General features: G+C 48.4%; 43 protein-coding genes, 1 pseudogene and 2 riboswitches (1 of these 46 only partly in view). Of the genes and pseudogenes, 11 read left to right on the top strand and 33 right to left on the bottom strand.

What is annotated here, in order from left to right; translation table 11 throughout:
* The 5 genes from BM415_RS15035 to BM415_RS15010 all read right to left on the bottom strand — a co-directional run.
* Positions 1-927, bottom strand: the 5' portion of a protein-coding gene (locus tag BM415_RS15035) for a histidine kinase (RefSeq protein ID WP_091159475.1). It extends 1,380 nt beyond the left edge of the window; 927 of the gene's 2,307 nt are visible here — the first part of the coding sequence; it begins with the start codon at positions 925-927; its stop codon lies off the left edge, out of view.
* 21 nt (positions 928-948) lie between these two features.
* A complete protein-coding gene (gene kdpC / locus BM415_RS15030) occupies positions 949-1,524 on the bottom strand; it encodes a potassium-transporting ATPase subunit KdpC (RefSeq protein ID WP_091159473.1) in 576 nt (191 codons plus the stop codon).
* A gap of 15 nt (positions 1,525-1,539) precedes the next feature.
* Positions 1,540-3,564, bottom strand: coding sequence for a potassium-transporting ATPase subunit KdpB (gene kdpB, locus BM415_RS15025; RefSeq protein WP_091159472.1), 2,025 nt, complete (start codon positions 3,562-3,564; stop codon positions 1,540-1,542).
* A gap of 116 nt (positions 3,565-3,680) precedes the next feature.
* Entirely contained in the window at positions 3,681-5,351 is a 1,671-nt protein-coding gene (gene kdpA, locus BM415_RS15020) for a potassium-transporting ATPase subunit KdpA (RefSeq protein WP_091159470.1), read from the bottom strand.
* Between the two features lie 277 nt (positions 5,352-5,628).
* On the bottom strand, positions 5,629-6,024 hold the full coding sequence (locus BM415_RS15010; protein WP_091159467.1) for a hypothetical protein: 396 nt from the start codon (positions 6,022-6,024) through the stop codon (positions 5,629-5,631).
* Between the two features lie 134 nt (positions 6,025-6,158).
* Positions 6,159-6,336: riboswitch (cyclic di-AMP (ydaO/yuaA leader) on the bottom strand.
* Between the two features lie 365 nt (positions 6,337-6,701).
* Here BM415_RS15010 and BM415_RS15005 point away from each other — a divergent pair.
* Positions 6,702-7,148, top strand: coding sequence for a hypothetical protein (locus BM415_RS15005; protein ID WP_091159465.1), 447 nt, complete (start codon positions 6,702-6,704; stop codon positions 7,146-7,148).
* 149 nt (positions 7,149-7,297) lie between these two features.
* Here BM415_RS15005 and BM415_RS15000 read toward each other — a convergent pair whose 3' ends face one another.
* The 4 genes from BM415_RS15000 to BM415_RS14985 form a co-directional block, all read right to left on the bottom strand.
* On the bottom strand, positions 7,298-8,971 hold the full coding sequence (locus tag BM415_RS15000) for an NAD(P)H-hydrate dehydratase (RefSeq protein ID WP_091159464.1): 1,674 nt from the start codon (positions 8,969-8,971) through the stop codon (positions 7,298-7,300).
* A 73-nt stretch (positions 8,972-9,044) separates the two neighbouring features.
* Complete coding sequence (locus tag BM415_RS14995; protein WP_091159462.1) at positions 9,045-9,677, bottom strand: NAD(P)-dependent oxidoreductase; 633 nt, start codon at positions 9,675-9,677, stop codon at positions 9,045-9,047.
* A 248-nt stretch (positions 9,678-9,925) separates the two neighbouring features.
* Positions 9,926-11,158, bottom strand: coding sequence for a threonine synthase (locus BM415_RS14990; RefSeq protein WP_091159460.1), 1,233 nt, complete (start codon positions 11,156-11,158; stop codon positions 9,926-9,928).
* Positions 11,159-11,474: 316 nt separating this feature from the next.
* Complete coding sequence (locus BM415_RS14985) at positions 11,475-11,876, bottom strand: GNAT family N-acetyltransferase (RefSeq protein ID WP_091159459.1); 402 nt, start codon at positions 11,874-11,876, stop codon at positions 11,475-11,477.
* Between the two features lie 322 nt (positions 11,877-12,198).
* Here BM415_RS14985 and BM415_RS14980 point away from each other — a divergent pair, with 322 nt between their 5' ends.
* On the top strand, positions 12,199-13,011 hold the full coding sequence (locus tag BM415_RS14980) for a hypothetical protein (RefSeq protein WP_139236998.1): 813 nt from the start codon (positions 12,199-12,201) through the stop codon (positions 13,009-13,011).
* An 85-nt stretch (positions 13,012-13,096) separates the two neighbouring features.
* Here BM415_RS14980 and BM415_RS14975 read toward each other — a convergent pair whose 3' ends face one another.
* The 6 genes from BM415_RS14975 to BM415_RS14955 all read right to left on the bottom strand — a co-directional run bounded on the left by BM415_RS14975 (position 13,097) and on the right by BM415_RS14955 (position 18,477).
* On the bottom strand, positions 13,097-13,351 hold the full coding sequence (locus BM415_RS14975) for a YezD family protein (RefSeq protein ID WP_091159455.1): 255 nt from the start codon (positions 13,349-13,351) through the stop codon (positions 13,097-13,099).
* A 101-nt stretch (positions 13,352-13,452) separates the two neighbouring features.
* Positions 13,453-14,316 (bottom strand): sulfate ABC transporter permease subunit CysW, encoded by an 864-nt coding sequence (gene cysW / locus BM415_RS14970; protein WP_091159453.1) that lies wholly within the window; start codon positions 14,314-14,316, stop codon positions 13,453-13,455.
* A gap of 12 nt (positions 14,317-14,328) precedes the next feature.
* The gene (gene cysT / locus BM415_RS14965; protein WP_091159452.1) at positions 14,329-15,165 is read right to left on the bottom strand and encodes a sulfate ABC transporter permease subunit CysT; all 837 of its coding nucleotides are present in this window, start codon (positions 15,163-15,165) and stop codon (positions 14,329-14,331) included.
* Positions 15,166-15,266: 101 nt separating this feature from the next.
* The gene (locus tag BM415_RS14960) at positions 15,267-16,310 is read right to left on the bottom strand and encodes a sulfate ABC transporter substrate-binding protein (RefSeq protein WP_091159450.1); all 1,044 of its coding nucleotides are present in this window, start codon (positions 16,308-16,310) and stop codon (positions 15,267-15,269) included.
* Positions 16,311-16,325: 15 nt separating this feature from the next.
* Positions 16,326-16,469, bottom strand: a complete 144-nt coding sequence (locus BM415_RS25130; RefSeq protein ID WP_170862503.1) for a hypothetical protein — start codon at positions 16,467-16,469, stop codon at positions 16,326-16,328.
* A 199-nt stretch (positions 16,470-16,668) separates the two neighbouring features.
* On the bottom strand, positions 16,669-18,477 hold the full coding sequence (locus tag BM415_RS14955) for a rhamnogalacturonan lyase (protein ID WP_211753670.1): 1,809 nt from the start codon (positions 18,475-18,477) through the stop codon (positions 16,669-16,671).
* Between the two features lie 360 nt (positions 18,478-18,837).
* Between BM415_RS14955 and BM415_RS14950 the strand changes: the two genes are divergently transcribed.
* Entirely contained in the window at positions 18,838-19,767 is a 930-nt protein-coding gene (locus tag BM415_RS14950; protein WP_170862501.1) for a class I SAM-dependent methyltransferase, read from the top strand.
* Between the two features lie 46 nt (positions 19,768-19,813).
* Here the strand turns inward: BM415_RS14950 and BM415_RS14945 are convergent, their stop codons facing one another.
* On the bottom strand, positions 19,814-27,664 hold the full coding sequence (locus tag BM415_RS14945) for an Ig-like domain-containing protein (protein ID WP_170862500.1): 7,851 nt from the start codon (positions 27,662-27,664) through the stop codon (positions 19,814-19,816).
* A gap of 225 nt (positions 27,665-27,889) precedes the next feature.
* Entirely contained in the window at positions 27,890-28,960 is a 1,071-nt protein-coding gene (locus tag BM415_RS14940) for a lactonase family protein (protein ID WP_244533406.1), read from the bottom strand.
* Between the two features lie 217 nt (positions 28,961-29,177).
* On the opposite strand from BM415_RS14940, the gene BM415_RS14935 reads away from it, so the two are divergent.
* Together BM415_RS14935 and BM415_RS14930 are read left to right on the top strand one after the other, a co-directional pair.
* Entirely contained in the window at positions 29,178-30,617 is a 1,440-nt protein-coding gene (locus BM415_RS14935; RefSeq protein WP_091159443.1) for a glycoside hydrolase family 1 protein, read from the top strand.
* A 172-nt stretch (positions 30,618-30,789) separates the two neighbouring features.
* Positions 30,790-31,773, top strand: coding sequence for a LacI family DNA-binding transcriptional regulator (locus BM415_RS14930; RefSeq protein ID WP_091159441.1), 984 nt, complete (start codon positions 30,790-30,792; stop codon positions 31,771-31,773).
* Here the strand turns inward: BM415_RS14930 and BM415_RS14925 are convergent.
* From BM415_RS14925 to BM415_RS14900, 6 genes are all read right to left on the bottom strand, one after another.
* Positions 31,770-33,746: an RNA polymerase sigma factor gene (locus BM415_RS14925; RefSeq protein ID WP_091159439.1), complete on the bottom strand. Its 1,977-nt coding sequence runs from the start codon at positions 33,744-33,746 to the stop codon at positions 31,770-31,772. The genes BM415_RS14930 and BM415_RS14925 overlap by 4 nt on opposite strands.
* A gap of 44 nt (positions 33,747-33,790) precedes the next feature.
* Positions 33,791-34,261: a hypothetical protein gene (locus BM415_RS14920; RefSeq protein ID WP_139236997.1), complete on the bottom strand. Its 471-nt coding sequence runs from the start codon at positions 34,259-34,261 to the stop codon at positions 33,791-33,793.
* A gap of 101 nt (positions 34,262-34,362) precedes the next feature.
* Positions 34,363-34,572: a hypothetical protein gene (locus BM415_RS14915; protein WP_091159435.1), complete on the bottom strand. Its 210-nt coding sequence runs from the start codon at positions 34,570-34,572 to the stop codon at positions 34,363-34,365.
* Between the two features lie 148 nt (positions 34,573-34,720).
* Positions 34,721-36,637, bottom strand: coding sequence for an RNA polymerase sigma factor (locus BM415_RS14910; RefSeq protein WP_091159434.1), 1,917 nt, complete (start codon positions 36,635-36,637; stop codon positions 34,721-34,723).
* Between the two features lie 169 nt (positions 36,638-36,806).
* Positions 36,807-37,244: an RrF2 family transcriptional regulator gene (locus tag BM415_RS14905; RefSeq protein ID WP_091159432.1), complete on the bottom strand. Its 438-nt coding sequence runs from the start codon at positions 37,242-37,244 to the stop codon at positions 36,807-36,809.
* 305 nt (positions 37,245-37,549) lie between these two features.
* Positions 37,550-38,716: a hypothetical protein gene (locus tag BM415_RS14900; RefSeq protein ID WP_091159431.1), complete on the bottom strand. Its 1,167-nt coding sequence runs from the start codon at positions 38,714-38,716 to the stop codon at positions 37,550-37,552.
* A gap of 281 nt (positions 38,717-38,997) precedes the next feature.
* Between BM415_RS14900 and BM415_RS14895 the strand changes: the two genes are divergently transcribed.
* A complete protein-coding gene (locus BM415_RS14895; protein ID WP_091159786.1) occupies positions 38,998-39,492 on the top strand; it encodes a CcdC family protein in 495 nt (164 codons plus the stop codon).
* A gap of 261 nt (positions 39,493-39,753) precedes the next feature.
* Here the strand turns inward: BM415_RS14895 and map are convergent, their stop codons facing one another.
* The gene (gene map / locus BM415_RS14890) at positions 39,754-40,500 is read right to left on the bottom strand and encodes a type I methionyl aminopeptidase (RefSeq protein WP_076314834.1); all 747 of its coding nucleotides are present in this window, start codon (positions 40,498-40,500) and stop codon (positions 39,754-39,756) included.
* A gap of 151 nt (positions 40,501-40,651) precedes the next feature.
* Positions 40,652-41,296: a hypothetical protein gene (locus BM415_RS14885; protein WP_091159429.1), complete on the bottom strand. Its 645-nt coding sequence runs from the start codon at positions 41,294-41,296 to the stop codon at positions 40,652-40,654.
* Positions 41,297-41,777: 481 nt separating this feature from the next.
* On the opposite strand from BM415_RS14885, the gene BM415_RS14880 reads away from it, so the two are divergent.
* On the top strand, positions 41,778-42,746 hold the full coding sequence (locus BM415_RS14880) for an L-lactate dehydrogenase (RefSeq protein ID WP_091159427.1): 969 nt from the start codon (positions 41,778-41,780) through the stop codon (positions 42,744-42,746).
* Positions 42,747-43,087: 341 nt separating this feature from the next.
* Here the strand turns inward: BM415_RS14880 and BM415_RS14875 are convergent, their stop codons facing one another.
* The 5 genes and pseudogenes from BM415_RS14875 to BM415_RS14855 form a co-directional block, all read right to left on the bottom strand.
* Positions 43,088-43,810, bottom strand: coding sequence for an ABC transporter permease (locus BM415_RS14875; protein WP_091159784.1), 723 nt, complete (start codon positions 43,808-43,810; stop codon positions 43,088-43,090).
* 168 nt (positions 43,811-43,978) lie between these two features.
* Positions 43,979-44,518 (bottom strand): annotated as a pseudogene (locus BM415_RS14870) (ABC transporter permease); the annotation flags it as partial.
* A 2-nt stretch (positions 44,519-44,520) separates the two neighbouring features.
* Positions 44,521-45,432: an ABC transporter ATP-binding protein gene (locus tag BM415_RS14865; RefSeq protein ID WP_091159426.1), complete on the bottom strand. Its 912-nt coding sequence runs from the start codon at positions 45,430-45,432 to the stop codon at positions 44,521-44,523.
* Positions 45,433-45,494: 62 nt separating this feature from the next.
* A complete protein-coding gene (locus BM415_RS14860; RefSeq protein ID WP_091159424.1) occupies positions 45,495-46,940 on the bottom strand; it encodes a sensor histidine kinase in 1,446 nt (481 codons plus the stop codon).
* Positions 46,937-47,614 carry a response regulator transcription factor gene (locus tag BM415_RS14855; protein ID WP_091159422.1) on the bottom strand — a complete coding sequence of 226 codons (678 nt, stop codon included), beginning with the start codon at positions 47,612-47,614 and terminating at the stop codon, positions 46,937-46,939. The genes BM415_RS14860 and BM415_RS14855 overlap by 4 nt, the downstream gene beginning before the upstream one ends.
* A gap of 321 nt (positions 47,615-47,935) precedes the next feature.
* Here BM415_RS14855 and BM415_RS14850 point away from each other — a divergent pair, with 321 nt between their 5' ends.
* The 4 genes from BM415_RS14850 (at position 47,936) to BM415_RS14835 (ending at position 54,130) form a co-directional block, all read left to right on the top strand.
* Positions 47,936-49,678 carry an alpha-glycosidase gene (locus BM415_RS14850; RefSeq protein WP_091159420.1) on the top strand — a complete coding sequence of 581 codons (1,743 nt, stop codon included), beginning with the start codon at positions 47,936-47,938 and terminating at the stop codon, positions 49,676-49,678.
* A gap of 221 nt (positions 49,679-49,899) precedes the next feature.
* Positions 49,900-50,190: an ArsR/SmtB family transcription factor gene (locus BM415_RS14845; protein WP_076314842.1), complete on the top strand. Its 291-nt coding sequence runs from the start codon at positions 49,900-49,902 to the stop codon at positions 50,188-50,190.
* A complete protein-coding gene (locus BM415_RS14840; protein WP_091159419.1) occupies positions 50,187-52,769 on the top strand; it encodes an FAD-dependent oxidoreductase in 2,583 nt (860 codons plus the stop codon). The genes BM415_RS14845 and BM415_RS14840 overlap by 4 nt, the downstream gene beginning before the upstream one ends.
* Before the next feature lie 338 nt (positions 52,770-53,107).
* Positions 53,108-54,130, top strand: a complete 1,023-nt coding sequence (locus BM415_RS14835) for an LLM class flavin-dependent oxidoreductase (RefSeq protein ID WP_091159417.1) — start codon at positions 53,108-53,110, stop codon at positions 54,128-54,130.
* Between the two features lie 172 nt (positions 54,131-54,302).
* On the opposite strand, the gene sdaAA is transcribed toward BM415_RS14835, so the two are convergent.
* From sdaAA to pstB, 3 genes are all read right to left on the bottom strand, one after another.
* On the bottom strand, positions 54,303-55,214 hold the full coding sequence (gene sdaAA / locus BM415_RS14830; protein ID WP_091159415.1) for an L-serine ammonia-lyase, iron-sulfur-dependent, subunit alpha: 912 nt from the start codon (positions 55,212-55,214) through the stop codon (positions 54,303-54,305).
* Complete coding sequence (gene sdaAB / locus BM415_RS14825; RefSeq protein ID WP_091159414.1) at positions 55,204-55,896, bottom strand: L-serine ammonia-lyase, iron-sulfur-dependent subunit beta; 693 nt, start codon at positions 55,894-55,896, stop codon at positions 55,204-55,206. Before sdaAB ends, sdaAA begins: the two co-directional genes overlap by 11 nt.
* Positions 55,897-56,097: 201 nt before the next feature.
* Positions 56,098-56,209, bottom strand: a riboswitch (glycine riboswitch).
* 671 nt (positions 56,210-56,880) lie between these two features.
* Positions 56,881-57,639: a phosphate ABC transporter ATP-binding protein PstB gene (gene pstB, locus BM415_RS14820; protein ID WP_091159412.1), complete on the bottom strand. Its 759-nt coding sequence runs from the start codon at positions 57,637-57,639 to the stop codon at positions 56,881-56,883.
* Between the last annotated feature and the right edge of the window lie 32 nt (positions 57,640-57,671).

Below are 57,671 nucleotides of genomic sequence, written 5' to 3'. Positions count from 1 at the left end.
AATTTTGGCCCCGACTTTATCAGCAAGCTGTATCATCGCTTTGCGAAATGCTGCCTCCTCCTTGGTCCGTTTCCGGTTAGAGTTAACAAACGTAATAATACGCAAATCACCATTCAGCCTTCTTGCAATTTGCTGCCCTCTGCGGATATAGATGGAGCCGTTAAAATGATACTGTACCGAGACGAGAATCCGTTCCCCCGTACCGGAAGGTCCTGTATATCCCTGTTCTTCCCGCAGCTTGATTAGGGATTCGCCCACACCTTCGGCTACCAGCCGCAAGGCAAGCTCGCGCAGAACCGAGAGGTTCCCCTCTTTTACGACGGATGAGTGCTGATCGACCTGGAGCTTGTGCTGCTCCACCCGGCTGAGCAGCTTCTCGGGCGTCACATCTACAAGCCTTACCTCATCCGCCATCTGCAGCACATGACCAGGCAGAACCTCCGCCGCTTTAATTCCTGTCAGCTGACTGGCTGTGTGCTGAACTCCCTCCAGTTCATAGACATTGACAGTCGTGACCACACTGATGCCGTGCGCAAGGAGCTGCTCAACTTCCTCCAGCCGTGTTCTTGCGGCAGCACCTGGACGGTTGCGATGGGCCAGTTCATCGACCAGTACCCATTCCGGACGGCGGCACAGAATCGCCTCGACATCCAGATCTTCCGTCTCTGTCCCCCCTATGCTCCAGATGATTCCAGGAACTCGATCCAGCCCGTTCATGAGCTGGGACGTCTCTGCCCGGTCGGAAGCTGTAATGGAGCCGATCACTACACGCACTCCCTGTTCACTTAACGATCTGCCCTCCAGCAGCATATGATACGTCTTCCCTGTGCCGCTGGCCGCACCGATCAGTATGTGCAATCTGCCACGGCCCTGCTTCTGAATGGCTGCCAATATTTCTTCCGGTTTTTTTCTGCGATAGGTATCTATTCAGCTCCCCTCCCGCTTCCTTTACTGGTATGAAGGCTTCGACTGAAGCTCAAGATTAAGCTCAAGGACATTAACGACCGGCTCTCCCAGGAAACCGAATTGTCTGCCCTTCGTATGCTGTTCGACCATTTGAGCAAGCTCTTCTTCAGAGATGCCGGTTTCAGCACTGATTCGTGGAATCTGTACCCTTGCTGCCTCAGGGCTGATATGCGGATCAAGTCCTGAGCCTGAATTGGTGACAAGATCTGCAGGCAGCTGGCTTATAGGTACTTCCGGGTTCTCCGTCTGCCACTTTTGAATGAAGGCTTCCGTACGAGCAAGCATATCGGGATTCGAAGGGGCATAGTTGCCCGATCCCGAGCCTGCAGCATTATACTCGATGCTGGATACTCTTCCATGGAAAAACGCTGGTTCTGTAAAATTCTGCCCAATCAGCTCTGAGCCAATTGGCTCTTGCTGCTCATCGTAGATCAGACTGCCATCTGCCTGATGGGGCATGATCAGCTGTGCAATACCGGTGACCAGCAGATTATAGCCCAGTCCCAGGAGCAGCATCAGTGCAAGGCTTACCCTAAGTGATATCGTCCATACTTGCATATCTGTATCTTCCTCCTATACCCAAATGTGTACAATCAAGTCAATGATTTTGATGCCAATAAACGGGGCAATGACGCCGCCGACGCCATAGATAAGCAGGTTCTGGCGAAGCAGGCCTGCCGTGCTCATCGGTTTATACCGGATACCCCGCATCGCCAGCGGAATCAGCAGCGGAATAATAATTGCATTAAATATAAGCGCAGACAGGATTGCAGATGCCGGAGATCCCAGCTTCATGACATTCAGTATTTCAAGCTGAGGAATAGCCAGCATGAACATCGCCGGGATAATGGCAAAATACTTGGCGATATCATTCGCGATACTGAACGTTGTCAGCGCTCCGCGTGTCATCAGCAGCTGCTTCCCGATCGCGACCACCTCAATAATCTTGGAGGGATCGGAATCGAGATCGACCATATTGGCTGCTTCCTTGGCAGCAACAGTACCGCTGTTCATCGCAATCCCTACATCCGCTTGGGCCAGAGCCGGTGCGTCATTCGTACCGTCCCCCGTCATCGCTACAAGTTTGCCTTCCGACTGCTCTCGTCGAATCACAGCAATCTTATCCTCTGGCGTACTTTCCGCGATGTAATCATCAACGCCCGCCTCTCTTGCAATGGTCGCTGCAGTCAGCGGATTGTCACCTGTACACATGATCGTCTTGATTCCCATCTCGCGCAGCTGATCAAAACGCTGCTTCATTCCGGGCTTGACGGTATCCTTCAAGTAGATCAGTCCGTAGATTTTGCTGTCTACCGCAACCGCGAGCGGCGTTCCCCCGGCAGTTGCAATGGCATCACTGTTCGCATCAAGGTTATGCGGAATGCTTCCACCTTGCTGCTTCACCCATTTTTTGATGGAGTCCACTGCGCCCTTGCGTACCTGTCTTCCATCGGGAAGATCCATTCCGCTCATTCTTGTCTCCGCCTTAAAAGGCACAAACTCCCCTTCCGCCCCACTTTCATCCATATCGATCGACATCTTCCTCATTAGCTCCAGCACAGATCGTCCTTCCGGGGTCTCGTCTTTCACCGAGCTGACGGCCGACCAGTAAACGAGCGCTTGCTGCGTCTCATCCCCAACCGGCACAAATTCACTTGCCATTCGGTTACCGTAAGTTATTGTACCTGTCTTATCCAATATAATGGTGCTCACATCCCCCGAAGCTTCAACAGCCTTACCAGACATCGCCAGCACATTAAACTGAGTAACCCGGTCCATTCCTGCAATCCCGATAGCAGACAGCAAGCCGCCGATGGTCGTCGGGATTAGACACACCAGTAAGGCGATAAGAATTGGAATTTCAAGCTGAATTTCCAGATAGTCCGCATAGAATGGAAGCGTGACAACAACGAGCAGGAAGATGATCGTGAGACTCATGAGTACCGTGTTTAATGCAATCTCATTCGGTGTCTTCTGCCGTTTGGCTCCTTCCACCAGAGAAATCATCCGGTCGAGGAACGACTCTCCCGGATCACTCGTAATCCGGACCTTAATCCGGTCGCTGACAACTCTTGTTCCGCCCGTCACCGAGCTGAAATCTCCGCCAGCCTCCTTAATGACTGGTGCCGACTCTCCCGTAATCGCCGATTCATCGACAGAAGCAAGCCCTTCAATCACTTCACCATCACCCGGTATCAGCTCACCTTCTCTCACAAATACGACATCGCCTTTGCGGAGTTCTGAAGAGGATACGACCTTAATATGATCACCAGCTACCTTGTTAGCTGTAATATCCTGCTTGGTCTGCTTCAGACTGTCGGCCTGCGCCTTCCCCCGCCCCTCTGCAAGCGCCTCTGCAAAATTGGCGAACCAGACGGTTATAAGCAGGATAACCGTGACCGTCAGATTAAATCCCCGTGAGCCCTCTGTACCGAGCAGATTCGGAAACAGGGTCAGCAGTAACGTGATAACCATGCCCACTTCGACGACGAACATAATTGGATTTTGCAGCATCACTTTTGGATTCAATTTATAGACGGCTTCAAGCATCGCTTGCTGCACGAGCTTCTTGTTCAGCATTGATTTTTTTTGTCCCATTGACGAATGTTCCTCCATTCAAATAAGAACTTCAACTGATTTAGTTTGTCTATATAGATTCGAATTCACCTTTTTAATGAGTTATGAAATTGAAACTTACTATAATAGTTCGAAGACTACCAGTTCAGCGTCAAATGCTCTGCAATCGGTCCAAGCACCATTGCCGGGAAATAAGTCAGTGCCCCTACAATCAGTACCGTACCGACAAAGACCGCCGCAAATAGATAGGTGTCCGTCCGAAACGTTCCCGAGGTCACAGGTGTGCTCTTCTTCCCAGCCAGTGATCCTGCAACAGCAAGCAGCAGCACTATTGAGAGATATCTGCCCAAGTACATGACAATTCCGGTAGAAATGTTCCAGAACGGTGTTGCATCTCCCAATCCTTCGAATCCGGAACCATTATTGGCAGCCGATGAAGTGTACTCATACAGCACCTGCGACAGACCATGATACCCGGGATTCGATATCGTGTCCGCATTGGTGAGCAGTGCCAGTGCTGTAGGAGCCAGAATGAGCAGGGGCTGAATCAGCAGGCTGATCGCAATCAGCTTGATTTCTTTGCCTTCCAGCTTCTTGCCGAGAAATTCCGGGGTGCGTCCCACCATAAGACCGGACAAAAAGACGGCAATAAGTGCGTACATCAGCACATTCAGGAATCCGGCACCCATACCGCCGAATACCGTATTCAGCATCATATTGGCCAGTGTGACAAATCCACCAAGCGGTGTCAGTGTATCATGCATGGTATTGACTGCCCCTGTCTCGGAAGCTGTCGTCACGACCGAATACAGAGAAGACAAGGCCACACCGAAGCGGGCTTCCTTCCCCTCCATGCTGCCTCCTTCCTGCTGAATACCCATGGCCTCGATATTTGGATTGCCGTTTGCTTCCGCTCCGAGGGATACCCCCATCAGCACGAGAAACATGATTGCCATCGAGACAAACAGGACACGTCCCTGCTTCTTGTTCCCCACCATCTTGCCATAAGCGAATGGCAGGGACACCGGGAACAGAAGCATCAGCACGAGCTGCAGAAAGTTCGTAAATCCGTTAGGATTCTCGAACGGATGAGCCGAGTTTACTCCGAAGAAACCACCGCCGTTGTTTCCTACCTGCTTAATGGACAAGAAGGAACCTACCGGGCCTCTTGCGATTTCCTGCACGCCGCCCTCGAGCGTCGTTACCGCTGCTGTTGCTTTTAACGTCTGCGGAACGCCTGACGCTACAAATAGTATGGCAGCTACGAAGGCAACCGGAAGCAATACTCTTGTTATGCTTCGAACGACATCCACAAAGAAGTTGCCGAGCGGCTTGCCGATAAGTCCTCTAATAAAAGCGATCGCCACCGCGAAGGCAGAAGCCGGTGCGGTAAACATCATAAAAACAACAGCGATCATCTGTGATAAATAGCTGAGACCGGATTCCCCGCTGTAATGCTGCAAATTCGTATTGGTCATGAAGCTGATTGCGGTATTAAAAGCGAGTGTCGGCTCCATACTTGCAGCACCGCTTGGATTCAGCGGCAGATGAGCCTGTATCCGGAAGATCAGATAGACGAGAACGATCATGACTGTATTGCTGAGTACAAAGGAAGCCGCGTACTGCTTCCAGGTCTGATTCGTCTCCTTGATGCCGCTGACAGCATAGATGGGTCTCTCTATCCATTTAAACCAAGGATCAATTCGGGTGGGTTCATAACGAAATGCACTTGCAATATACAGACCTGCCGGACGAGCAAGCAGGAGCACGACCGCAAGGGTCACACCGATGGAAATAACGGTTAACATATCTACTTATCAGCCTCCTATGAATATCATGAATCTGTTGTTACAAGAATTAGTTCCTAATTACGACTTTAAAATTTCTCTGGGTTAAGCAGCGCGTAGACCAAATATATGAATACAGCAGCGGCAATAACAAGCAGCACCCACATCACTTTTCTTCACTCCCTTCCGAAGTGATTTTGTCCGAGCCCTTGATAACTCCAATTGATATGAGCGTCAACAGGCTGATTAATACGATCATGATGAAATCCAGCATTTGCTAAGCACCTCCCTATCCGGTTTAGAGTAAGAAAGAAAAGTCGCTGCCGCGGCTGTAGATAACATGTGTCGCACCAAGCCCTCTATAGATGAGCCGCGGCTGGCTTCGCTCTGTAATGACATAGATCGGATTACAGGTCCATGACCGGCAGGTCTGGATATACTTGCAGCAGAGCGGCAGACTTTCCTCGAACAGATAGACATTGCCCACATGAAATTCAGGCAGCTCGGGTGATTGCTCGGCAAAGTCCACTTGAATGATCGGCTCCATGTATAGCCCTTGCATTTCTTTACGTTCATGCTCAGAGCTGACTATGATGGCAAACGACAAACCCTTCGATTTCAATGTCTTTATAAAGGACCTGCCCTGCTTGCTCCCGGCTGCAACGATTATGACGTCATCGTCATCAACGGACATCTGTGCATTCCCCTTCCGTTTCTCCCTTCCATCCAGCATAAAAAAAGAAGCTAGGCAAGAGAAATTTCTTCCGCCCAGCTTCTTATTTGGGCAGACGGAAATAGACCGCTGCCACATAAGAACTCGGATATAAGAAAGTCTCTCTAGATACGCTGACGAGGTTAGCTGTCGGATTCGGGCGTGAGAGTCGCCCTACCTGTCTAAGCACATATCCTGTGCTCTTTAGGATTCACCCCTCGTAGCCTGCTTATGCAGGCCTCACTGGTTCCCCCGCTCCCTTGAGTTCATCAAAGGATTAAGCGATATGAAATTGTATGGCGTAAAGCTTTTATGCAATGAATCATAATCCTGACGGGTTCAGCTGTAAAGAAAGTCCGTTCCTCATATAAGGCGGATTTCAAATCATTGACTTCACGGAGATGTTTATTATCTTCAAATTCCTCTTTGTTTCTCTCTATTACTTCAATTCTCTTTAATTATGAGTAAGAAGCTGACAATGATAGATAAAGGTCCAATAAGCGAAGATCATCTCTTAATTAACCGCTTACTTTCATCAATTCAGCCTTATTTGCTGAAAATCCGGTTTTTTTAGAAAATGAGTCATTTTACTCGTCTGTGACATTTGCTATATGATGATCAACATAATAATGAGGTTGAATAATGGAGGATGAAAGCTCGTGGCACTCGCCTATATGGGTAACAATTCAGAACCTGCTTACCAGACAGAAGCGATCAGCTCTATGGAAATCATACGTTATGATTCTCGCCGTCTTCCTTATCTGACAGAGGAGAATCGTCATTACTGCGGATTGTTTAAAATCACTTGTGGGACGGCACACGGTTTTGCCGAATTTGACCTTCCACAGGAGAGCGCTCCGGAAGATCTGATCACCTGGATCTCTGTGTTTACTGTCCTTAAGGAGCTGACAGTAGAGCAGGCAAAGACCTGCATTGCAGATCATGAACAGGATTGGGGAATGGAACGCACCCGAATAGCCGAGGAAGCACTCGCAGATCTGCAGTTGATGCAGGAGGCGGACGAAGAGCTGCATAGCATCATCAGCTCCAGGTCGCTCGTTCGTTCCTTTTTGATGGAGTATGGACTAACGTATTATTCCTTCTAGATTCCGTCTATCTAAATTCTGCGAATGGATGAGATTCAGCTTCAGAGTTGTAAACTGTAAAAGGACACGCTTCTGCGTGTCCTGTGTCCTTAAACTTGACTGGATATCTGGCCGCCTTCTTACCAGAGGCTTCCTGTTGATACTCTATATTACAATGCGTCAACAATGTCTCCGGCGGTAATTCCTCCAGGATTATGCCGCTTGTAAGCAGCACGTTCTCCAGCGAGTCCGTGCAGATACACACCATATGCTGCTGCCTGCTCTGCACTCCATCCTTGTGCCAATAGACCCGCAATCATACCGGTCAGCACGTCCCCTGCCCCGCCGGTTCCCATACCAGGATGTCCGGTCAGATTAATAAAGATGCTGCCTGAAGGTGCAGCGATGACCGTACGCGAGCCCTTGAGCACAAGGGTAACGCCTGTTTTCTCTGCATATTCTGCCGCATGAGCGATTCGATCTCGCTGGACCTCTTTAGTGGATATACCGATCAAACGGGCCATTTCTCCTGGATGAGGCGTCATAATGAGCGGTGCAGTTCGGGACATCCCCAGGAAGAAATCTTCGCCTCCTGCTGCAGCCATATTAAGCGCATCGGCATCAATTACAATGGGCAAATCGCATGCTTCAACAATCCGGCGAAGCCACTGTGTATCTCCTTCAAAGCGGCCAAGCCCCGGTCCAATGGCCAGCACATCCTTGCCCTCCGCGAGCTGTATAACTCGCTTCGCTGATTCCTTCGTCCACGATCCGTCATTCCCTCTCACCGCCTCTGCGAGCATCAGCTCAGGCACCTTGCCGATGACATGCGGCATCAGCTCATAAGGCAGCGCCCATGTGGTCAGACCGCAGCCTGATCTGAGCGAAGCACGCGCACTCAGAAGCCCTGCCCCGCTCATTGCAAGCGTCCCGGCGGTAAGCAGCACATGTCCATAGGTCCCCTTATGCCCTTCGCCTGATCTTCGGAGCGCCAGATCCATGCCAAGCGTCCCCTCCAATACCTCTTCTGTAAGGACTCGAACAGAGATGCCCCGATCCGCTGCGAGCTTAGGCGGAATCCCAATGGATCTCACAACGATGCGGCCTGCTGCCTCTGCCCCGGGATATTGGGTCAGCCCTCGTTTCAACAAGGCGAAGCACACGGTCACCTTCGCCCGGATATGAGGCTCGAAGAGTTCTCCTGTATCCGTATTTAACCCGCTTGGAATATCAGCAGAGACAATAGGGAGTCCGCTCTCATTGGCCTCACGGATCAAGGCTGCATAAGCTTTGCGCGGCGCCCCATTGCTTCCCGTACCCAGCAGCGCATCCACGATGCCGGTAACGCCTTGAAATGACAGCTGCTCATTCTCTTTATATACAATCGCTGGGATCCCATAAGCTGCTGCCGCGTCCCTTTGAAGTGCAGCATCCTGTTCAAGCACTGAAGGCGGAACAGCATAAACAATCGTTACTTGCATGCCAGCCTCCTGCAAATGCCGGGCGCACACGAGTCCATCGCCGCCGTTATTTCCTTTTCCAATGAGTATGTACCAGTGCTCCTGGCTTCGGTCATTGATACGTAACGTCTCCTCGGCACGAAGCGTACCTCTCACACCAAGCCAGTCTTCAAATGCCCGGCGATTGTTATCCTCATCTTCCTGTAATGGGTTTCGCGGCGTTCTCAGTTCTATCCGGCAATTCTGCTCTTCATGACACAGCTTCACCACTTCTTCAGCGAGCACCTTGCCTGCATTCTCCATCAGACTCGCCGAAGGAACCCCGATCTTCTCGATTACGATGTTATCGAGCTCACGCATCTGCTTCGCGGTTACAACATACATCTTCCAGCCCCTCCTATCAAAAAGAGCGAGGGATATATACCTCGCTCGCAAAAAATAAACCATAAACCCTCTTCTAATAAGCCACAGTAAATCGGGATCCGCTGAAATACGGATCATCCGCTTCATCCACCATAGCCGCTGCATAATCTTCGACAGATATACGGCTTTGCCCGGCTTCATCCAGAATAAGACGATCTGTGCCAATTCGAAAATTGCCTGTACGGCGACCGGGTTCAATGGTTGCTGCCGGACTCAAATAAGTCCAGTCCAGATCGGACTCCTCGTAAATATGAAATGCATCCCGATGTGCGAGCGCCAGGGGTCTAACTTCTTCCGGAAATTCCGGAGTCTCCATCAGCGGCACTCCGCTATCTGTCAGAAGACTGCCTGCTCCGCCAACGACAAGGAAGCGCTGGACTCCACTGTTTCGAATGCCCTCAACGAGCGACCGGGCTGCCTCGACCAGTTCCTCTTCCTTACCGAATTCAGGACCGTACGCACTAATTACCACATCATGTCCCTTCACTGCTCCAGCAACAGATTCAGGTCTCAGAATGTCACCCTCTACAATGGTGAGCCCCTCGCGCTTCTCATTAAATTTAAATCGATTCCGCACAATCGCAGTTACCGTCATTTTTCTTCCCAATGCTTCTTCCAAGATCGCTTGTCCAATGGTTCCTGTTGCACCAAATAAAGCTATATTCATATCATTCAGTCCCCGTTTCTGTACTATACTAGCGTGTGCCTACTCTATATTAATCAGGTACGCTCCCTCTTAAAACGTCAATTGTTTACATCTCATGCTTCATCGCTTAGTTATGCATCTCTCATTCAAAAAAGATACTCCAGGCATGTTAGAGACGCCCCCCTACTCACCATACACTATTCCATATTCACAAGAAAAGCCATCCTGCCCAGCTGGAGCGAGATGGCTATCTACGATTTATATTATCCTTAAGTGCTATTACGCAGCGCATTGGGAATCGTATCTCCCGGATTCAGCAGTGGAACTTCGCCGGATATCGTTTCCGGATACTTAATACCCGAGCCCGTATTGAGTACAATCACCTTCTCATTATCTTGAATCCATCCGTTCGCCCGAAGTATGCGTGCTGCAGCAAAAGCAGCTGCGCCTTCCGGACAAATGAATGATCCTTCCAGCCGGGCTGCCAGTCGCTGTTCGGCCAGGATTTCCGCTTCCGTTACAGCAATGGCAGCTCCGTCAGTCTCATATATGGCGTCCAGTACAAGGAAATCTCCGATCGCTTTGGGCACATTAATGCCGAAGGCAATCGTCTCCGAGTCAGACCAGAATTCCGATTCGGTCGCATTCTGCTCCCATGCTTTAACGATTGGAGCGCAGCCTGCCGCCTGTACAGCGACCAGCTTCGGCAGACGACCGGTTATAAAGCCCAGCTCCTGAAGCTCCAGCAGACCTTTATAGATCCCGATCAAGCCCACACCGCCGCCTGTCGGATACAGAATAACGTCGGGTAACTGCCAACCCAGCTGTTCGGCAATCTCCAGTCCCATCGTCTTCTTGCCCTCAATTCGATAAGGCTCCTTGAGAGTGGATGCATCGTAAATTCCCTCTGATCTCACCTTATCCGTAACAATCTTGCCCGCATCACTGATTAAGCCATTTACAAGGTACAAATCAGCACCTGCCGCAATACATTCATTGCGTGTAATCAGCGGAGCGTCCACAGGCATTACTATGGTTGCCTGAATACCCGCGCGAGCAGCATATAAGGACCAGGCCGCGCCTGCATTTCCGTTAGTCGGCATCGCAAATTTGGAAACGCCAAGTTCTTTGGCCTTGGAAACACCAACGGCCGCACCGCGTGACTTAAAAGATCCGCTCGGCGTCAAGCCTTCATCCTTCATATACAGCTGAGGGATCGCCATATCGATCCCCAGACCTGGCATACGAAGCAGCGGTGTCATCCCTTCACCCAATGTGATTACATGCTCCGGTTCCCTTACAGGGAGCAGCTCATGGTATCTCCACAGGTTCATTTCCCTGCCTTTTAAAGATTCAGGGTTCCATTCTTTCTTAAGACTATCCAGATCGTATCGGGCATTTAACGGAGATCCGCAAGTGCACAACTGTTGAACGCCTGTTGTATGATAAATCAGTCCGCACTTTGGACATTCCAAATGACTCAAATAGCTGTACTGTCCCATATAAGCATACATCTCCTCACTTTATTAACGACCTAAGTGATGTGAATGGTACTATAACAGTAAATAAGTGTTCACCCTTCTGTTTCAGAGGAGGACCCAGCGATATCTTAATGCAGCCTGTTTATTGCTCTACTCCAATTGAGGCTTTCCATCTGAAATTGTTCCGATGACCGAAAAAATGGCCACCTATTGCTTCTGAACCATCTCAGAATACCAGGGGCCACTTGCAATCCTTCGCGGTTAAAATATATATCTCTCATCTTTTCATAGTGGAACTTATTTGTCAATTCGACCAACAATTTATCTCCAATAATTTCTATTTTTGTTTCCAATGCATGCCTTGGGATTCCGGTGCCGAATGCCTAAAGCCAAACTGCTCATATAATCGGTCAGCCGGGATATCGGCCAGCAGTGACACCAGGCCCTTCTCAGGGACATGCTCATCCAGATACTTGCGGATCTCTTGCATAATGGTCTTGCCATATCCATTGCCCTGATACTCGGGATTGACAGCAATATCCGTTATAAAAAACTGTAATCCTCCGTCGCCAACAACTCTGCCCATGCCGATAAGCTCGCCCTCTTCTATTAAACTCACTGCGAACAGCGTATTCGGCAGCCCCTTCTGAGCTCCGTCAAGACTCATCAAGGACAGACCCGCAGCTTTTCGAAGGTCTAAATAGTCTTGTGGCGAAGGAATTTGATATGTAATTTCCATGTTTATAGTCCACCCCGTATGATGAAATTAATTGGAAGTATACTTCCTTTCTAGATTTGCCCAATTGGGACTTAATTATTTCAGATGGCTGCTTAACTCGATCTCTATCCATGGAACTAGTTTACGATATTTATAGCAATAAAGAAAACACATGTTCCATTCCTTCATACTTCTCCGCTTTAATTTTCTCTTCGCCCCCTTTTCGACTTGAAAACCCCCGGTTCGTATGCAATAGTGAGAGAAGGTATCGCCGCTTTAGTGTAAAGGAGGGAGAAGCCTGAATTATATTGTACAAATTGACGGCATCTCGCTGTCCCCACAGGTGATTGCTATTGCCGCCTTCATGATCGTGCTGCTGCTGTGGCTCTACATATATCATGCATCCAGCTTGCGACAGGGCAAGTACCGACGAATGGATGATCTTCAGGATACGCTCTATACCTACTCCAAGCTTGCGGGACATTTAACCCTTGGTCTGAAGAATGACGGTCTTCCCGGGGAGCCTCTGCACGGGGCACTTATCCTCGCGCTTCAAGAGAGCAAGTCCGCGCCCTGCCTCACGCCGCATCTGAGAGAACAGATACAGGCCTGCCTTGCAGAAGGAGACGAAGCTGGACTCCGATTACTCTCACGTTCTCTTGAAAGGGAAATGACCCGGCTGGCTGCCGAACGAGACCGATTGTTCTCTTCCGTGCACTCCCCAAGATGGGGACAAGCATTGTGGCAGATTATCCAGCCTCTGTTCGCTCCCCTTGCAGCGGTAGGTATCGCTGTATTGTTGTATCAATTCATGACAGGAGCAAGAGATATCACCGAGGGCAGCTCGGTGTGGGAATGGGTATTGCTGAGCGCAAGACTTGTATCCGGAATGATATCGATCGCATACGTATACATCCTCATCTTGATGAAGCCGCATACAGCCGCAAGTGTGATCACCAACCTTCTGTCCTCGGCCATTATTTTGGCAGCATTGTTCCATCTGATCGGGCTTGCTGCTGCACCTTACGTTCTTGCAGGACAGCTGATCTTGTTCCTGCTCGGATTCAAATGGAGCAAACCACCTTCCCGCAAAGAACGGCCTTATGCTGGGCAATTCGCAGCCGTGGATAATCAAGATTCACAGCTCTATCGTTAGTACAACATAAATAAGCAGTTCCTCACGCTTCTATAGAAGACAAAGGGGCTGCTTATTTTCATTTCAACGTACAAGCTATGAATGTTTATGAAGACCCCGATTTGCGCAATGCGCGCGGACCACTTGATAGGGAATCAGCGACTCCTGCCGCTGCACTGCGAGATTTGCCCGATTTAGAGGTATTTGAAGATGTGTTCTCATAACGTTTGCGCTCGGTCCGTTCCATCTGTACAATCTGTCCTTCATGGACAATGATGGACAGTGAACCAAATTCCATTTCATTCAACAAACTGGCGATACGATCCATCCACACTTCATCGACTTTAAGCGGTTTAGTCATTATTAACGCCTCCTATTAAATCGGGCCTATTAGCGTACCCTGCTTATTTATTCAAACCTATAGCTCGAATTTGCAGGAACACACCCTGACTTCAGAAAGCTCTAATGCGTACCCTTTCTTGTGAACCAGCTCTTTAATAGAAGCGTAATCAGGGCAAGCACGAGCAGTAAGGATGCAACAGCAAATGAAGCAGCAAACTGATACTCGTTATACAAAATCTCTACATGGAGCGGCAGTGTATTCGTCAGTCCGCGAATATGACCTGATACGACGGACACCGCTCCGAATTCCCCCATCGCTCTGGCATTACACAAGATGACACCGTACAGCAGCCCCCATTTAATGTTAGGAAGCGTCACTTGGAAGAATACTCTCCAGCCCTTGGCCCCAAGCATCACAGCCGCTTCTTCCTCCTGTGTTCCTTGATCCTCCATCAGCGGGATAAGCTCACGTGCTACAAAAGGGAACGTGATAAACAAGGTCGCGAGTACAATACCTGGAACGGCAAAAATAATGCTCACATTCCATGATTCTAATAAAGGTCCCAGCCAGCCGTGGGATCCGAATACGAGGACAAGCATCAGACCGGCCACAACAGGTGAAATGGAGAAGGGCAGATCGATTAAGGTAATGAGCAGACCCTTCCCGCGAAATTGGAATTTCGTAATAACCCAGGCGGCCGCGATCCCGAAAACTGTATTCAGCGGTACCGTAATCACAGCGACCAGCAGCGTAAGTCTAAGCGCGGACAATGCATCTGGATCCGAGAGTGCAGCAAAAAACACTCCCACCCCCTGCTTCAGCGCTTCCGCAATAACAATAACAAGCGGCAGAATAAGCAGCCAGCCCATAACGAGTATGGCCGCTCCTATGAGCACCCACTTCACCCAAGGCGCTTCTGTCGTCGCCCGTGACTGTCTCGCATTCGTCCGCGTACTTGCTCCTAAAGGTATTGTTCCTGCCATAATGCATTCCTCCTATGTGCGGGATGTCTTCCGGCTCCAGCGCTGTAATGTATTAATAAGAAATAACAGGACAAAGGAGACGATGAGCAGCAGCAGTGCGACGGCTGTTGCCCCTGCATAATCAAACCGCTCAAGCTGGGTCATGATGAGGAGCGGAGCAATCTCCGTCTTCATCGGCATATTGCCTGAAATGAACACAACCGAGCCGTATTCACCGATTCCTCTCGCGAATGCAAGAGCAAATCCGGTAAGCAAAGGAGGAATAAGCTCTGGCAGAACAACCTTCCGAAAAGTAAGCCAGCGTCCAGCTCCCAGCGTAGCTGCCGCTTCTTCTACATCCTTCTCCAGTTCAGCCAGTACCGGCTGGACTGTGCGTACCACAAACGGAATGCCGATGAACATCAGGGCAAGCGTAATCCCAAGCTGCGAGAATGCAATCTGAATCCCCAGCGGTTCAAAAATGGAACCAATCCACCCATTTGGAGCATAGAGCGCTGTGAGCGCAACTCCCGCAACTGCCGTGGGAAGTGCAAAGGGCAGATCAATGATGGCATCAAATATTTTCTTGCCGGGGAACTCGTATCGGACCAGCACCCAGGCTAACAGCAGCCCCAGAAACAGGTTGGCAAATGCAGCAAAGCCTGCGGTCATAAAGCTGACTCTGAAGGAAGCGAGAATTCGTGGATCTGTAGCCATATCCGCAAACTTTGCCCAAGTAAGCCCTGTTGAATTAAACAGCAGCGCTGCAAGTGGAATTAAGACAACCAAACTTAAATACAGCACCGTAAATCCCATATTTATTCCAAAACCCGGAAGTACTCTGATCCGAGCTGCTCCTGCCCTGCTCATGCTTACTCATCCCTTCATGCCTCCAGTCGTCCCGGTCGGCATCTCTAGTCTTGTATGGCTGCAATGCCGTGTCCATATAAATGGCAATGTGAATCCAATGCTTAATTGCTTGGAACATAGATCTGAGAGAATATTCCGTCTTCACTAAAATGCTTCTCTTGTGTTTCTTTCCATGTACCAAATACATCGTTCAATGTGAATAGCTCCAGCTCTGGGAAACTCTCTGTATATTGTTCAGCTACAGAAGGAAGTGTCGGACGGTAAAAGTTCTCAGCAGCGATCTTCTGTCCTTCTTCACTGTACAAGTATTCAAGATAAGCCTCCGCTGCTTCACGTGTTCCATTCCTATCGACGTTTTTATCTACCACGGCTACAGGTGGCTCAGCCAGAATACTGATCGATGGGTAGACAATATCGAATTTATCTACACCTTGTTCCTTGATCGACAGTAAAGCCTCGTTCTCCCATGCGAGCAGAACATCGCCTATTCCCCGCTCCACGAAGGTCGTCGTCGATCCCCGGGCTCCTGTATCAAGTACTGGTGTGTGCTTAAACAGCTCGGTGATAAATTCCTTAGCCTTAGCTTCATCATTGTTATTCTGCTTCAGTGCGTATCCCCATGCAGCCAGATAATTCCAGCGTGCTCCTCCCGACGTCTGTGGATTGGGGGTTATGACCTCGACACCCTCCTTAATGAGATCATCCCAATCCTGAATATCCTTCGGATTCCCTTTTCTAACGAGAAACACAATGGTTGATGTGTAAGGAGAACTGTTGAGCTCGTATTCATCCTGCCAGCCTGCATCAATGAGTCCCGCTTCTTCAATGGCATCAATATCATAGCCTAGAGCAAGGGTAACCACATCGGCTTTCAATCCGTCGATAACCGACCGGCTCTGCTTCCCTGAACCCCCGTGTGACTCATTGATTGTGACCTTCTGTCCCTTCTCCTTCTCCCAGTAAGCAGCAAACGCCGCATTGTATTGTTCATATAGCTCACGAGTAGGATCATAGGATACGTTCAGCAGCTTCAGAGAACCGCTGTCGGCATTTCCGCTTCCGCAAGCTGTCAGCGACGCAGCAAGTGAAGCAGCAAGCAATACCCCAATACCTATTTTCAGACGGTTACGAACACCTTTTTTCATAGAAGACATCCTTTCTTATAGAAGCTGCCCATCCCTTAAATAGTAAAAACGGAGGAGACAGGTCAGCGATAGAAGGGTCAAACCGGTTATCGTCCGTGTCTGCTGTTCTATGCTGCCGCTGCTCATCCGCTGCCCTACGGTAGGTTCATAATAAATCATTTATTCCTACCTGTTTAGTATGTTATGTTACATTTTAATAACGCAGACCAGCGCTGTCAAACATTTTTTAACAATTATAACTAAGAAAAGATACCTGCTCTCTTTTTTCCAAATCCCGTTGTAATCCCTCTATTTTATTGGAAAAGCAAAAAAGAACCGCATAAAATATGCGGTCCCTCGATACCTGATATTTAGTTCTTCATTGAGGTCCGCCGACCACTCGGATATTCGGCGAAGGCGGCGTGCTCATCCCCGTGCCCAAGTAGAAGCTGGTATGCGGCGGCTGATTGTAGGCCACATTTTGCCATGCGATGCCAAGGCGATAGATTGGGTCGTGCATCAAGGTGTAGATCCGCTGATCTGTAACTGCGGTCGTTGTATAGATCCGAAGGGCTGTACTGTCATCTGTCCGCCAGACGGCTTCCTCTCGCCAGTCTCCCAGCAGATCAGCCTGAAGGCTTGGAGTCGCCTTCGTTCCATTGTTGCTCGCTGCTCCTGTGGCGGTCAGCAGATTCGTTGTTGTGGATGTCTCATGGTTCCATTTGTCGATCCGATTATTATCCAGCAGCTCTCTGCTCAGATCTCCGTCCCACCAGATTCCAAAATTCGTAGACGGTACCTTGTTAACAATAACCTGCCCCTTCGCCGTGTACAGTACTCCGTTGGCCCAGACCTCCGCGCCTTTGTATCGAGGATCAATATCTGAGGCCATTCCCCTGCCTATATCCTTGGTCGTGGGAACTCCCCAGATTAAGGCACCTGTATCCGCATCTCTGAATTCGATACCCGCATTCGAAGGGACCTCATGAACCTGAAATACCTCAAGCCCAGCCCGATCCGGATCCAGGTCGCTCAAGTGCATGGCATCGCCATGGCCAAGTCCTGTCGTATACAAGCCCTTGCCATTATCGTCAACCGCCATTGCGCCATATATTATTTCATCCCGTCCATCGTTATCCACGTCGCCAACACTTAAATTATGATTCCCTTGACCGGCATACCCCGAATTCCCGGACGTATTCGAATCAAAGGTCCATCGCTTGGTGAGCTGACCATTTCTGAAATCATAGGCTACAAGAACAGACCGGGTATAATATCCTCTTGCCATAACCAGACTCGGTCTCTCCCCATCGAGATAGGCGATGCCTGCAAGGAAGCGATCGACCCGATTGCCGTAATTATCTCCCCAATTGCTTACGGTTCCACGCGGCGGTTCGTAATTGACTGTCGTGAGCGCTCTGCCCGTCTGGCCGTTAAATACGGTCAGATACTCGGGCCCTGATAGGATATATCCGCTGCTGTTCCGATAATCCTTGCTTCCATCACCGATGACCGTGCCCGCAGCGTCTTTGGTACCGTCGGCCGTTTTCATTGCAACTTCAGCCTTGCCATCGCCATCCAGATCATAGACCATGAACTGAGTATAATGCGCCCCTGCACGAATATTTTTGCCGAGACTAATCCGCCAGAGTCTTGTTCCGTCGAGCCTGTACGCATCAATGAATACTTCACCCGTATAGCCGCTCTGCGAATTGTCTTTGGAGTTCGACGGGTCCCATTTTACGATCAGCTCATAGTTGCCGTCGCCATCCAGATCGCCTGCGCTCGCGTCATTGGCACTATACGTATACGCTACACCGTCAGGGGTTGTCCCGCCAGCAGGCTTCATTAGAGGCACATTCAGATAGTTGGTTCCCCATACGCTTGCAGCCGGAGATGCGGTCTGCTCCGTACCATTCACGACGGCTCTTACCGTATATTTAGAACTCGCTGTACCGGCATTGTCCTGCAGATTCGTACTATTCGTAATTGGCGATGAATTCACCTTCGTCCCATCACGATACACATTGAATCCGATGCTAGAGCCTTCGGTTCCGAGCAGCCGCCAGCTTACGAATACACCTGTGCCTGTTTTTACAGCAACAACGCCGCGATCCAGGTACTCCATTTGTCTGGGATTCGCCGCTTCAGCCTTATCTGGCGAAACGCCAAAGCAACAACCTATCATCGCTGCGCTGAGCATAGCCAGCCCCGTGGTCCGCCAGCTTCGTTTGTTGGTTAACATGACATAGCCTCCTCTAATTAGATAACTATTCGCTTCGAATGCATTTGATTGTAAGCGCTTTATATTGTGAGTAGAATTATATTTTATACAATGATTTCCATAAATAGGTCCTTCAGCATAAATCATATTTAAAAATCCGACTTCTTTTCTGGCAGACAAATTTATTTGGCCATTGAAGGACACAAGTTTAGCTATTAGGGGATGAATGCTTATACGAGATTGCCTTGCCCGGAATACAACTAAAAGAAGAGCCAACAAAGACCTGTGACCTGTGCAGGGCTGTTAGAAAAGAGGGGATTTTTCTTGAGAATCGATCTAGGCTGTGGACAGCAGAAATTTCCCGGATGCATCGGTATCGACATCATTCCTTATGATGGGGTCGATCTGGTCCATAATTTAAATGATCCTCTTCCGTTTAGTGACAACAGCGCTGAATTTCTTATTGCCTCACACAGCCTCCAGTATGTTCATGATTTGGACTCCGTCATGCGTGAGATTTACCGGGTATGCAAGCACAAAGCAATGATTTGTATCGTTGCTCCTTATGCTCATGTAACCGCCAATATGGTGAATCCGCTGTATAAACAGCAATTCAACGAGCATTCCCCCCGCTACTGGACACAAGACAACCACAAGCTGATTGGTGATGAGGAGCATTTCTTCTCCTGGCCGCACACATGGTCCCTCGCTGAACCCCTCCCGGGAGCTGTTCCGATTGACTTGAGACTGATCCGTATGGAATTTTTTTATTTCCCCGAATACGGAGCGTATGATGATCTGGAGCTCGTGCTGCTTCGACAGAGCCAATTAAATGTAGCTTATCAAATTATGTATCATTTTCTTGTCATCAAAGAACCCGAATTATCACAGGATCTTGAAATGTGGAGATCCTGCGAGTTGGAAGAGCCGCTGTACGTTAAGGAACAGAGGGCCTCATTCCGAAATCTACGCTATGGAGATCGATGGGTAGAGACAGAGCACCTCTCTGCTATATTAGACGCGGCAGATTCACATCATTCACTTGAAGGAAGCACTGCTGCTTCCGCCCATGACCCTCATCCGGACGGTGCTGAGCCTTCTCCTGATCCCATTCATTCAGATACCAAACGTCCCCGTGCAGCCAGAAGGAGTATCAGGGCAAATAAATCTCACGTTTCCACACATAGTAAATCAAATGAGTGGACTACAAAAAACAAACCAAGGACGCACAAGAAGAAGCCCGGGAAAAAGTAATTGATTCCCCGGGCTTTCTCATCTGTGCTTTTTTTATTGTTTCATCTTATTCCTCTCCACCCGGAACGACCCTGATATTGACGATGACCGTATAGGTCTCGCCCGAAGCAAGAGTAACGATGAACGTAATCTGATCAGGTCCAATATAATCGAGGTCCGGTATATAAGTGAAGGTGCCATTGGCATTTAGTGTGACCCGTCCGTTATTCGGCGCATCCACGAGCTGTGCTGTAGACAATCGTCCAAAAGAGTTCAGATCCCCGGATACGGAAGTATTCTCCTCTGTTCTTAGATCAATGAGCACCGTGTTGGATAACGCAACTACATTCACGGTAACTACATATAGATAGACAGCTCCTCTGGAATCGGTATATCGGATTGTAAACGTATCGCTGCCGATAAAGCCTGGATTTGGCGTATACGTATAGGTGCCGTCAGAACGAAGTCTCAGATTTCCATTCTCGGGCTGAGTATACACCTGATATACAGCTCCAGGTCCACCATCTGCTGCCCCGCTTACAGGTCTGCCCCTAGGTGTCGTCAGCTGAACTCGAATGGTCGTCTCTCCTCCCGTATTTGCCGGAGGATATACAACGACTGTAACTGTTGAAACGGCTGTACGCCCCTGGCTGTCTGTTACTGTAACCGAAAAAGTATCCGTGCCATTAAAGCCTGGATTTGGTGTATAAATAAAGCTTCCATCCGGATTCAGCTCCAGTGATCCGTTAGCTTGCGATTGCAGGATCATGTAAGTTAATGCAAGCCCTGCTGGACTGCTGGCCAGGATCTGCCCGGTGACCGGCTGACCCTGATTTGTTCCAATACCGATATCTGTCGTGATTGGTCCCGCTGTGAAAGGAGAGCTTCCCTGAAACACCGTTACCGTAGCGAAGGCCACTGCAAACAGTCCTGCGCTGTTGGTCACGATCACAGTAAAGGTATCGGTTCCGACAAAGCCCGGATTTGGCGTGTACGTAAACGTGCCGTCCGGATTGACGACCACCATGCCGTTTGTTGGTGGTATCCCCAGCGAGAACGTCAGCGCGAGTCCATTCGGGTCGTTCGCGATGACCCTACCGCTGACAGGCTGACCCTCTGTTGTTCTCACATTCACTGGAGATGCAACCGGCGAATTGCCGCCTACAATGATCGTAACAGGTGCAACTGCCGATATTCCTGCACTGTTGGTAACGATCACACTAAACGTATCTGTACCGGTAAAGCCAGGATTCGGTGTATACGTAAAAGTACCGTCCGGGCCCACAACAGCCGTCCCGTTCGTCGGCGGATTCCCGAGTGTAAAGGTCAGCGGCAATCCAGCTGGATCCTCTGCCGGTACAAACCCGGTTACTGGCTGCCCCGCTGCGGTTCCCACATTCACCGGGGTGGCGATTGGCACATCTTCACCTACAACGATGGTCACCCGAGAAATCGCGTTCTCCCCGTACAAGTCAGACACAATGATCGGGAAGGTATCAACACCCGTAAAGCCCGGGTTTGGCGTATACGTAAAGGTCCCATCCGCATTGACCACGACCGTACCATTGCTCGGTAGAGGTACGTATTGGGTGTAGATCAAAGTGCTTGCTTGCGGATCGGATGCAAGCACTACTCCGCTTACCGGCGTGTTAATCGGTGTGGTCAAGAAAATATCTGGTGCCACCGGTGGAGCAGAGAACACCGTAATGGTCACCCTACCGGTTGTTGAAGCCCCAAATGGATCTGTTACAACCACTGTGAAGGTATCTGTTCCAATAAATGCGACATCCGGCGTATACGTAAACGTTCCATCCGGGTTAACTATAACCGTACCGCTCAAAGGTGCAGTGCCGAGCGCATAAGTAAGTGGATTGCCCTCCGGATCTACGGCTGGAATTTGAGATGTTACAGGTGTGCCTACAAGTGTGCTTGTTGCAAAGTCAGATACAATTGGCGGCAGGTTCGGTATCGTAATACTGACGGTAGATACGGCAGACCCTCCTGTTCCATCCAGCACCCATACGGTAAAGGAATCTGTACCGACAAAGCCGGTATTCGGCGTATACGTGAAGCTGCCATCTGCGTTTAGTACAACGGTGCCGTTCGTAGGGAAAGATCCTATCACATAAGTCAGCGGATCGCCATCCGGATCAGAAGCAATAATCTGTCCATCTACACTTGTGTTTGGTCCCGTTTCAATAGATTGATCCTGTGTAATGGGCGGGCGACTCGTAACGGTAATCGTCACCAGGGCAATTGCCGTACCTCCCAGCCCGTCACTGACCAGAACGGTGAAGGAATCTGCGCCGACAAAGCCGGTGTTCGGTGTGTACGTAAATGAACCATCCGCATTCAAGATTACCGTTCCACTTGAAGGCGTCGAATTCAAAGTGAAAGTCAGTGGATTACCGTCCGGATCACTGGCTGTCACTGCTCCTGACACAGGTGTATTTTGGATCGTTGCCAAGCTCGCACCATCGGCTGTCGGAGGCAAGTTCAATACAGTCACTGTCACGGTACCCACCCCCGATCCGCCTGCTGAATTCACAGCCTGAACCGTGAAGCTGTCCGTGCCAATAAATCCAGTATTCGGCGTATAGGTGAATGTTCCGTCCGGATTGACAATAACTGTACCGTTCAGAGGCGGCGACAGAATCGTCACCGTCACAGGTAATCCATTGGGATCTGTAACTGTAACCTGCGAAGATACAGGTATATTGCCTCCCGTACTTATGCTCAAATCCTGGACAACCGGTGGATTAATCGCAACATCGATCGTGATTACCCCGAAGGTGATTCCACCCCGTCCGTCATTGACCATCACTGTGAAGAAATCTGTCCCGAAGAAGGCTGGATTCGGTGTATAGGTAAATGTACCATCCGGGTTAAGCAATACCGTTCCACTCACTGGAGGTGTATCTACTACATAACTAAGAGGGTCTCCATCCGGATCGCTTGCCGTTACAACACCCGAGACGGGTGCCGGCTGCACGGTACCGTATGTCGTGTTCGATACAACGGGCGGACGATTCACGACTTGGATCGTGACCGTCGATACTGCATTTCCGCCCTTCCCATCGCTCACCAGTACGGTGAAGCTGTCTATTCCGCTATAACCTGTGTTTGGCGTATAGATAAACGTTCCATCCGGATTAACCTCCGCAATTCCATTTGCTGCAAGTGACAGGATGCTGAATGTCAGTGCATCCCCGTCTGGATCTGTAGCTGTCACTTGACCGGATACCGGCGTGTTAATATTGGTGGACAGACTTAGATCCGAAGTCACCGGTGGATTATTTGTGACGGTAACATCAACCGAGGCAATAGCCGTTCCTCCCAATCCATCACTGACAAGAACGGTGAAGCTGTCTGGCCCTACATAACCGGTATTCGGGAAATAAGTAAATGTACCGTCGGTATTAACAACAACCGTTCCATTCACCGGTGAACTGAGCTGTGAGAAGGTCAGCAGATTGCCTTCTGGGTCCACCGCAGTGACCGCACCATTGACTGGCGTATTCTGCGGCGTAGTCACACTCGTCCCTGTTGCTACAGGCGGAGCATTGGTAACTGAAATACTCACGGTAGAAATGGCAGTGCCGCCCTTGCCATCATCCACCAGAACTGTGAAGCTGTCCGGTCCCACATAGCCCGAATTTGGCGTATAGGTGAATGTACCGTCCAGATTGACTACAGCCGTGCCAAAAACCGGCGCGGCATTTAGACTGAAGGTAAGCGGGTCACCATCAGGATCTGTTGCGGTCACAGCGCCAGCAACTGGCGTGCTGTTCGGCGTACTTAGACTTACATCCTGGGTTACAGGCGGACGATCCAATATGTTTACAGTAACGACAGAAGTCGCTGTTCCGCCCCGTCCGTCATCGACAAGCACGGAGAAGGTATCCAATCCGACTACGCCTGCATTAGGTGTATACGTAAACGTACCGTCAGCAGGGTTTAGCAATACGGAACCAAGTGAAGGCGGTACAGACAAGGTATAGTTCAAAGGATTGCCGTCAGGGTCGCTCGCTGGAATTTGGCCGGCAACCGGCGTATTTTGGAACGTATCCAGCGTCAGGTTGCCTGCAATCGGCGGGATATTGCTGACGTTGACGGTAACCAGTGAATCAGAGAATACGCCGCTTGTGTTGGTAACCCGGACCGTGAAGTTATCTGTACCGATAAAGCCTACATTTGGTGAATAGGTAAACGTTCCATCCGCAGGATTCAGCAGCACCGTACCATTCGCTGGCGGAACCAGCACGGCATAGGTCAGCGTCTGGCCTTGTGGATCGGTCGCAATGACCTGACCCCCAACCGGGACATCTGTGGTCGTATTCAAGGTAACATCTGAGGTTACCGGCCCATCGACAGGCACACCGATCGTAACATTAGAGGTCGCAGTACCTCCCTTGCCATCACTGACGAGCACTGAAAATGTATCTGTACCCACGAAATTCAGATTTGGGGTATACGTGAAGCTGCCGTCCGGATTCAGTACCACCGTGCCGTTTGCTGGTGGTACTGATAAGGTATAGGTCAGTGTATCTCCGTCCGGATCTGTCGCCGGGATTTGACCTGCCACCGGTGTATTGACATTTGTCGTCAGTGTCAGATCCTGTGCTACCGGAGGCTGATCAATGACGGTGATGATGGCTGTTCCTATAGCTGTACCGCCTTTGCCATCGCTGATTAGGGCTGTGAACGAATCTGTACCGACAAATCCAACTGCCGGTGTGTATGTGAATGTCCCATCCGGATTCACCACTGCTGTTCCATTCGCTGGTGGTGATTGAAGAGTAAAGGTCAGCGGATCACCGTCCGGATCGGTTGCAAGCAGCTGTCCCGGCAGCGGTGTATTTTGCAGCGTGCTGAAATTCTGGGTCTGCCCGATCGGCGGCTGATCTATCACCGTGATGAATACCGTGGATATTGCCGTGCCGCCAAGCCCATCTGATACAAGCACCGTAAAGCTATCAGGGCCGACATATCCCGTATTCGGTGTATAGGTAAATGTTCCATCCGGATTCACCACCGCGCTCCCGTTAGCTGGTACAGACAACAAAGAAAAGGTCAGCGGATCTCCATTCGGATCCGTTGCAACGACTTGACCTCCGGCAGGGAGGTTCTGAAGCGTTGATAGCGATACATCGCTGGTTACCGGGGGCAGGTTTTGCACGCTAACCGTTACCGTACCAATCGCCGTGCCGCCGAAGCCATCAGATACGAGAACGGTAAAGGAATCCACTCCAGCAAAGCCAGGGTTCGGTGTATACGTGAATGTTCCATCAGGGTTGAGAGCTACCGTTCCATTCAGCGGTGGCGAATTCAGGCTGAACGTCAGCGGATTCCCATCTGGATCGGTCGCGATCACCTGCCCTCCAGCTGGTGTATTGCCCAAGGTAGACAGTGATAAATTCTGAACAATTGGCGGCTGATTAATAACGGTAACGGTGACAACGGATACCGCTGTCCCCCCATTCGGATCACTTACCAGCACATTAAAGTTATCCACTCCAATAAAGCCAGGATTCGGCGTATATGTGAATGTGCCATCCGGGTTGACCACCGCTGTACCATTGGATGGGGCAGTCTGCAGTGTGAAGGTCAGCGGATCTCCATTCGGATCGGTCGCAACGACTTGACCTCCGGCAGGCACGCCGAGTGTAGTTGCCACACTCAGATTACTTGTCACCGGCGGCAGATTGATTACCTGTATGGTCACGGTAGAGATGGCAGTGCCGCCGCTCGGATCAGTGACCAGAACCGTGAAGGTATCTGTCCCGATAAATCCAGGATTCGGATTATACTGGAACGTTCCGTCCGCGTTCACCACTACGGTTCCATTTACTGGAGATGCGTTTAATGTAAACGCCAGTGAATCTCCATCCGGATCGGTCGCAATGACCTGACCCGTAATGAACAAATTCTCTGGAGTTATCAGATTTAAATTCTGTGCCACGGGCGGCTGATTAAGAACATGAACCGTTACAATTCCGATGGCTGTGCCTCCATTCGGATCGCTTACAAGATAGGTGAACGAATCGTTGCCCGCAAAGCCAGGATTCGGATTATACTGAAAGGTTCCGTCTGGATTGAGTACAACCGTACCGTTTGCCGGTGATGAATTAAGACTGAACGTGAGCACATCTACATTCGGATCTGTCGCTGTAACTTGACCTGTTGCAGGAGCATTCTTCGTGGTGGACACATCCAGGTTGTTGGCAATTGGCGGCTGATTAAGCACTGTTATCGCGATTGTCGAAACCGCTGTCCCTCCGAAGCCATCGCTGACCAGGACGGTAAAGGAGTCGTTCCCTACGAATCCTGTGTTAGGCGTATACTGATATGTTCCATCTGGATTGACGATTGCTGTCCCGCTTGTCGGTACCGAATTTAGAGAGAAGGTCAGCGCGTCTCCGTCCGGATCGGTACCTGTAACCTGACCGCCGACTGGAATATTTTCATTGGTGATAAGGGAATAGCTCTGTGTCGTCGGCGGCCGATTGCCGATCGCGATGCTGTTACCGTTCGATTGCGACATCCCTTGAAAAGTCGGTCCACCCGGAAGACTTTGATAATTGTAGTTCAGGTTTGCTACATTCGTTTGAGCAGATCCAGGTGGCCTGGATACGATCTGAACAGAATATATAATCGTCAGCGTCCGCCCTGGAGCCACAGTACCCAGATTGACACCGACAGTGGGGTCTGCGCCAGGTTGTACAACACCATTCACGGAGAAGGAGCCAGGGACGAACACGCCGGAAGCAGGAAATGTATCCTGCAGCAGCACTAAATTAGCAGAGGCTGTACCTGTATTGGCAGCGGTGAGTGTATACTGAACCACATCTCCGACCAGTGCACTGCTCACATTCGAGCTCTTATTGAACACAAAAAAAGGTGCATTCACATCGACTTGAAGCCCTAACGCATTTACAAGATAAGCGTCTCCTTGGGATGTAGCCTGAATGACAGCAGAAGTCTGTGAATTGACGAGCCTGGAAGAGACATCTACATTAGTAATATCCCAGCCTTGTCTTGAACCAATGACCGCATTACCTGGTGTACTATTCAGACTGCCGAACGTCCCTCTTGTATCCAAGAGTCCCAGATTATTGTTAATCTGTGAACCAAAAAAGTTGCTGACCGGATTGTTCGGACCTGAAATCGCTACAAGCGTCGCAGCTGTGGGTCCAAACCTCAGCTGATCTCCTAGTAGCTGAGGATCACCCTCTCCTGCGCTGACCATCAGTCTTCCGCTCACGACTCCGGTAACCGGTGTAGCGAATCCGGTAATCGTGGCTGTTGCCGTACCGAGGGCCTGATTCACAACCTCTGCACCAACAAATACGCTCATATTCCTTGACGGGAGGAATGGATTCTCATACACGACGGCAAGTGTCCATCCGGCGAAGTTATCATTGTTGTTAGATGCTGTTACCGTTCCGGGCACGGCTCCTGTTATATAGGTACCGGCTCCCCCTTGCTGTACAAGAGCCGTTACATTGGCCGAATTGACATAATCATTCGCTGTAGGCGCAGTATTCCGTGCTGTTGCCGGATCAGGATCAACCGAGAAGGTTCCTGCCGGCGTAGTGAATAACACAGGATTGCCGATCTGCCCAATGACGTTATTCCCCCCCGTATTATAGCTGGCTGCCCAGATCAATTCGGCATACTGCACCGTCGATCCACTCGGCAAATCCAAAATAGCGGTTGAAGCATTTTGTGTATAATCCAATGTTGTCCCAAGCGGGAAGTTGCCGACCCGAACCGATGTATTCAAAGTGCTGAAAGCACCGATGGAACCTGTATTTCCCTGATTATTCTGATTGGTTACCTTGTTGAGCCCAAGTGTATTTCCTGTAAAAGTCATACCGCCATTCATTGTTGTATTAAATCTTAATATAAAAGGCATTCTGCTCGTTTCACCTCCCAAAAGCATAAAATCCCATACAATATATTGTTCACGGCCTTGTACTATGCAGATTAATTACGGGAATAGCAAAAAGACATGATCCGGGCTATGGATCATGTCTCGCAAGATCTATATAATTCATGGCATTTAATATTTATATAATGGAATGAATCAAGTTTCATAATCCCCTTAATGAGTTATGAAATTAATTCCGCGGAATAAATACTATCCCTTCTTACATGGTTCAATGCATACAGGAGCAGGGATTTCAAGTTCATACCCAGTCGGCGTGAGATGTCCGGTCTCACTGTTCATTTTGAAGGAAACAAGGTTGTCACTGTCCTGGTTTGCCGCGATCAGGAGTCCTCCATCCAGCAGATTGATGTTTCTAGGCGTCTTACCCTCCGTAGGTACGCACTCCACGGCTGTCAGCTCACCGCTCTCCTCATTAATATGGAACAGCGCGATCGAATCATCGCCACGGTTGGATACATATAGGAAACGGCCGCAGGAGGATATGCGAATATCCGCACCTGTATTTTCCGACTGTTCTTTTTCACCCCGTGTTGAGATATGATGCGTAATCTGGAATTCTCCGCGATTCTTGTTGAAGGTTAATGCCGTAACCGTATTGTTCAGTTCATTAACAACATAAGCAAATTTCTCATTAGGGTGGATCACCAAGTGCCTCGGTCCCGAACCGGCAGGCAGCTTCAGTTCATAATGGGTCGACAGCTTGCCTTCCTGCATGCGGTACACAATAATCTGATCTAGTCCAAGGTCGCATACAATGGCATACTCCCCTGCAGGATCCGGCACGATGGAATGCGCATGCGGACCTTCCTGCCGATCTTCTCGGAAGCCCTTGCCCACATGCCCAATCTTCGCAGACATTTCTGCAGGAATGGAGGATTCATCCAGCTTATATACATTGACACTTCCACTTGAATAGTTAGCCACAAGCACATAACTTCCGCTGTGATCCACCGAAACATAACAAGGGTCGGCGCCTTCCGTCGGTTTGCGATCCAGAAGGTGCAGCTCGCTCGTCGTCGGATCTATCTTATAAGTAAACAGTTCGCCTTCCCCTGTCTCGCTGACAGCATACAATACTTCACCATTCGGATGCAGTGCCAAGAAGGAGGGGCGCTCTATTCCTGTCGCTTGGTTCACGATTCGCATTTCTCCGCTTTCTTTGTTCACGGCCACCAAATAGATACTAGGCTCTGCGGCTGCGGAATAAGTTCCCGTATAAAAACAAACTTCGTCTGATTTCTTCGCTTGTGGGTTCATCATCGATCGCTCCTTATATTCAAATAATCACTGGATAGACTACTGGAATTGATAATAATCTATTAACCACAAATGACGTCCATCCCTTCAAAAACAAGGCTGTTAACAAAAATTTCACGAAAGGACTATTGCTCTGAAATGCATTTCATAACTTAAGATGCTTATGTAAAAGCTATTGTCAGCTGTGATTATGGATTTAACTTGCAAGGAGGACATAAAAATGATACATGAAAAATTGCCGCCATTCCCCGCGGGCTTTCTCTGGGGCTCTGCTTCTGCTGCCTATCAGATTGAAGGAGCTTGGAATGAAGACGGCAAGGGACCTTCTGTCTGGGATTTGTATACCAAAATTCCAGGCACCACATATAAGGATACCAACGGCGATATCGCGGTCGATCACTATCACAGATACAAGGAAGACGTACAGCTCATGGCTGAAATGGGTCTTAAATCGTACCGATTCTCGGTCAGCTGGCCAAGAATTTATCCCCATGGTTCAGGTGAGGTGAACGAGGCGGGACTCGCATTCTATGACAACCTGATTAATGAGCTGGTCGCCCACAATATTGAGCCTGTGCTGACCCTGTATCATTGGGACGTGCCTCAGGCACTTCAAGAGCGATACGGTGCTTGGGAATCACGTGAAATCATCGAAGACTTCAATCAGTACTGCATCACCCTGTACAAAAGATTCGGAGACCGGGTGAAATACTGGGTGTCACTTAACGAACAGAATCATAATACCAATCACGCCTACATGCTTGGCATGCATCCACCGGGAATCAAGGACCGCAAGCGGTTCTACGAAGCCAACCACATCATGTTCCTTGCGAATGCGCAAGCAATTGCCTCCTTCCGCAAATATGTTCCCGACGGGAAGATTGGACCAAGCTTTGCCTATACCCCATCCTATCCGGCTTCCAGCTCACCGCAAGATATGCTGGCATATGAGAATGCCGAGGAGTTCACAAGCTATTGGTGGCTGGACGTGTATTGCCGGGGTGAATATCCCAGCATTCCGTATCGCCATCTGAAGCAGCAGGGGCTCGCTCCCGTATTTGAGGAAGGAGATCAGGAATTGCTTAAGCAAGGCATGCCGGACTTCGTAGGCGTAAACTATTATCAGACCATCACGTATGAGCACAATCCGCTGCAAGGCGGTGTTTCTTCGGGTAAAATGAACAACACCGGCAAAAAAGGCAGCAATGAATCGACCGGGGTCCCAGGACTGTATAAGACAGCGAACAATCCTCACATTGAGAAATCGAACTGGGATTGGAACATCGACCCGATTGGACTTCGTATCGGCATGCGCCGGATCACAAGCCGCTATGATCTCCCTATCTTTATTACAGAGAACGGACTTGGCGAGTTTGACAAGCTCGAATCAGATGACCGGATTCATGATGAATACCGGATCGCCTACCTTAAATCCCATCTTCATCAGTGCAAGCAGGCGATCGCTGACGGTGTGGAGCTGATTGGCTATTGCAGCTGGTCCTTTACTGACCTGCTGAGCTGGCTGAACGGCTATCAGAAGCGATATGGCTTCGTCTACGTCAATCAGGATGAGGAAGGCGGCAAGGATCTACGCCGTATCAAGAAAGACAGCTTTTTTTGGTACCAGGATGTCATTCAGACCAACGGAGAAAACATCTAGATTTTCCCTCCTCTGGATCTTCTGAGTTTACTCAATTCACTGGATTCTCTAAGTGTCCTAAATGTAACTGCACTTCTACTAAGCCCCTTCCGAGGGGCTTTTTTTGTACATGCATTTCGCGATAAACCGTATACAAGGGTATAATGTCGTTAGATCAGGAGGTGCTACATCATTGGCCAACATTAAAACAATTGCCAAGCTGGCCGGCGTATCTGTAACTACGGTGTCCCGAGTGCTGAACAATCATCCATACGTCAATGAAGCTACTCGTCAGAAAGTACAGCGTATTATGGAGAAGGAAGGATATCAGCCGAATTCGAGTGCAGTGCATTTGATCAAGGGGCAGACAAACAGTGTTGGTGTCATCGTCCCGAGCAGCCATCCCTATTTTCAAACGATATTGTCGGGCATTATGGATGAAGCGGCTAAATCCGGTTACGGTACACTGCTCTATCAATCTCGTTATGAGACGCATGAAGAACATAAGGCACTACAGCTGTTGTCCACCAAACAGATTGACGGTCTCATCTTCTGCTCCCGTGCACTTGAGCTTGAAGCCATTGCCGCTTACGCCAAGTATGGTCCAGTCGTTACTTGTGAGTATACAGAGCATGAGCGCATCGCAGCTGTTTATACCGATCACTATGAAGCCTTTCAGACGGGAATGCAGTATCTGATTCAGCACGGTCATACGGCTATCGGTTATTGTGTAGGGCGACCTGACAGTGCAAGCAGCCAGGCTCGATATCTTGCTTATAAGACCCTGCTTCAAGAGCATGGGGAGGTCTTGCGACCGGAATGGATATTTACCAATTGTACAGAGATTAAAGACGGCATCCGCGTCATTGATACCCTCATGACGATGGAGGAACGTCCGACCGCCCTGCTCGTTACAGGCGATGAGGCCGCGGCCGGGGTCATCCTGAGAGCTCAGGCCATCGGACTACGTATTCCAGAGGATATTGCGATTATCGGCTTCGACAATCTTCCGATCTCCGAGGCACTCGGTCTTACGACGATTGACCAGCATTTGCAGGAGATTGGAAGAGAAGCCTTTCGCACGTTTTACCATAGCAGGAATACGGATGTGAAGGACAACGGGCGCAGGCCCAAGACTGCAATTCCCTTTGAATTGATTGAAAGATCCAGCGTCTAATTCTGTGGTTTCTTCATGAGGGTAATTGAGATACGGCCTTCTCGCGGATCATAGTTCGACAGATCCTTGATATCGTTTAGATTATCTTGATCATGAACAGAAAAGTAGAATGTAAGGGGCTGCACGTAATTTAGATCGGGAATGAGCATGTTAAGATTATCGGCTTCCGCTATTTTAGCTACTGCTGTATAAACATTTCCTCCTGCATCTGTATAAAGATCAGAAATTTTGTATTGGACCCCTTCCCAAACAGGAAATTGAATCGTATGATAACGATGGTTTGGCTGCTCTGCATAGGTGATCCCGAAGGATTCGGGCTTCATCCCTGCAGGATACTGGACGAGCGCAGGATTATTTATATCAATTACAAGAGGAGTATCCAGGTTGAACAGCTCCTCAGCTAACGTTAGCTGGATCTCTTCATAATCATCTTCATAATAGATAGATGGAAAGATCAGGTCCGTACCTGAAATTTCAGCGACTCTGCTGCCAGAACTCGAATTCTCTCTTACCCGGTCCAGTCGAATATCCTTCAGGCTCTCTATCCCTTTTTCATTGTTTATATCAGGCTTGATCTTTACCCGCGTATAATCCGAGCTGATCGTTAACCCGGTAATATAGTATGTCTGGCCTTCAATTGTAAAGCTCTCATCCAGTGTAATCTCTTTGGCCGGCTGCTCAACCTCATGAGGGTAATCTGTTTCCAGCGTTACTGTATGAGGCTCATCCCCCTCCACCTCAATATTAAATTGGAGCAATGCGCCTTCAGTAGTAACCGTCGAATTGGTTCTATTAAATATGACAATCCCCTTCTCGTGGTCCTCCGTCGATTCCAGAACGACTTGATCCTGTAAATACCCTAACAGCAGCAAAGTTGATCGATCCAAAATAGATCCGTCCACGATTGAGTTCGTAATCTTCGCGTCATCCTTCTCCAACGTATACCACAGGATAGTTTCATTGCCATTATCTATAGCCCCATCAATAATAAGCCGCGAACCACCGTTCAGTTCCATCGCATATCCGAGCGTCTTGTAATCCCCATCTTCCACTCGCGATCTGAGATACTCATTGCTGGTTGGATCACGATGAATCAAGCTTTCATCCGGGACGACTCTTGTGCCGGAGAAGTTTAGAGACGCATGAATCTCCTTCTCGCGGAAAGGGTTTAGAACAATGATAACCAGGACAACTACACCAAGCGATACACCCAGCGCCCAGCTCCATACCTTCTTGTTACTGCATTTAGGGAGGATGCCCTCTCGAGCATTGAGCAGTCCCTTCTGCACTGCTGCATCCGCGTCGTTACTCAATTCCACCGACTTCAAGTATTCTTTTTCCTTGGAGAAGTGCCTGCGAATATAAGACGAGACCGCCGCCGCTTCGCCTTCCCCCATCTCTTTCGCCATAGCATCCAACATCTCATCAAGCCGATTTGAAGCCGTCTTCTCCGTTCTTGATATGTATTCGGCAATCTCAGCTATAGGTTGTTCTGCAATATAAGTCAGCAGAAATATGACACTCTGTTCAAAGCTCATCCGGCTGATGAGTGTCTCCACCAGGTCTGCTTGGTTGCTGCGCATCATCTGAACATACTCACCAGATGCAGCAGCCGGGTAAGCTACCTTTTTTAAACTTGCCGCAGTCCCATCAGGTTTACTCACTGCAACTGCTGCTTCTACTGCAACACTCGCTCCATTCGCCAACCTCAACCGTTTGGCGTAGAGCACCATATTACGAAGCAAGGCAGTCACGAGATCCTCTCGCTGCTTCCCTGCTTTGACCTGATGCCAGGTGATGGACACCGTGGTTGTTACGAGTACACCTGCGGTATTCTTATTCCGGGATAGGGCATAGGCCGTGACAAACAGATGAGCAGCATGACGTTTCGTCAAATGCTCATAAGCATCGAAATTTCCACTTAACGCCGTTGTCTCTAAATCCCGTTCGTTCATCTCATCAAAACCGTGCACCGAATCACCTCTTTTTCAAATCAGATTGTGGAGGTCTTCTGCCCCTATTTTTTTACCAGGGTCAAGTTGATGACGTCGCCGTTATCTAATATCTCATCCACACCTCCAGATAATGGATCAATAGTGTCGATTTGGAAGGTTAAAGGCTGTGCATAGTCAAAATCAGTCACCTTATATGCAAGTCTCCCATCAATTTGATCAATGCCTTGAGTAAAGTAGGGTACGCCCTCCGCATCCGAATATTGATTGTTGATGGTATATCCCGACTCCTCTGATGAAGGGAAGAAGATGTAGAAAAAAGAGTCACTAGCAACATCCGTAAGCTCAATATGTCCGTTAAACACTTCCGGTGCTTCTAAGATCTCGCCTGTGTCTGTGTTCAACTCCATTCCACTTATACTATGAATGCTTGGCCTGATCTCAGAATAATCATCATAATACATCGAATCAAAATACCATTCGGATGCACTCCCGAGTCCTTCAATCCAGTCCTTTCCTTCAATCGTTGAACTCATAAAGCTCTCTTCTGTCACAAACAGAATAGGTGGGTTTAATTGATCCATAGTTATGATAATTGGTGGATCTGCCTCCAACTGAACAATTGTCGCATCGGTCGTCAGGCTCCCCTCATTCGCATGTTGTCCCGATCGAATTCAGAACCAAACACCTGATACACATCACTCCACAGCATGACTCGATCTGCGATTGGAGCTTCAGTTCCTTCTGTATTCTCAAGCCTGTACCACAATATTAGTCCTTCATTCGTCTGCATCGCACCGTCTACATACAGGCGAAGGCCGTTCTGTTCAGGCAGCACCTTCCCCATCTTGACGTAATCTCCTTCCTTCAGCCTTTGCCGGGATATGGGATCTTGCCTAAGTGTCCTTTCCCAATAGATCAAAATCTCCTTGGCAAAGCAATCGACAATTCGGAATCATTAGGATCAATATAGGGTCTCATAGCTCCAACTCTTTTCAATTATTTTGTAGTAAGAGAGGAATATTTAACGTCTCCTTATCCACTCTTTCATAACTCACAGGTATAGTAATCGGCTGCTTATAATCCAGGTTTGGGATTGCATAAGTGCGCCATTCTCCCTCGTAACTTGTCCCGCTGGACATATGTACATTGTTCTCCGCATCATAGAACTCAAATGAGAGCTGCCCGTTCGGCACTTCCTCTAGAGAGGTCAGCACCTCTTCATTGATATATCCCGCATCCTTAAAGTACAGCTTGATCTCTGAACCATCCCTTAATCTCTCCATTTTAAAATCACCGTTGAAATGATCTGGATAACCAACTAACCTTCCCTTATCTAGATCCACTTTAAACTCTTCGGTTATCGTCACAAGTCCACCTTCCTTCACCAGCGACAATCCACTGTAATCAAGATAGTGCACCGGAGGATATATCAGAGTGGTATGCCCTTCTTCGTCAATCTCATAATTCATAGACTGCCCGTTCAAGCCCAAATAGCTCTGGTCGTCAGAACCAAGCCTCAGCCTCAAACTGTGTAAAAGTGCCGCATCCTCCTCGTGTCTGGTTTCCGGTGCAATCCTAACCTTGGTATAGTTCTCTGCCAGCTCGACCTCCTTAATCACAAATGAACGATTGTTTAGCTCAAATTCCTGGTTGACTGCAATAAGCTCAGGCTCCTGTGCTGGCACGGACGGAACCGTAAGACTTAAAGAGGTCACCGACTCAGGCTGCTCCGAAGCCGCTGCGTTAAAGATTACAATCCATTCTTCCGGGACTCTCTGATTGACGATATCATGCAGGCTATCAAATACCATCATCCCCTGTATGGTTGAAGGATCTTCTGTCTGCAAGATTTCATTTTCTGACCAATTACTCATCGTATCCCGTTCTATAGAGCTGCCCTTCCCATGCATATACCCACTAAATTTATCCGGCATCACTTGCCCGTTCTTCGCACTTAAGGTATACCAGATCATGGTTGATTCGCCTTGCGTCATCATCCCATCAATAATCAGCTGTAGTCCGTTCTGTTCAACCACATAGCCGAGATATTGAGCGTTCCCTTCCTGCAGCCTTCTCTCGGCGACGCGATTCGAACTTATGGTGCCAAGCCAGTAGCTGTCATCCGGCACGACTCGGGTCCCCGCCCGATTGAGGGGCTCATGAGTCCCCTTCTCTTCCCAAGGATTCAGGCCAATCACCAGCAATATAATTGTGAAACTGAATATAGCAGCACCTATACCCCATCTTCTTCGAAGCCGCTTGGCGTATTTGCCTGCTCGAGCATCTGTTAGCCCTTGTTGAACAGTGTCTTCTAAATAGTACTCATCTGAATAAACGGTCCTTCGATCCTTCTCGAACAACGCGTCAAGCACAGCTCGTGAACCATCCATTGCCTGCTTGGCTTGCTGTAAGCTGGCGGTGGCCCGCCTCTCCCCTATTCCCGTATACTCTCCAATCTCGGCAGGCGTTTTGTCTAGTATGTATGTGGCTAATAGCATCGTAAGCTCTTCAAACGGCAGACTATTCAGTTTCTGTGACAGCAATCGGTCGGTATCCCTTATCATTTGGGATGGGGTCTCGTATTCCGCCGGAACAGGGGGAAGTGTTGCATTCCATGCTGTGGCTCCATATCGTCGCTTCTTCGCAACAGCATACATCGTCTTAAATATATAATTCACAAGCTGAGCTTGGTCCCGAAGCTGATTGCGCAGATGCCAGCTCTTCGCGATCGATTCTGCGAGTAAACGCTTCGCACCCTCGCCTCCACCGCTGTATACATATGACCAAGCATAGAGCTCTTTGCCATATCGCCGAACCAGCTCCTCATACGCTTCAAAATCACCTTGGCAGGCAGCAATCGACAATTCAGAATCATCCATATGTACGTATAAGTCCATGCCTGTTCTCATAGTCCACCCCCTCTCGGTAAATATTTCAATAATTAAAGACATACTCATTGTATATTAAAAACCATAATAAGGTAATATAATCCTTTTATTAACTATTACTGGAAACCAAAAAAAGATCCAGCCATCATGCCAGATCTTTAAATCAATGATATTACTTATGTTAAGCCTTTTATGTTAAATCCCTATTCTTCCACTTATCCTCTAGACGGTGCTTCACTTCTGCAAGGGTAATACTGTCCAGGTATTGTTCCACCACATGCTCTCCATCATGATAAATGGTACCCATCACATCCTTGATATTAGAGGATACCAAGCAGCTGGAGCTCTCATCCCCCGAACGCCAATGAGGTCCAAAGGATCCTAACGCAAACAAGCGGTACAAATCACCAAGTCTCACTTCATTTGGCTTGCTGTTCAGCATATAACCACCGTGAGCCCCCTCCTTTGTCATTACATACTGATGCTTGCGCAGCACACTAAGCACTTTCCGTACTCTGGCAGGATGCGTCGATACACTCTCTGCAATGTCCTCGCTATTTGCGATGCGTCCTTCACGGATACCCAAAAACAATAGGCAATGCACTGCAATCGTGAACTCACTGTTCATTACCTTGACCTCCTGTATTAGCGCTCAAAGCTTCCTGTCTCCAGTAACCTTATAATTTAGTTATGCCCTGAAATCGTCTATTAATCTCTGACTCTCATCATTCGTATATATCTACATGTATGATAAACTCACTTCCTAGCAACTGTTATTCTATTGATAACAGTTTTGTTTGTCAAGTTTCCCTCGAATCCATAACTTTCCTTCAGCAGAATTGGCTGAGTGTTCTTTATTATATCCATCTAGGATTTTGCATAATTCCGTTTGTTAAGTTAAGAGAGATCTTCGCTTAATTGTACAAAAAAAGCCTACACCCTCTTCTGTATAGACTCTTCTTCGTCACTCTCATATATATAAACCTGTCTGCTCTCAATATATGACAAAATGGTTTTCATCATAGGAATATAGATATTCCAGTAAAAAGCATTTGGACTGGAATCAGGTATGAAGCTGCCGACAAACTTGTCCCAGCCTTTATATTGAACCATTAAGGGCGAGACCGTTCGTTCTGCAAAATCACCGGCAAAATAATATGATTGATGCGACTTCTGCTCATACTGAATAATGGCTGGGAACTGTGCAGGAACTCCCGCCCTTCTCAGCTTAGCTGAGCCAGAGCTCGTTAATTCAAGCTTATAATTCGCTACAGTCTCCGCACCAGACTTGGGAGCAACAACCTCAAACCATTGATTATAGCGGGCTGATCTTTCGACATTGTATTTATCACTGTTCTCTTTGGAAAATGAGATGGACATACCGGACTCCCTTAGGTCTTGTCTGTCGAGCACAATTACTTCACCTTCATGATGTATAAGTACAATCCCTATCCCGCTATAAGACCATTCCTTGCCAGTCTGTTCTGTATACTTCTCCATAATATGTAGGGGAACTTCTGTTGATAAATTCTCATAGTATTTCCCGGCCCAGCCCTTCCATTCCACACCCAGCATCTTCTGAAGCTGCCTGCTAACCGATTGTGCCGTCGGAGCTGCCAATATACTATGTTCGGCAATAATTGTTGTTCCTGTCATAGCAGCAGCCTGAATCTTCTGGACATCTGTCAAATTCATTCCGCCATACACCAATTCCTCGATTTGCTCCTCCCTTTCTTCCTTCGAATGTACAGAATTATAGATACCGTAAGAATCTGCAAGATAGATCAGATCGGCTCCACGAAGCGTAGCAGGCAAGCGCCTCATCCGTTCATCTCCGGTCTTGTGCGGATGGTATCCATAGTAAGATTTATCATATTGATATCCCGCTCCACTCTGATCCACAATCTTCTGCTGATTGAGCAGCCAGATCAGCCCTTTATGCTCACGGTATGAAATGTCAGGAACAGTTTTATCTACAATCACAACATCAATAACCCGGCTCGGCGCCGCTCTCCATTGAATCCAAGGGAAAGTGAGAAGCAGCAATGCACCAACCAGTATCGCAAGTCCTGCCTTGAACTTCCATTCCCTTGGCCTCACTTCTCTCTTCCCCCTTCACTTCAATATTTATATAACTTAGATGACTATTTCATAAAAATATAGAAGTACATTCCTAGTATATGACCTGTTTCCGCAAATTGGAAGAAAAGTTCTTGATCATTCGATAATTTTCTACAAATTCCTACAACAATGCATACTCGAGCTTAACTCATTCTATATAACACTTCATATTTCACGGGATATACTTACAGTATTTCTAGGGAACTATGATATACTAAAGAAAAATGATTTCCTATTAGAGAGAGGTCCTTTACGTGGCAATGAACTCCTCATTTCTCCAGATCGCCGCAACGATCGGCATGATCTTTATTGCTGTGAGCGCTATCATCATTCGTATGAAGGCAGCCAATCGGCCAATTAATAAGAAAAGAATCATCATCCCTCCGCTCGGCATGAGCACGGGGTTTCTTATGTTTGTTGTGCCGGACACGCATATTCCGTGGCTGTGGGCACTCCTTGCGTTTCTGGTCGGCTGGTTTATCTTCTCGTATCCGCTGATCAAGAGCACCAAGTTGGAAGTTAGAGACGGAAAGGTCTTTGTTACCAGCTCCAAGAGCTTCATGTTCATACTGGTCGGTCTTCTGATCGTCAGACTTGTGCTGCATGAAGTCGTTCATCAGTATATTTCCGTAGTGCAGACAGGTGCCGTCTTCTTCATTCTCGCCTTCGGCATGCTCCTCCACTGGAGACTATATATGCTGAAGCACTACAACGAAACTTATGGTTCAGCATTTGAACCTTCTGCTAAGCAATAACGATTTCTGTAAGACACCGTGATTTATGAAGCTCGCTCGGAAGCTGCAATAATAAACTCCATTTCATATAAAAGGCTCAGTACACGGGATGAATTCCTCCCACATGTACTGAGCTTTTTTGGGATATATGCTCCCTTCAAGTAAAATAAAGAGCAGCATCCCTTCATATGGAGGATAGAAGGAATGCTGCTCTCTATATTGCGGCCGTGGCCTTGAATGATCCTGGATCAGCAAGCGTCCTATGCTGCAGGTTCATTCCTATTATTGCTCGGTTAGAATGACCGGGCCATCTGCCGTAATGGCGATGGTATGTTCATACTGTGCAGACAATTCGCCGTCCTGTGTACGGGCTGTCCACCCGTCGCTGTCCAGCTTGCTGCGGAAGGTACCGACATTCAGCATCGGCTCAATCGTAATGACCATGCCTTCCTTCAGACGCGGTCCGCGTCCGGCTGGTCCGTAATGAGGCACTTGCGGCTCTTCATGCATATCCTGACCGATACCATGCCCAATGAATTCCCGAACGACCGAGAATCCTTCGCCTTCAGCATACACCTGGATCGCGTTGGAAATATCCCCGATCCGGTTGCCAATAACGGCTTTTTCGATACCCTTATACAGGGATTCTTTGGTCACATCCAGCAGCTTCTGAGCCTGCTCGGATACATTACCAACCGCATAAGACCAAGCGGAATCCGCCAGCCAGCCGTCCAGATTAACGACCATATCCACCGTTACGATATCCCCGTCCTTCAGCGCGTATTTTCCAGGGAACCCGTGGCAGATCACGTCATTTACCGAAGCACAGGTGGCATATGGATAACCGTTGTAGCCTTTTTGCTCTGGAGTCGCTCCATGCTTCTTCATGAAGCTCTCTGCAAAAGCATCAATCTCTTGCGTCTGAATGCCAGGGCGAATGAGCCCGGCAATCTCTCTATGGCAAGCGGCGAGAATCTCGCCAGCCTTCTTCATATACTGTATTTCATCTTTGCTCTTCAAAATAATCATTTGTGGCTCTCCTTGTCGCTTTTATCAATCACTCCTTTCTATTGTAACTCTAATACTGTAAAAATAAAAACAAATTCCTATGCTTTAGGCGGTCCTGTATCTTGATTCGTCACTTTTTGATGAAGAGTGGAGCGGATGAATTTTCGCATCATCACGCCTCCCTCCTACTCTTTGGGAGCAATCCGAACAGCATCCTCAGTGAGTGCCCCCTCTGCTTGGATTTTGGCTTCTGATTGCGCCCCTGATAGCTTCGCAAATTCGTGATCAGCTGACGGTCACGATCCTCATCCAGCTTCTCCTTAATCCATAAGCGCTGTTCTTCTACCTGCTCCTGCAGCTGTTCATTTTGCTTCATCAGCTTCGTTTGCTCACGTTCGAGCTCAGCCATGCGTTCCTGTAGTATTTTCCATTCCATATTGAGCTGCTTGACTTGCTCCTGCTCCACTCCTGCCTTCTGAAGAACCTTCTCCTGCTCAATTAGTGGTGAATGTGCACTTGCCTGTTGTATATCAGAGTCATCCTTGGCCGCTGCAGCCATATCATGATTCAGCTCCATAACGAGCACGGCTGCATCATTCAGCGGCAGATTCTGCTCTCTCATCAAATTCATCATTTCCTTGATCCGCTCAATTTCAAGCGTTCCAAATAGTCTCGATTTATTCGCAGCCCGTTCAAAACGATGCCCTTGCTCCTCCAGCGCAGCCGCATATTTACGGAGTGTGCTTGCGCCGATCCCCAATTCCTTAGCCGTTTCCGTGGTAGCTCCTGCTTCATTCATATTCAAATGCATATTCATTATCATTCCCTCCCGAATTTTTTAGGGTCTAATAAATCATTAACGTATGCCGACATTAATCAAACTTCATACCATGCACTTGCCTGTTAGGAAACAGCGCTATTTCTTCCGCTTGATCAGGGCGGAACAGCGAAATAGTTGTCTGTGAGATAAGCAATTCGCCTCTCTCCCCTTCAAATCCTTTGGCATATTTCTTCTAAGAATGTGGGATCGTAAGAAGTTTTGTCAGGGTGGAATTACGACGCCCCTCCCCGTCCGTTCGACACTTTATGCTGGATTTCACGTGGGATAATGAACAAGAGTTTCATTGCACGTCATCTATTTGTAATAATTGTTCACTTAATTTACCGTATGATCTGAATCCCCATTGCTATTCAAGAGAAAATTATGTTATCTTATGTAACGTTGAATAGGCATATGCATACAATACAAATATAGATGCTAGGCAGATAACTACATGGGGACAGGAGGAAAGCAGGTTATGCGAAATAGAACAGGAAAAGTGGCGATTGTCGGGGCGGGTCTTGTCGGATCTAGCGCAGCTTATTCCATGATCAATCAGGCGATTGCAGGAGAAATCATGCTTATTGGCCGCACTTATGAGAAAGCGCTTGGGCAGGCACTCGACTTGTCCCACAGCATGGATTTTACGTATCAGCGCACCAAGGTCCATGCCGGAACTTATGCCGACTGCAAGGATATGGATGTCATCGTCCTGACGGCAGGAGCCAGTGTGAAGCCAGGCCAGACCCGGCTTGATATTCTGGGAGAAGCAGAAATTATTACTAAAGATATCGTTCAGCCAATCATGGAGAGCGGTTTTAACGGTGTATTTGTCGTTGCGGCAAATCCTGTGGATATTATTACGTACCTGGTATGGAAGCTGTCAGGACTGCCGCGGAATCAGGTCATCGGCACAGGCACATCCATTGACTCCTCAAGACTCAAGACGATTCTGTCCGAAGTGTTCTCCATCGATCCGCGCAGTGTCCACGGCTATGCGCTGGGCGAGCATGGAGAGTCCCAATTTGTCGCCTGGTCCCATGTCACGATTGGAGGAAAGCCGATCCTGCATATTCTTGATCAGCATAAAGAGAGATTCAAAACACTGGATCTTGAGGATATTGCACGAAAGACCCGGGACGCAGGCTGGGAGATCTTCACCCGCAAAGGCTCTACGCAGTTTGGCATTGGCAGCGCCATCGCTTTTATTACCCGTTCCATTCTAACGGATGATCATAAGATTATAGCGGTGTCCGCCATTCTTGACGGTGAGTACGGCGAGACCGACATGTGCATCGGCGTTCCGGCCATTATCGGGAGCGACGGGATTAAGGAGCTGCTTGAATTAAACCTTAGCCAGGAAGAAATGGTCAAGTTCAAGCACTCTTGCCAAATTCTCAGAAATAATATCAACAATCTAAAGATTGACGATATTGCATTGCATTAAGACCTCGTTCTGAAGATGTGTACATGTACATCTATATATATTAAATACAGGGCTGCCCTTAATCGCTGATTAGCGAAAGGCAGCCCTGCTTGTTTTATTCTTGATATCTTATTATAAGGTCATCTGAACATAGTTCATTTTATAAGTCACCGTTCTAAATCTTTTCTACAAATTCCAGCAACGCTTCGCTTATCTCTAAATAATTCGTCCAATGAAGATAATGATGCCCTTTTAAAGGAATTATCGCACTTGAAGCATGGTCTGTCAGTTGAGTTTTGAGAAAAGCCGATTGGGATTTCCCTTCCTCACTCCTTTATGAGGAGGAGCACAACATAGCACAGTCAAATTTCCTTCTGTCTAAAGTACACGGCGCCGAGGAGTATAAACAGAAGCGCACTACCCAGAACGACAGGCAATATGGTCGACATTGGCACCATAAATGCCCCAAAACTGAATTCCTCCCTCGGCATCATGAGCAGGAAGGGCTGTGCCCACGGATAATACGGAGCAATGTCGCTAGAGTTTACGATCAGCAGGTTTGGTATCGTCAGCATAAAATTAATGCCGAGCGGAGCACCGAAGCTGCTCCACATCAAGGATACGAGCAGCTGGAGTGCTGCAAGGGGCAATGTTGCGAGCCATCCCGCTCCGATACTCTGGAGGAGCATCCCCCAAGGAATATCGCTATGCATTCCATGATAAGCACCTGCTGCAAGCAAACTAAGCAATAGAAGCAGCTGGATTACCAGGATTAACACCATAATAACCGTCAGCTTGGCTGCATAGAATGTGAAACGGCTCACCGGGAGTACCAATACCTGCTTCCAGCCACCCACTGCATGCTCAAACCTGCAGATAAAGGAAGCGAATATTCCTGTGAAGATGGGTAGAAACAGCATCGCGTGAAAAGTAGCCTGGGAAGCCATCAGATCCCAATAACCGGCTGGCTCCGCAATAAAGCCTAGCAGCAGAGCAATAGCTGGACTGACGAGCACCAGCAGCCACACCCACGATTTCATGATTTTAAGTCTTTCCGCAGATAATAGACGAAAGTAGGCACCCATGGTCAAGCCACCTTTACCGAATAACGACATTCCGGCTAGAAGCAGTACGGAGCCAAGACCAACACCAAACAAAGCCAGCTTCTCTCCATCCGGCAGCATGATGCTGAACATCGGCCAGGATAGGGGAACAAATTCTGGAAGCTGGGCACTGAACAAGCCCATAATAGCAAGTGTAATGCCAATGGTCACAGACAATGCCTGATTCTCATGAGTCATGGTCAGCATAAACAGAATCGCGATCATCGGCAAAGATGCGGCCAGAGGAAGGAAGCATAGCTTCAGCAGATCCAGCCAGGGTATATGCATATTGAATCCAAGGGTGAGCCCAAGCAGAACAATGCCAATATACAGCAATATACAAGAGCTCAGAAGCAGCATCAATATCACCGAGAATTTGGATAAATACACCTTCCATCTGGATACCGGAAGGGCAAGCAGCTGCTTCCAGGAGCCCTGCTGATACTCTACCCCTGCCATCATCGAACTCAGTATGGTAGCGCCAAGAAGAACGGCAAGCGGCACAAACGGTTCAAAGTTGAAGAGCAGACCATCCCACATCCCCTCTTCACCATACAGCCCCTGCAAATAGTCTAGGCGAAGGCCAAAATTGAGGGCATTCATCGCTACCAGACCAATAGGAGCAAGAAATACGAGAAACCATAAACCTTTTTTTCGTATTTTGAGAAGATCACTATTTAACAGTCGCATCATCATTTAACGACCCCTCCAACCACTTCGAGGAAAAAGTCCTCCAGAGATTGTCTATGTTCCTCAACCCGGTATACGCTGTGATCCTGCTCGACCAATCGGCGGACCAGTGCGGCAATCATATGATCGTCCATATGGTTAAAAGTCAGCCTTGTCCCATCCACCTGACCCCATTGTCCAAGCTCTCTGGCGATTTGAAGAGCATCTTCTGCATCAGATACGGTGAGGCGGATCGTGCTTCCAGCCTCCTGGTGCAGCCGCTCAATCGTATTCTGAAATACAAGCTGACCTTCGCGGATAATACCGACGGTGCTTGCCATCTGTTCTACTTCACTGAGCAGGTGGCTGGAGACGAGCACGGTTATGCCGTATTCCTGCGGCATTCGTTTGATAAGCTCACGAATCTCCTGAATTCCAGAAGGATCAAGACCGTTTGTCGGTTCATCCAGAATGAGCAGCTCAGGATTGCCAAGAAGCGCATTTGCAATACCAAGCCTTTGCTTCATTCCGAGGGAGTACCCCTTTACAGGACGCTTGGCATCCTTCGTCAGATCTACAATACTCAGTACCTCGTCGATTCTCGATTTAGGGACATCCAGCAGTAGACGGCTTGTCTCCAAATTTTGAACTGCATTCAAATGGCCGTAATAGGATGGATACTCGACCAAGGAACCAACCTTTCGGAGTATTTCCATGCGGTGGTTCCGGATATCCTTGCCGAAGATGCGAATATATCCTTTTGTCGGTTTAATAAGTCCGAGCAGCATCCGGATCATCGTTGTTTTTCCAGCGCCGTTCGGTCCTAGGAAACCGTAAATTTCGCCTCTCTTTATTTGCAAGCTGAGCTCTTTTACCGCTGCCTTGCCGCGGTAAGTCTTCCAGACATCAGCTGTTTCAATCATCCATTCATTCATTTGTTTTATCACCTCGGGAACTATCATAACGCTCCAGGTTTAAGGTGAAGTAGGCACGAAGTTTAAGTTTTGTTTAAATTGCTCTTATTCCGGGTATCGGCGGAACGCGGCCCAATAATCATGCTCGCCCCCCGTTCAGAGCTTTCAACTTTGCGCGTAAGCTCCATTCCTTCAAGCAGCAGATCCACAATTCGAAGTCCGATGCCTGCACCGGCCGACGTGGAATCTCCGCTTATGCCGGGCCCATGATCTTCAATCACAATGCACGCCTCGCCAAGATACTGTTCTGTTGCCACTCTTACATATCTGCCTGATTTGGCATGGCGCACAATATTCTGAAACAGGTTGTCCAGTACCCGATGGAAGCCTTGAATATCCACGTTCCATATCAATGGCTGTTCGCTGAGCTCAATGTCGATGATGAAGTCTTCCGATTCCCATATCGGATACCAAGCCGCTGTGCTTTCTCTTACAATCCGGACTACATCTGCCTTCTGCAGCTTCATCGTATACTTTCCGCTCGACAGTAAATTATAGGACAGCAGGTTGTCGATCAATCCCCCAAGGTCGTCAATTTTCCCCTCTATTCGGTGGAGCGATTCCCGTCCATTAGCTGTGAGCGGCTCTTTATGAAGCGCGTGGAGATGCCCACGTACGACAGTCAGCGGCGTTCTCAAATCATGCGACAGGTCAGCAATCAGATTTTTACGCAGCTGTTCCTCCTCCTGCTGTCTCCCCCTGCTGTCTCTCAGCTGATGCACCATTCCATTAAAAGACTTCTCCAGATGTCCAATTTCGTCTGGCTGTCTAACTTCCACCGGCAGCGGAATACCATCAGCTCCAGGAGTGGACACCGCAATCTCAAGCCTTGTAAGTCTCTTGCTGATGCGCCGAAAGAATGACCAGGAAATGAGCATGAACAGCCCGAGAATGATGATCATAGCGAGTGTGTTATAGAACGCCCAGCCTCCCGTGTCAGAAGAGCGGTTCAGAACCTCTCTTGGCAGTGCCAGTGAGATAAACCCTTTACCCAAATCCTCCTGCCCACCGCCAATAAAGGCAACGACAGTAAAGACTTGCGAATTGTTTTGTGCATTCTTCATGTATTCCACAGCATCGGAAGGTTTCCAACTGGACTGAATCTGCAATGTGTCGGGCTTCTTGAAGCTTGTCGCACCTGAATTATCCACCCAGAGAATGGTTGATTCCTTATAATACTCGCCGAGCTCTGCCAGCCTTGACCTGACGCTGTCTTCTGGCAAGCCGCTGAGCTTCTCCGCTTCTTCATGCCAGTCCGATTCGATCTGAATGGAGTTGCCGTAAGGCAGATGATCGTCATTAGCCGTATTTATAATTGGATATAGAATGCCGAAGAGAAGCCCCGTCGACATAAAGGCAATCGGCAGGAACACCATCGCGATAATGACGATTAGCAGATAACGCGACATCAGCGAATTTTTGAAACGGATTCTTCCTTCGTCTGTTCGAAGCTTCCTTCTGTAACTCATGCCTTCACCCGGTAGCCTACGCCCCTGATCGTCTCAATAATTTTTGGTTCAGCCGGATCCTTCTCCAATTTCTCTCGCAGATGACGAATATGGACCATAAGCGTCTTGTCTCCTTCCATATAAGGCTCACCCCATACGGATTCATAAATCTGCTCTTTCGTCTTGATCTGACCCAAATGTCTCAGCAAATAATTAAAAATATGAAACTGCTTGCCGGTAAGCACGATTTCTTCGTTCGTTGCCGTATCAACAATTCGTTGTTCGTCCATATAGACATTCAAATGATGGAGCACGATGTGCTCTGAACGGGGCAGCGCCTGTCCATTTCGCCGAAGCAGTACCTCTACCCTTGCCGCAAGCTCATCCGGATGAAAGGGCTTGGTCAAATAATCATCGGCAAATTCGAGTCCCTGCAGCTTGTCATCAATGGACGTTCGCGCAGAGAGCATTAAGATCGGCAATTCGGGAAGTTCTTTTTTAAGCCGCTGGCCGACGGTGAACCCATCAAGTCCAGGCAGCATAACATCGAGAATCGCAAGATGCGCTCCATGTGCCATGGAGGCAGCATTCTCTCCGCTTTTTAACCAGAGCACATCATAGCCGCGGTCCTCAAGATCCGACCTCACCAGATTTCCGATTTCGATATCATCCTCAACATAGAGCAGCGTTGTCATTCCAGTAACACCTCATTTATAATATATGTACGCGCTTCATTGCAGAAACCAGGATCTGCATGGTATATTAACAAAAACGAAGCTAATCTGCTGTAAAGTTCTACAGTTCAGTATAACTTCCAGCATTTTAACTCACAATTAAAAGGCCATGTTATCTGTGATGAATCAAGGACAGGTACAACCTCGGAGGATATTATCTCTCTTTGGTTGTGCCTTTTGTTTTTATGATCACGACAGGTCGAGCAGGCTAAACACCTTAGCTCCATGGTTCTTATTAATTCATCTTCTATAGAGGCAAATATACAAAGGAGGAGAAGTACGATGCAATTAGAAGCTATTTACCATCACCCTAAACAGCAATGGTCCTGTGCTTATGACAAGGATACCATTATCATTCGTATTCGCACCAAGAGAGATGACATTCATAAGGTCTCCATCTTAACCGGAGATAAATACGACTGGGAGCGAACTAAAAAATACATACCCCTTAGCAAGATGACCTCCGATTCCATGTTCGACTATTTCAGCTGTGAAGTACAGCCGCCTTACCGGCGACTTCGCTATGCCTTCCTGCTGGAAGATGGGGAAGAGAGCATATGGATGGATGAGAACAACTTCCTTGAAGAAGAACCGGACAGCCCGGACCGTATGTTTGAATTCCCTTATATTAATGGAGTCGATGTGTTTACGCCGCCGGCTTGGGTTAAGGATGCTATATTTTATCAAATCTTCCCAGAGCGTTTTGCCAACGGTGACAAGAGCAATGATCCGGAGAGCGTGCTGCCTTGGGGCGGTAAGCCTGAACGGGATAACTTTTTTGGAGGCGATCTTCAAGGGGTCATTGATCACCTGGATTATTTGAGCGAGCTCGGAATCACAGCCATCTATTTTACTCCGATCTTTGAAGCGACCACCAACCACAAGTATGACACAGAGGATTACATGCGGATTGATCCGCATTTTGGAGATGCCGACACCTTGAAGAGGCTGGTGAAGCAGTGCCATAAGCGCGGCATCAAAGTGCTGCTTGATGCCGTCTTTAACCACTCTGGCCGTACATTCAAGCCCTTCGTCGATCTGCAGAAGAATGGCGAAGAGTCCAAATACAAGGATTGGTTCTATATTCGCAGCTTCCCGATTGAAGTTGTCGATGGCATTCCAAGCTATGAGACGTTCTCCTTTGAACCGCTGATGCCGAAGCTGAACACCGAGAATCCTGAGGTTAAGGAGTATCTTCTAAACGTGGCAGAGTACTGGATTAAGGAGATCGGAGTAGACGGCTGGCGTCTTGATGTGGCGAATGAGGTAGATCATGAATTCTGGAGAGAATTCCGTCACACCGTCAAGAAGGTGAACCCTGATGCCTACATCCTTGGAGAAGTGTGGAATGATGCTTCACCTTGGCTGCAAGGCGATCAATTCGATGCGGCGATGAACTATCCGTTCACGAATGCTGTCGTCGACTTTTTCATCAAGGAGGAGATCGACGCCTATCAATTTGCCAATTCGATCGGGCGGCAGCTGTCCCGTTACTCGCTTCAAGCGACAGAGGTGGCCTTCAACCTGCTGGACAGTCATGATACGCCTCGCCTGCTCACCTTGAGTAAGGGAGACAAACGCAAAATGAAGCTGGCTGCTCTCTTCCAGTTCACTTATATTGGCACTCCTTGCATATATTACGGGGATGAGATTGGAATGGATGGCGATCAAGATCCGGACTGCCGCAAATGCATGGAATGGGATGAGTCCAAACAGGACCGTGAGCTGTTCACTTATTATCAGCATCTGATTGAACTGCGCAAATCTCATCCTGCTCTTCGTACAGGCAGCGTTCACTTCCTTGAAGCCGAGCAGGACGGCAAGAAGCTGGCATACGCACGGACAGACGAGAATGAAACCATCGTTATATTGACCAGCACTTCCGAGGATCCAGAATCCTTCGCTGTTCAGGTGGATGGAGCCTCTTACCTTGATCTCCTGTCCGGCAATGAATGGCCGGTTACGGACGGTAAGCTGAACTTGGAGCTTCCTCCATTCGGTTATGCGGTTCTGAAATCTGTATAATTTTTATTCAAAAAATTAAATAACCGTCAAATAGCCGGATGTTTCTTTCCTTGTTGAGTAATTTCACTTCGAGAGAAGCATCTGGCTTTTTTATGCATTTAAATTCAGGGTTGATTTATATATCAATATATCGTAATATAACAATATAGTGACTCAGAAAATATAAATATTCGTATACACATTGTCATTATCTTGAAGACCTTACGAGGAGGCGGTTATCAGTGGACAATAATATCAAAATATATAACGAAATGGCCGAGTGCCTGAAGGCGCTGGCCCATCCGGTTCGGCTATGTATTGTAAGGGGACTGCTTCAGAAGGGCAGCTGCAACGTCAGCTACATGCAGGAGTGTCTGGAGCTGCCTCAATCGACAGTCTCCCAGCATCTGCAGAAGCTGCGGAGCCTTGGCATCGTCGAGGCCGAACGGCATGGACTCGAGGTTACTTATTCCGTAAAAGATCCCAGAGTTAAAGGGATTATTGAAGTATTTTTTCAGGAGGAAGAGAAATGAGTAAAAAGGTAATTATCGTTGGTGGCGTTGCTGGCGGCGCTTCGGCTGCTGCGCGGCTGCGGCGGCTGGACGAAGCAGCACATATCATCATGTTCGAACGGGACGAGTATATTTCATTTGCGAATTGCGGCCTCCCCTACTATATCGGAAATACGATTCAAGACCGCTCCAAGCTGATTGTACAAACACCGGAAGCGATGACCAAACGGTTTAATCTGGATATACGCACTCGAAGTGAAGTCATCTCGATAAACCCGACCGCCAAAAAGGTAACGGTTAGAAGCTTAGAACGTGGAACCTATGAGGAGAGCTACGATGCACTAGTACTCTCACCAGGTGCCAGACCGATTCGTCCGGAGCTTCCAGGCATAGAGCATCCGCATATCTATTCGGTACGCAACATTCCGGATACCGATCGGATTAAGCAGCAGGTCATCTCCCCGGACACCCGCTCTGCAGTAGTTATAGGCGGAGGATATATCGGTGTGGAGATGGCTGAGAACCTGAAGCTGGCTGGTCTTGAAGTGACACTCGTGCAGTCTGGGCCGCAGATCATGAATTCCTTTGACCCGGAAATGGCGGGTATGCTGGCAAAGGAAATGGAAGAGCAGGGTGTGCAGCTGATTGTTAATGATAAGGTGCAGTCATTTAAGGAGCACGGCACTCAAGTTGAGGCTCTACTGGACAGCGGCGAGACGCTCCATAGCGATATCGTCATTCTCGCCGTAGGCGTTGCACCGGATACAGGGTTCCTGACAGGAAGCGGCATCAAGCTGGGTGAGCGGGGTCACATTCAGGTGAACGAAGCACTTGAGACCAACGTGGAAAGCGTCTATGCCGTAGGAGATGCTGTCGAGATTCATTCGAGTAACGGGAAGACGGCCATTCCTCTTGCCGGACCGGCGAATAAGCAAGGAAGAATTGCGGCTGACCGCATCGCAGGCTTAAGCACGACATATAGAGCTTCTCAAGGAACCTCTATCATTAAAGTGTTTGATATGACAGGAGCTCAAACCGGGTTAAGCGAGAAAACATTGAAATCGCTCGGGCTACAATATCACGCTGTTTATATCCATCCCAATGCTCATGCTGCATATTACCCTGGGGCATCTCCCCTTACCATGAAGCTGCTATTTGATCCGCAGGGCAAGATTCTGGGTGCTTCAGCGATCGGCCGTACTGGTGTAGATAAACGGATTGATGATATCGCGGCTGTGTTACATTTTGGAGGCACGGTCACCGATTTAACCGAGCTAGATCTCGCTTATGCTCCGCCTTTCTCATCGGCCAAAGATCCTGTCAATATGCTCGGATACGTCGCAGAGAATGTAGTAACCGGGAATACAGCGGTATATGTGAGTGAAGATTTACAGAACCGAAATCCGGAGACTACAGTTCTCGTGGATGTCAGATCGGAGCTTGAGCATCAGAACGGTCACATCCCTGATTCCGTTAATATTCCGGTCGATGAGCTGAGAGATCGTTTATCCGAGCTGGACCGCAATAAAGAAATTTGGGTGTATTGCCAAGTGGGACTTCGGGGATACACATCAGCCCGCATCCTGCAGCAGCATGGATATAAGGTACGTAACCTGACAGGAGGATACAAGACGTATATGATGAGCAAATTTGAGCCCAAAAAGCCGGAGTCATCAGGGGCAAAGGAAGTAAAAGAACAAGAGCCATTCACCGCAACTGGACAGCAGACTGAGTCTTCGACTACTGGATTAGAACCCGAACCGGGTTCGTTATCCGCTGTGACATCATCCCCTGCCTCTGTTCCGTCTGTTGATAAGACAAGTCCTTTGCCAGAAGGAAGCCGCATCCATGCTGATATTAAGCTCGATGCCTGTGGCTTGTCCTGTCCTGGACCGCTCATTGAAGCGAAGCAAGCGATGGACCGATTGGAAGCAGGACAAATCCTGCATATTACCGCTACCGATCCCGGATTTTACGAGGATGTGAAGTCTTTTGCCCGCATGTCAGGTCATACGGTGCTCGCTGTAGACAAGCACTCGAACGGCGAAATTAGCGCTCGTTTGCAGAAGGATGGTGCGAATTCAAATACTTCGCCTTCACAACAAGCCGAGACTCAGGCAGCCGCAAGACCAGAAGGGACAACGATGGTCGTATTCAGCGGCGATCTGGATAAAGCGATCGCTTCCTTCATTATTGCAAACGGTGCTGCGGCGAGCGGCAAGAAGGTTACTCTGTTCTTCACCTTCTGGGGGCTGAATATTCTTCGGAAGACCGAGCCGGTGGATGTGAAGAAGAATTTCATGGGCCGTATGTTCGGAATGATGATGCCCAGAGGAAGCCGCAAGCTCCCACTCTCCCGTATGAACATGCTGGGTGCAGGCTCCAAGATGATTCGCGGTGTGATGAAGAATAACAATATCTCCTCACTTGAGGAGCTGATGGACACCGCAGTCTCTCAGGGCGTTGAGCTTGTCGCTTGCCAGATGTCGATGGATGTAATGGGCATCCGGCAAGAAGAGCTGATTAATGGAGTGAAGATCGGCGGTGTCGGATACTATCTCGGACAAGCCGATCAATCAGGCATCAATTTGTTTATATAAATCATACAACAACCGGAGCAGAATTCATGGGAAGAGAACCAGAAATCTGCTCCTTTCTTTATCTACTTCATCTCTTTTTTCCGCTCTATGGGAGCCAACTTTTTATTGCATGCATGCCATGACCTTAAATTACGCATAACTAATATGAATCCAGGCTATTATATTGGTTCATCTGTATCGGGATTTTTGCATAATAATCAATGGATTGTTCTTTTTATGTTTTATGCAAAATCCATATATCTATAATTTATGATATAATGAAAATGCTATTCTTTTTTGTACCCATCTCGAGAGATTAACGATATATTTTTATCTACAAGGAGGCTTACTACAAATCAATGACTACTGAATCTACATCCAATAAGAAATTACAGGAGATTCCCTTCTCCATTCTAGATCTGGCCACGGTAACAGAAGGCTCTAACATCAGCAGTGCGCTGAAGAACTCCCTTGAGCTGGCTCAGCATGCAGACGAGCTTGGTTATAACCGTTTCTGGCTGGCAGAGCATCATAACATGCCGGGGATTGCAAGCTCTGCAACTTCCGTAGTTATCGGCCATATTGCAGGCGGGACGAAGCGTATTCGCGTCGGCTCTGGCGGTATTATGCTGCCGAATCATGCTCCTCTTGTCATTGCAGAACAGTTTGGCACGCTCGAATCTCTGTATCCCGGAAGAATTGACCTCGGTCTCGGACGCGCTCCGGGCTCTGACCAGCTGACATCTCGAGCCCTTCGCCGCGGACCAGGAAGCGACGGTCAGGACTTCCCGCAGCGCCTTGAAGAATTGCAGCACTTTTTCAAACCAACTTCCACCTCATCAATGCAGGTGCATGCATATCCAGGGCGTGGACTGGATATACCAATCTGGCTGCTTGGGTCAAGCGGATTCAGCGCTGAGCTTGCGGCTCGCAAAGGTCTGCCGTTTTCTTTTGCCAGCCATTTCGCTCCAGACTATCTGCTGCCTGCACTGGATTACTACTATAACAACTTCCAGCCTTCTGAAGTGTTAGAGGAGCCTTATGCCATGGTCGCTCTGAATGCTTTTGTAGCAGAGACAGATGCAGAAGCGCACAAGCTTGCGACTTCACATCATAGACAATTTTTGAATATGATCCGTGGGCGCTTCGGTCTCATGCAGCCTCCGGTTGACGAGCTGGACTGGAATATGCAGGAGAAAGCGATTGTGAAAGGGCAGCTCCGCTATTCCGTTATGGGAGACAAGAAAAGTGTTCGTGATCAACTGAATCAAATGCTGGAGCAAACCGGCGCTAATGAGTTCATTGTAACCAGCCCGATCTATGACCATCAGTCAAGATTACACTCGATTAAACTACTCAGTGAAATCTTTAATCAAGCGTAATAACGCCCGCCCAATAAAGAAGCCAAGACGAAACAGGGATTCACACGAGTTCCCTATTCATTCGTCTTGGCTTCTTTAATCATCGTTCATTGTTACACAAGAGATATTCCACTGTGCAGTTCAACATATGCCTCTGGCACACCGCACACTATGCCAGTTCCCCGCATTGCTCTCAATCTGCTGCTTTCTTAGGCGCGGTCTTCCCCTTCTTCGCGTCTGCCAGCTGTTTCGTCAGCTTCTTGCCTGTTGGCGTCTGGGCGAGTCCTCCCTGGGCCGTCTCCCGATGACGGCTTGGCATCGCGCTTCCCACTTCGAGCATGACATCGATCACTTCGTCAGAAGGAATCGCACTCCGCACTCCTGCGAGGGCCATATCTGCTGCTGCAAGCGCTGTGACCGCTCCGAGTCCGTTCCGTACAATGCACGGAATCTCCACCAGCCCTGCGACTGGATCACATATGAGTCCAAGCGTATTTTTAAGAGCTAAACCGACCGCATGCACGACCTGCTCCGGTGTTCCGCCGCGAAGCTCAACCATTGCCCCCGCTGCCATCCCGATCGCTGAACCGACTTCTGCCTGGCATCCACCTTCTGCTCCAGATATGAAGGAATTATTAGCAATGACATAACCAATCGCTCCTGCAGAGAACAAACCATTAACCATATGCTCGTCATCCCATCCAAACCGCTCCTGTGCACTTACGAATACACCCGGAATTATACCTGCTGATCCCGCGGTAGGTGTTGCTACAATTCTTCCCATGGAAGCATTCACTTCAGACACGCCAAGTGCATAGGCCATAGCAAGTGTAGATGCATCACCCGAACAGCTCTGATTGTTCTGCAAATAATGGCGCACCCGCTGACCGTCTCCTCCTGTCAGACCACTGCGCGATGTTGTATCCTCGTTCATTCCTTTATGCACAGCCTGCTTCATAACCTGATAATAATCCGCCATCTGCTGCACAACCTCAATTTCTAGCGTTCCGGTCTCCTTCACTTGCTCTTCAATCATCAGCTCTGCCAGCGTCTTACCTTCTGCCGTACAGATCGCATTCAGATCCTTTAAATGCTTAAACCGCATCCGTATCGTCCCCTTTCTTCAAATCAATGACCTTGATATCAAAAATATGAGGCAGGGACTTCAGTCTCATGAGTACATCCGATGCCGGTACCGTGTCTGTCTCCATCGCTGTGAGCGCTTCACCATCCCGGCCTTTGCGGTCGACTTGCATGAACCCAATATTGACGCCGGATTCACTGATCGCTGTTGTTACCGAAGCTATAACTCCGGCTTTATCCGAATGCCTGAGCACAACCGCAGGAAAATCACCTGTCAGCTGCACTCGAAAATCATCCAATAAAGAGACGGTAACGTTCCCTCCACCAATGGAAGCTCCCACCATCGTGCATGTTCGTTCTCCTGCTGACAGCTCAAATTTCACGGTGTTCGGATGTGCCGCCGGAAGACCGCTCGTTACAAACTCATATTCCATTCCCAGCTTCTCAGCCCACTCCTCTGCATCCGGAATTCGCTCATCATCGGTAGCCATATTCATAAGTCCGCTGATTAGCGCCAGATCTGTTCCATGTCCTCTATAAGTGTCGGCAAAAGAGCCGTATAATATCATCTTCGCTTTCTCCGGTCTCGTCCCAAGCCACTGCCGGGCGATACGCCCAAGTCTAACGGCCCCTGCCGTATGGGAGCTGGACGGTCCCGTCATTGCCGGCCCGATAATTGAGAATACATCCTTGAACCTTGTCATCTTAACTCCCCATTTCTCATCGTTCTAACTTATTCTGTGCAGAAATATCAGTTCTTCCACGCAAAAAAGGACAGAGTAAGGGCGTACATCCCCTCTCTCTGTCCTGGTACCTGAAAGTTTCGTCAGAAGTGGCCGGCGCATAGCAATCGCCCTCACTCTCACTTACCCCTTTGGCGGCGCATCGGCTCTCTCCAGAGTTGCGTCGAATCAAGGTTCTTCTACCTGAGAGATTCTGCTGTATAAGCCGGGTGCTTATCAGCTTGCTCCTTCGGTGTCACATGGTTTCCCACGTGATCTCTCCCATTGATCTTCATCCGCTGTCCTATTCTTTTTTTGTACTGAATCAATTTCCAACTCACTATAAATAGATTAATCGATAAGCTGACTACATGTCAACAAAAGTAACGATCCAACCTTATATAGAGCAGCATAATGTTACTTTTTCTCACACCATAAAGATTTTTTCAGATTTATTCACCACTTGAATCAATTTATATTTATTTCTAATGAGTTGAATCAATTTCATAATACCTTTAGTTGCTTAAATCAAGAGTATATATAGATCAAAATGATTTAATTTGTCTATATATAGTTTCGAATCCGCCTTTTTAATGAGTTATGAAATTGATTCACTTCTCTTAAGATATATTATGCGCATTCTTTGTTATTCGCTTATACATCTAACCCTGTTATACCTGTCATTATAGAGCAATTACATTGGGCTGATCTATAGACTTAGCTTCATCAAAACAGCCACTTCTCGAACGGAGAAGACTAATCAACCAGAGCACCAACGACAGGAGGACAAGCACGATCGATACTGTAAAATACGCCGAGCACAGCGATACTTTTTCTGTATGAATCTACTGAATCCCTCTCTTTAATAGCCGGTAGAACTGACACTATGCAAAAAAAGCACAGCTTCGACTTCTTAAGCCGTAAGCTGTGCTCATCTGATCATTATGAATTCTCGATAATCTCCGATCAGCCGAAACGTCCCATAATATATTCTTGAGTCGATTGGTTCTCCGGATTAGAGAAGATTTTCTCCGTTACATCACGTTCCATGAGATTACCCAGGTAGAAGTACGCTGTAAAATCTGAGATCCGGGCTGCCTGCTGCATATTATGAGTAACGATAACGATACGCAGATCTTTTTTGAGCTCGGTAATCAGCTCTTCAATCTTACCTGTGGATACCGGGTCTAGTGCCGAAGCCGGCTCATCCAGCAGCAATATCTGCGGCTCTACCGACAGGGCGCGAGCGATGCATAGACGCTGCTGCTGTCCACCCGACAGGGCCAGGGCAGAATCGTTAAGACGATCTTTGACCTCGTCCCACAGAGCGGCACGACGCAAGCTTTTTTCCACGATTTCGTCCAGATCCTTCTTCCTCTTGACACCGCGGTATTTCGGACCAAACGCAACATTGTTATAGATCGATTTATGGAACGGGTTTGGCTTCTGCCACACCATTCCGATGTTCTGCCGAAGCTTGATAACATCTGTGCCTGGCGCATTCAGGTCTTTGCCGTCCATCCATATATGACCTGTAACGCGAGCCCCAGAAATCTCATCATTCATTCGGTTCAAGGATCTCAGGAACGTGGATTTACCGCATCCAGAAGGACCAATCAAGGCAGTTACGGTATTCTTGGGGAACTCCATGCTGATTCCCTTCACCGCTTCTTTCTCGCCGTAAAAAACACTCAGATCCTCTGTGCTAAAAGGTTGTTGTGGCATTATTCAAAGTACCTCCCTATATACAAAAAGCC

It is taken from the genome of Paenibacillus sp. 453mf (genome assembly GCF_900116105.1).
Classification (GTDB): Bacteria; Bacillota; Bacilli; order Paenibacillales; family Paenibacillaceae; genus Paenibacillus; species Paenibacillus provencensis.
This window is presented reverse-complemented; position numbering and strand designations above follow the sequence as displayed.

What these genes read in the sequence shown, in the direction of transcription:
- pstB (WP_091159412.1), bottom strand. Translation starts at nt 57,639, where the DNA reads ATGCCACAACAACCTTTTAGCACAGAGGATCTGAGTGTTTTTTACGGC.
- BM415_RS14875 (WP_091159784.1), bottom strand. Translation starts at nt 43,810, where the DNA reads ATGGGTGCCTACTTTCGTCTATTATCTGCGGAAAGACTTAAAATCATG.
- BM415_RS14865 (WP_091159426.1), bottom strand. Translation starts at nt 45,432, where the DNA reads ATGAATGAATGGATGATTGAAACAGCTGATGTCTGGAAGACTTACCGC.
- BM415_RS14935 (WP_091159443.1), top strand. Translation starts at nt 29,178, where the DNA reads ATGATACATGAAAAATTGCCGCCATTCCCCGCGGGCTTTCTCTGGGGC.
- BM415_RS14915 (WP_091159435.1), bottom strand. Translation starts at nt 34,572, where the DNA reads ATGGGGAAGGTGCTGCCTGAACAGAACGGCCTTCGCCTGTATGTAGAC.
- BM415_RS14835 (WP_091159417.1), top strand. Translation starts at nt 53,108, where the DNA reads ATGACTACTGAATCTACATCCAATAAGAAATTACAGGAGATTCCCTTC.
- BM415_RS14990 (WP_091159460.1), bottom strand. Translation starts at nt 11,158, where the DNA reads ATGGGACAGTACAGCTATTTGAGTCATTTGGAATGTCCAAAGTGCGGA.
- BM415_RS14975 (WP_091159455.1), bottom strand. Translation starts at nt 13,351, where the DNA reads ATGACTAAACCGCTTAAAGTCGATGAAGTGTGGATGGATCGTATCGCC.
- cysW (WP_091159453.1), bottom strand. Translation starts at nt 14,316, where the DNA reads ATGGCAGGAACAATACCTTTAGGAGCAAGTACGCGGACGAATGCGAGA.
- BM415_RS14985 (WP_091159459.1), bottom strand. Translation starts at nt 11,876, where the DNA reads ATGGAAATTACATATCAAATTCCTTCGCCACAAGACTATTTAGACCTT.
- BM415_RS14850 (WP_091159420.1), top strand. Translation starts at nt 47,936, where the DNA reads ATGCAATTAGAAGCTATTTACCATCACCCTAAACAGCAATGGTCCTGT.
- BM415_RS14940 (WP_244533406.1), bottom strand. Translation starts at nt 28,960, where the DNA reads ATGATGAACCCACAAGCGAAGAAATCAGACGAAGTTTGTTTTTATACG.
- BM415_RS14885 (WP_091159429.1), bottom strand. Translation starts at nt 41,296, where the DNA reads ATGAATATGCATTTGAATATGAATGAAGCAGGAGCTACCACGGAAACG.
- BM415_RS14995 (WP_091159462.1), bottom strand. Translation starts at nt 9,677, where the DNA reads ATGAATATAGCTTTATTTGGTGCAACAGGAACCATTGGACAAGCGATC.
- BM415_RS14855 (WP_091159422.1), bottom strand. Translation starts at nt 47,614, where the DNA reads ATGACAACGCTGCTCTATGTTGAGGATGATATCGAAATCGGAAATCTG.
- sdaAB (WP_091159414.1), bottom strand. Translation starts at nt 55,896, where the DNA reads ATGACAAGGTTCAAGGATGTATTCTCAATTATCGGGCCGGCAATGACG.
- BM415_RS14840 (WP_091159419.1), top strand. Translation starts at nt 50,187, where the DNA reads ATGAGTAAAAAGGTAATTATCGTTGGTGGCGTTGCTGGCGGCGCTTCG.
- BM415_RS25130 (WP_170862503.1), bottom strand. Translation starts at nt 16,469, where the DNA reads ATGATTTATTATGAACCTACCGTAGGGCAGCGGATGAGCAGCGGCAGC.
- cysT (WP_091159452.1), bottom strand. Translation starts at nt 15,165, where the DNA reads ATGAGCAGGGCAGGAGCAGCTCGGATCAGAGTACTTCCGGGTTTTGGA.
- BM415_RS14955 (WP_211753670.1), bottom strand. Translation starts at nt 18,477, where the DNA reads ATGATAGGTTGTTGCTTTGGCGTTTCGCCAGATAAGGCTGAAGCGGCG.
- BM415_RS14895 (WP_091159786.1), top strand. Translation starts at nt 38,998, where the DNA reads ATGAACTCCTCATTTCTCCAGATCGCCGCAACGATCGGCATGATCTTT.
- kdpB (WP_091159472.1), bottom strand. Translation starts at nt 3,564, where the DNA reads ATGGGACAAAAAAAATCAATGCTGAACAAGAAGCTCGTGCAGCAAGCG.
- BM415_RS14960 (WP_091159450.1), bottom strand. Translation starts at nt 16,310, where the DNA reads ATGAAAAAAGGTGTTCGTAACCGTCTGAAAATAGGTATTGGGGTATTG.
- BM415_RS14860 (WP_091159424.1), bottom strand. Translation starts at nt 46,940, where the DNA reads ATGAGTTACAGAAGGAAGCTTCGAACAGACGAAGGAAGAATCCGTTTC.
- BM415_RS14905 (WP_091159432.1), bottom strand. Translation starts at nt 37,244, where the DNA reads ATGAACAGTGAGTTCACGATTGCAGTGCATTGCCTATTGTTTTTGGGT.
- BM415_RS14920 (WP_139236997.1), bottom strand. Translation starts at nt 34,261, where the DNA reads ATGAGTTCAACGATTGAAGGAAAGGACTGGATTGAAGGACTCGGGAGT.
- kdpC (WP_091159473.1), bottom strand. Translation starts at nt 1,524, where the DNA reads ATGCAAGTATGGACGATATCACTTAGGGTAAGCCTTGCACTGATGCTG.
- BM415_RS14910 (WP_091159434.1), bottom strand. Translation starts at nt 36,637, where the DNA reads ATGAGAACAGGCATGGACTTATACGTACATATGGATGATTCTGAATTG.
- BM415_RS15000 (WP_091159464.1), bottom strand. Translation starts at nt 8,971, where the DNA reads ATGTATGTTGTAACCGCGAAGCAGATGCGTGAGCTCGATAACATCGTA.
- sdaAA (WP_091159415.1), bottom strand. Translation starts at nt 55,214, where the DNA reads ATGCGGTTTAAGCATTTAAAGGATCTGAATGCGATCTGTACGGCAGAA.
- BM415_RS15010 (WP_091159467.1), bottom strand. Translation starts at nt 6,024, where the DNA reads ATGTCCGTTGATGACGATGACGTCATAATCGTTGCAGCCGGGAGCAAG.
- map (WP_076314834.1), bottom strand. Translation starts at nt 40,500, where the DNA reads ATGATTATTTTGAAGAGCAAAGATGAAATACAGTATATGAAGAAGGCT.
- kdpA (WP_091159470.1), bottom strand. Translation starts at nt 5,351, where the DNA reads ATGTTAACCGTTATTTCCATCGGTGTGACCCTTGCGGTCGTGCTCCTG.
- BM415_RS14880 (WP_091159427.1), top strand. Translation starts at nt 41,778, where the DNA reads ATGCGAAATAGAACAGGAAAAGTGGCGATTGTCGGGGCGGGTCTTGTC.
- BM415_RS14945 (WP_170862500.1), bottom strand. Translation starts at nt 27,664, where the DNA reads ATGCCTTTTATATTAAGATTTAATACAACAATGAATGGCGGTATGACT.